37 protein-coding genes (1 of these 37 only partly in view) are annotated in these 56,678 nt (G+C 45.9%); 15 read left to right on the forward strand and 22 right to left on the reverse strand.

Going from position 1 to position 56,678, the window contains the following annotated elements:
* The 3 genes in view from DVG78_RS21185 to DVG78_RS21195 are tightly spaced (each overlapping or abutting the next) and all read left to right on the forward strand, a layout consistent with a single transcriptional unit that may run on beyond the window.
* Positions 1-555, forward strand: partial view of a 2-dehydro-3-deoxygalactonokinase gene (locus DVG78_RS21185; RefSeq protein ID WP_114463039.1) — the 3' portion only. Its footprint begins 450 nt before the window's first position; only the last 555 of its 1,005 coding nucleotides appear in the window; its start codon lies off the left edge, out of view; it ends in the stop codon at positions 553-555.
* Complete coding sequence (locus DVG78_RS21190; RefSeq protein WP_114463040.1) at positions 552-1,193, forward strand: bifunctional 4-hydroxy-2-oxoglutarate aldolase/2-dehydro-3-deoxy-phosphogluconate aldolase; 642 nt, start codon at positions 552-554, stop codon at positions 1,191-1,193. Before DVG78_RS21185 ends, DVG78_RS21190 begins: the two co-directional genes overlap by 4 nt.
* Positions 1,190-2,494 carry an MFS transporter gene (locus DVG78_RS21195; protein WP_114463041.1) on the forward strand — a complete coding sequence of 435 codons (1,305 nt, stop codon included), beginning with the start codon at positions 1,190-1,192 and terminating at the stop codon, positions 2,492-2,494. Before DVG78_RS21190 ends, DVG78_RS21195 begins: the two co-directional genes overlap by 4 nt.
* 208 nt (positions 2,495-2,702) lie before the next feature.
* Here DVG78_RS21195 and queG read toward each other — a convergent pair whose 3' ends face one another.
* Complete coding sequence (gene queG / locus DVG78_RS21200) at positions 2,703-3,647, reverse strand: tRNA epoxyqueuosine(34) reductase QueG (protein WP_114463042.1); 945 nt, start codon at positions 3,645-3,647, stop codon at positions 2,703-2,705.
* Between the two features lie 123 nt (positions 3,648-3,770).
* On the opposite strand from queG, the gene DVG78_RS21205 reads away from it, so the two are divergent.
* From DVG78_RS21205 to dnaG, 3 genes are all read left to right on the forward strand, one after another.
* Complete coding sequence (locus tag DVG78_RS21205) at positions 3,771-4,190, forward strand: lysozyme inhibitor LprI family protein (RefSeq protein WP_114463043.1); 420 nt, start codon at positions 3,771-3,773, stop codon at positions 4,188-4,190.
* 37 nt (positions 4,191-4,227) lie between these two features.
* Positions 4,228-5,451, forward strand: coding sequence for a dipeptidase (locus tag DVG78_RS21210; RefSeq protein ID WP_114463044.1), 1,224 nt, complete (start codon positions 4,228-4,230; stop codon positions 5,449-5,451).
* A 408-nt stretch (positions 5,452-5,859) separates the two neighbouring features.
* Complete coding sequence (gene dnaG / locus DVG78_RS21220) at positions 5,860-7,917, forward strand: DNA primase (protein ID WP_114463046.1); 2,058 nt, start codon at positions 5,860-5,862, stop codon at positions 7,915-7,917.
* A gap of 7 nt (positions 7,918-7,924) precedes the next feature.
* On the opposite strand, the gene DVG78_RS21225 is transcribed toward dnaG, so the two are convergent.
* Complete coding sequence (locus tag DVG78_RS21225; protein WP_229598286.1) at positions 7,925-9,073, reverse strand: phosphotransferase; 1,149 nt, start codon at positions 9,071-9,073, stop codon at positions 7,925-7,927.
* A gap of 168 nt (positions 9,074-9,241) precedes the next feature.
* Here DVG78_RS21225 and DVG78_RS21230 point away from each other — a divergent pair, with 168 nt between their 5' ends.
* Complete coding sequence (locus DVG78_RS21230; protein WP_114463047.1) at positions 9,242-11,362, forward strand: Tex family protein; 2,121 nt, start codon at positions 9,242-9,244, stop codon at positions 11,360-11,362.
* 76 nt (positions 11,363-11,438) lie between these two features.
* On the opposite strand, the gene DVG78_RS21235 is transcribed toward DVG78_RS21230, so the two are convergent.
* The 7 genes from DVG78_RS21235 to DVG78_RS21265 all read right to left on the reverse strand — a co-directional run bounded on the left by DVG78_RS21235 (position 11,439) and on the right by DVG78_RS21265 (position 19,876).
* Positions 11,439-14,342 carry a M16 family metallopeptidase gene (locus DVG78_RS21235; protein WP_114463048.1) on the reverse strand — a complete coding sequence of 968 codons (2,904 nt, stop codon included), beginning with the start codon at positions 14,340-14,342 and terminating at the stop codon, positions 11,439-11,441.
* Positions 14,343-14,435: 93 nt separating this feature from the next.
* Positions 14,436-15,011, reverse strand: a complete 576-nt coding sequence (locus DVG78_RS21240; protein WP_114463075.1) for a DinB family protein — start codon at positions 15,009-15,011, stop codon at positions 14,436-14,438.
* Between the two features lie 66 nt (positions 15,012-15,077).
* Positions 15,078-15,665, reverse strand: coding sequence for a Crp/Fnr family transcriptional regulator (locus DVG78_RS21245; RefSeq protein WP_114463049.1), 588 nt, complete (start codon positions 15,663-15,665; stop codon positions 15,078-15,080).
* Positions 15,666-15,694: 29 nt separating this feature from the next.
* Positions 15,695-16,822, reverse strand: a complete 1,128-nt coding sequence (locus DVG78_RS21250) for an acyltransferase family protein (RefSeq protein ID WP_114463050.1) — start codon at positions 16,820-16,822, stop codon at positions 15,695-15,697.
* Between the two features lie 331 nt (positions 16,823-17,153).
* The gene (locus DVG78_RS21255) at positions 17,154-17,846 is read right to left on the reverse strand and encodes a formylglycine-generating enzyme family protein (protein WP_158550070.1); all 693 of its coding nucleotides are present in this window, start codon (positions 17,844-17,846) and stop codon (positions 17,154-17,156) included.
* Between the two features lie 11 nt (positions 17,847-17,857).
* Positions 17,858-19,081, reverse strand: a complete 1,224-nt coding sequence (locus DVG78_RS21260) for a hypothetical protein (RefSeq protein WP_147277140.1) — start codon at positions 19,079-19,081, stop codon at positions 17,858-17,860.
* Between the two features lie 78 nt (positions 19,082-19,159).
* Positions 19,160-19,876, reverse strand: a complete 717-nt coding sequence (locus DVG78_RS21265; RefSeq protein ID WP_114463053.1) for a DJ-1/PfpI family protein — start codon at positions 19,874-19,876, stop codon at positions 19,160-19,162.
* Between the two features lie 207 nt (positions 19,877-20,083).
* Between DVG78_RS21265 and DVG78_RS21270 the strand changes: the two genes are divergently transcribed.
* Entirely contained in the window at positions 20,084-22,099 is a 2,016-nt protein-coding gene (locus DVG78_RS21270) for an aceric acid hydrolase (RefSeq protein ID WP_114463054.1), read from the forward strand.
* Positions 22,100-22,468: 369 nt separating this feature from the next.
* Here the strand turns inward: DVG78_RS21270 and DVG78_RS29925 are convergent, their stop codons facing one another.
* Positions 22,469-22,678, reverse strand: a complete 210-nt coding sequence (locus tag DVG78_RS29925; RefSeq protein WP_114065239.1) for a hypothetical protein — start codon at positions 22,676-22,678, stop codon at positions 22,469-22,471.
* Positions 22,679-22,957: 279 nt separating this feature from the next.
* Positions 22,958-23,746, reverse strand: coding sequence for an SPFH domain-containing protein (locus tag DVG78_RS21275; RefSeq protein WP_114463055.1), 789 nt, complete (start codon positions 23,744-23,746; stop codon positions 22,958-22,960).
* Between the two features lie 509 nt (positions 23,747-24,255).
* On the opposite strand from DVG78_RS21275, the gene DVG78_RS21280 reads away from it, so the two are divergent.
* Positions 24,256-26,571, forward strand: coding sequence for an efflux RND transporter permease subunit (locus tag DVG78_RS21280; protein ID WP_114463056.1), 2,316 nt, complete (start codon positions 24,256-24,258; stop codon positions 26,569-26,571).
* A gap of 84 nt (positions 26,572-26,655) precedes the next feature.
* Here DVG78_RS21280 and DVG78_RS21285 read toward each other — a convergent pair whose 3' ends face one another.
* Positions 26,656-28,002 carry a M24 family metallopeptidase gene (locus DVG78_RS21285; protein ID WP_114463057.1) on the reverse strand — a complete coding sequence of 449 codons (1,347 nt, stop codon included), beginning with the start codon at positions 28,000-28,002 and terminating at the stop codon, positions 26,656-26,658.
* Positions 28,003-28,213: 211 nt separating this feature from the next.
* On the opposite strand from DVG78_RS21285, the gene DVG78_RS21290 reads away from it, so the two are divergent.
* The gene (locus DVG78_RS21290; RefSeq protein ID WP_114463058.1) at positions 28,214-28,768 is read left to right on the forward strand and encodes a GNAT family N-acetyltransferase; all 555 of its coding nucleotides are present in this window, start codon (positions 28,214-28,216) and stop codon (positions 28,766-28,768) included.
* Here DVG78_RS21290 and DVG78_RS21295 read toward each other — a convergent pair.
* Positions 28,765-29,688: a sugar phosphate isomerase/epimerase family protein gene (locus DVG78_RS21295; RefSeq protein ID WP_114463059.1), complete on the reverse strand. Its 924-nt coding sequence runs from the start codon at positions 29,686-29,688 to the stop codon at positions 28,765-28,767. The two genes, DVG78_RS21290 and DVG78_RS21295, sit on opposite strands and share 4 nt — an antisense overlap.
* 202 nt (positions 29,689-29,890) lie before the next feature.
* Here DVG78_RS21295 and DVG78_RS21300 point away from each other — a divergent pair, with 202 nt between their 5' ends.
* Both DVG78_RS21300 and DVG78_RS21305 read left to right on the forward strand, forming a co-directional pair.
* Complete coding sequence (locus DVG78_RS21300; RefSeq protein ID WP_114463060.1) at positions 29,891-32,722, forward strand: TonB-dependent receptor; 2,832 nt, start codon at positions 29,891-29,893, stop codon at positions 32,720-32,722.
* Between the two features lie 97 nt (positions 32,723-32,819).
* Positions 32,820-33,716, forward strand: a complete 897-nt coding sequence (locus DVG78_RS21305; RefSeq protein WP_114463076.1) for an SDR family oxidoreductase — start codon at positions 32,820-32,822, stop codon at positions 33,714-33,716.
* Positions 33,717-33,808: 92 nt separating this feature from the next.
* On the opposite strand, the gene DVG78_RS21310 is transcribed toward DVG78_RS21305, so the two are convergent.
* From DVG78_RS21310 to DVG78_RS21330, 5 genes are all read right to left on the reverse strand, one after another.
* Positions 33,809-35,260, reverse strand: a complete 1,452-nt coding sequence (locus DVG78_RS21310; protein WP_114463061.1) for an MBOAT family O-acyltransferase — start codon at positions 35,258-35,260, stop codon at positions 33,809-33,811.
* Between the two features lie 99 nt (positions 35,261-35,359).
* A complete protein-coding gene (locus tag DVG78_RS21315) occupies positions 35,360-36,340 on the reverse strand; it encodes a glycosyltransferase family 2 protein (RefSeq protein WP_114463062.1) in 981 nt (326 codons plus the stop codon).
* Positions 36,341-36,389: 49 nt separating this feature from the next.
* The gene (locus DVG78_RS21320) at positions 36,390-38,018 is read right to left on the reverse strand and encodes a hypothetical protein (RefSeq protein ID WP_114463063.1); all 1,629 of its coding nucleotides are present in this window, start codon (positions 38,016-38,018) and stop codon (positions 36,390-36,392) included.
* Positions 38,018-39,436 (reverse strand): DUF6056 family protein, encoded by a 1,419-nt coding sequence (locus DVG78_RS21325; protein WP_114463064.1) that lies wholly within the window; start codon positions 39,434-39,436, stop codon positions 38,018-38,020. The genes DVG78_RS21320 and DVG78_RS21325 overlap by 1 nt, the downstream gene beginning before the upstream one ends.
* 80 nt (positions 39,437-39,516) lie before the next feature.
* Positions 39,517-40,488, reverse strand: coding sequence for a glycosyltransferase family 2 protein (locus tag DVG78_RS21330; protein WP_114463065.1), 972 nt, complete (start codon positions 40,486-40,488; stop codon positions 39,517-39,519).
* Positions 40,489-40,729: 241 nt separating this feature from the next.
* Here DVG78_RS21330 and DVG78_RS21335 point away from each other — a divergent pair, with 241 nt between their 5' ends.
* The 3 genes from DVG78_RS21335 to DVG78_RS21345 are packed head-to-tail and all read left to right on the forward strand — an operon-like array spanning position 40,730 to position 48,060.
* Complete coding sequence (locus DVG78_RS21335; RefSeq protein ID WP_114065251.1) at positions 40,730-41,674, forward strand: 3-oxoacyl-ACP synthase III family protein; 945 nt, start codon at positions 40,730-40,732, stop codon at positions 41,672-41,674.
* Positions 41,675-41,712: 38 nt separating this feature from the next.
* Positions 41,713-44,916 carry a T9SS type A sorting domain-containing protein gene (locus DVG78_RS21340; protein WP_114463066.1) on the forward strand — a complete coding sequence of 1,068 codons (3,204 nt, stop codon included), beginning with the start codon at positions 41,713-41,715 and terminating at the stop codon, positions 44,914-44,916.
* Positions 44,917-44,919: 3 nt separating this feature from the next.
* Positions 44,920-48,060 carry a T9SS type A sorting domain-containing protein gene (locus DVG78_RS21345; protein ID WP_114463067.1) on the forward strand — a complete coding sequence of 1,047 codons (3,141 nt, stop codon included), beginning with the start codon at positions 44,920-44,922 and terminating at the stop codon, positions 48,058-48,060.
* 30 nt (positions 48,061-48,090) lie between these two features.
* Here DVG78_RS21345 and DVG78_RS21350 read toward each other — a convergent pair whose 3' ends face one another.
* From DVG78_RS21350 to DVG78_RS21365, 4 genes are all read right to left on the reverse strand, one after another.
* Entirely contained in the window at positions 48,091-48,642 is a 552-nt protein-coding gene (locus DVG78_RS21350; RefSeq protein ID WP_114463068.1) for a phosphonate degradation HD-domain oxygenase, read from the reverse strand.
* An 83-nt stretch (positions 48,643-48,725) separates the two neighbouring features.
* The gene (locus tag DVG78_RS21355) at positions 48,726-51,440 is read right to left on the reverse strand and encodes a phosphoesterase (protein ID WP_114463069.1); all 2,715 of its coding nucleotides are present in this window, start codon (positions 51,438-51,440) and stop codon (positions 48,726-48,728) included.
* Between the two features lie 88 nt (positions 51,441-51,528).
* Positions 51,529-53,094 carry a SusD/RagB family nutrient-binding outer membrane lipoprotein gene (locus tag DVG78_RS21360; RefSeq protein WP_114463070.1) on the reverse strand — a complete coding sequence of 522 codons (1,566 nt, stop codon included), beginning with the start codon at positions 53,092-53,094 and terminating at the stop codon, positions 51,529-51,531.
* A gap of 59 nt (positions 53,095-53,153) precedes the next feature.
* Positions 53,154-56,369, reverse strand: a complete 3,216-nt coding sequence (locus DVG78_RS21365) for a SusC/RagA family TonB-linked outer membrane protein (RefSeq protein ID WP_114463071.1) — start codon at positions 56,367-56,369, stop codon at positions 53,154-53,156.
* Positions 56,370-56,678 lie beyond the last annotated feature (309 nt).

Consider the following 56,678-nt stretch of genomic DNA (forward strand, 5'->3'; position numbering starts at 1 on the left):
GAATTGTTGCATTTATCTGCAAGTCAACGGTATATTTTAATCCTTCCTGGAACGCACTCCAAACACCTGTATGTCCAAAACAATCGCCTGATTGATTTTCAAACCTACATGACGGGCGAGGTATTCAGCCTAATTTCTCATCACAGTATCCTGAAAGAATCGGTGGAAAAAGCGAGCCGTGAGCTATCAGCGCTGGAAATGGCTGCGTTTAAAATGGGAGTGCGCGAGTCTGGTGCGCGGGGCGTGCTTCGAAATCTTTTCAGGGTCCGAACCAACCAGCTTTTTCAGAAATGGACCAAAAAAGAAAACGGCCTGTATTTGAGCGGGTTGTTGATTGGGTCCGAAATTCACGACCTGCTGGCCGAAAGCGAGTGGCAATTGGTGCTGTGCAGTGGAAACAATTTATACGAATTATACAAAGCGGCCGTCGAAGAACTGGGGCTGTCGGACCGAATGCTGACCGTTTCGGCGGACACGGTGGACCTAGCAACGGTGGTGGGACAAGTTAAAATTTTTCAAAATCAAGCCTTATTGCTGAACAATCAAACATTATGAGTAAAACTGCATTTTCGTGGGAATTATTTAACAAAGCGCCCATCGTTGGCATCGTTCGGGGGCTGTCGTTAGAAGAAGTAAAACAAATTTTGCCGATGTACCGGGAAGCGGGTTTGACCACCATCGAAATCACGATGAATACCCTCGACGCCGAGAAAATTATTGAATATGCCGTTGAAAATGAACAACATGGGCTAAACATCGGTGCTGGAACGGTGTGTACAAAAGACGATTTAAAAAAAGCACTCGAAGCAGGCGCGCAGTTTATTGTAACGCCGATTCTGGATAAAAAAGTAGTCAAGGCCTGCGTCAAAAAAGAGATTCCCATCTTTCCAGGTGCGTTTACGCCTTCTGAGATTTTTAAAGCATGGAGTTTAGGCGCGAGCATGGTGAAGGTGTTTCCGGCTACGCAAATGGGTCCGTCTTACATCAAGGAATTGAAAGCGCCCCTCAATCAACTCAAATTGCTGCCCACGGGGGGCGTGAGTTTGGAGAACATGTCCGAGTTTTTTAAGGCGGGTGCCGATGGTGTCGGAATGGGAGGGCAATTGCTGGATAAAAAGTTGATTCAAGAAAAAGATTGGCAAAAACTCAAAACACATTTTTCACAATTTATTAAACAACTTCCCCGCCGATGAGCGCCCCTAAAATCAAAAACTACCGTTGGCTTATTGTGGTTTTGCTCTTTACCGCCACCACAATCAACTACTTAGACCGGCAGATTATTGGGTTGTTGAAGCCTATTTTAGAAAAAGAATTTGCGTGGTCAGAAACCGATTACGCGCGTATCATCATGGCGTTTACGGCGGCTTATGCCATTGGGTTGTTGGCATTGGGCTGGTTGATTGATAAAATCGGGACCAAACATGGTTACTCTATCACCATTGTTTTTTGGAGTGTGGCGGGAATGCTCCACGCGCTGGCCCGTAGTGCCTTCGGTTTTGGTGTGGCTCGGGTTGGGCTGGGGTTGGGAGAAGGTGGCAACTATCCCGCGGCGGTGAAAACGGTGGCGGAATGGTTTCCCAAAAAAGAACGCGCGTTGGCTACTGGGCTTTTCAATGCTGGGACTAGCGTGGGCGTGGTGGTAGCCCTGATTCTTGTACCCTGGATTTTGACGACCTACGGCTGGCAGGAAGTTTTTTGGATTACGGGTGCGCTCGGTTTTGTGTGGTTGATTTTTTGGCTTATCTATTACGATATTCCCGCCAAACAAAAACGCCTGACCACGGAAGAGTACGAATACATCGTGAATGGTCAAGAAAAGGAAGAACAGCACAGCAGCGAGAAAGCGAGTGTCAATTGGATTAAGTTGTTTTCTTTTCCCCAGACGTGGGCGTACATTACTGGAAAGGGCTTAATTGACCCGATTTATTGGTTTTTTCTGTTTTGGTTGCCGTCTTATTTTGCCTCCACTTTTAACCTTGACCTCAAAAAACCGAGTTTGGAATTGATGCTTATTTATACCGCTACCACCGTGGGAAGCATCAGCGGTGGCTGGTTTTCGTCGCAACTCATCAAGCGCGGCTGGCCCGTCATCAAAGCCCGAAAAACGGTCATTTTGGTGATTGCGGTTCTTGAATTGTCAGTCATTTTTATTCAGTTTGCGCCCAATGTCTGGGTCGCCGTTGGGCTGATTAGCTTTGCGGTGGCGTTGCATCAGGCATGGGCGACCAACGTATTTACGTTACCGTCCGACATGTTTCCTAAACAAGCCGTCAGTTCCATTGTGGGCATCGGTGGGATGGCTGGCGCGTTGGGAGGCATTCTTTTTCCGATGCTGATCGGCAGTCTGTTGGATACCTACAAAGCCGCTGGAAACCTCGCGGGCGGGTACAATATCATCTTTACCATTTGCGGTTGTACTTACCTGATTGCGTGGGGTATCATTCATTTGCTGACCCGTAAATCCAAAATGCTGGAATTGACGGAGTTGGAGTAGAATGGTCGCAGTCGCTCGCGTTTTGCGACGGGGCGGCCCGAGCCGTGATGGCTATTGGTAGGTCTCTGGCCGCGAAATTTCGGTAATGTGCGGAGAGTTGCTTACAACCCGACTCCGCAGTCGCTCGCGTCTCGCGACGGGGCGGCCCGAGCCGTGATGACTATTGGTAGGCCTCTGGCCGTATAATCGTAGAAAATAACCATAGCACTCACTCCTCCCGTACAAACGCCACATTTCGTTGTATTCCTTCCAACTTCGTGCGTTTGACGGCGGAGCGGCGGAATATTTCCTGAAATACTTCCTGCGTGATTTCTTTCCAATCGCCGTTGGTAAATTCGGCCAATTCGGGATGCAAATTGAACTCGGGCGTTTGGTGCGGTTTGGAAAAACGATTCCATGGACACACATCTTGACAAATATCGCAACCAAAAATCCAGTTCTCAAATGTACCCTTAACTTCTGCGGGGATAGCCTCTTTGAGTTCAATCGTAAAGTAACTGATGCAGCGGCTACCGTCGACCACGTACGGCTCCACGATGGCGTCGGTAGGGCAGGCATCCACGCAACGCGTGCAAGTGCCGCAATAATCCCGAACGGGCCCGTCGGGCCACAAATCAAGGTCACAGATGATTTCACCGATGAAGAAAAAACTGCCCATGTCGCGGTTGAGTAGGTTGGAATGTTTTCCTATCCAACCTAAACCGCTTTTGGCCGCCCAAACTTTATCCATTACGGGAGCTGAATCCACAAAAATACGCCCGTTGATTTCGCCGATTTCTTCCTGCAACTGCGCCACCAACTCCTTCATTTTGTCTTTTAATACAAAATGATAATCGGTTCCGTAGGCGTATTTGGAGAGTTTTAGGTCATTTTTCCCTTCGGGTAGTCGCTGTTCGGGGTAATAGTTGAGCAATACCGAAATAACCGACTTGGCCCCCTCGACCAGTTTGCGCGGGTCGAGACGTTTGTCAAAATGGTTGGCCATGTAGTGCATTTGTCCGTGGCGGTGCTGATTGAGCCAATGCTCCAGCCGAGGAGCTTCTTCTTCCAAAAAAGTGGCCGTCGATATGCCGCAAAAATCAAAACCTAGCTCGGTAGCTTTCGCTTTGATGGTTTGACTTCGCTGTTGCCTGACAAAATCGTCGGTGGTCATGGATAAAAAGTTTAAAACGGAACTTAAATGCCAAACAATGTGCGTTCGGTGGTCAGACAAAGTTATGGAATCAAGGCCAAGTTTTGTTAATTTGTGGCTAGTACAAAACCTATTCCCTAATCAATGAGACCGTTTACCTTTTTATTACCCGCGTTTATCGTGCTGCCACTTTTCGTATTTTCGCAGGAAGAGCCTGAAAAACACCCGATTGATGTCGCGTTAGACAACTGCATGGACAAAAATCCTTCCACGCAGGGCATGGTGAGTTGTTTGGATGCTGCCTACAAAAAATGGGACGCCGAACTCAACAAAAACTATAAAGCCCTGACGAGCCAACTGAACGCAACTCAGAAAGCCGCCCTGCTCGCTGCCCAACGCAAATGGATTGAGTACCGCGATTTAGAGTTTAAGATGCAAACTTCCGTTTACACCACCATGCAAGGCACCATGTATCAACCCATGGCCATCAACGACCGCATGGAAGTGGTAAAGAAACGCGCCCTTGATTTGAAAAGCTATCTGGATTTACTGGAAATAAAGTAAACATTTCTTTCAATAACACCCCAAACATCTATTCATCATGAAACTATTAACCGCCTTATTAGCAGGGATTTTAACGCTTTCGTTGAGCGTACAGGCGCAAAAATCGGACGAAGAATTGCGCCAATTGGCCGATAAAATTGCCCACAAATACATCCTCACCGATGGCCACGTTGATTTGCCGTATCGGCTCAAAATCAAAAACTTTCGGCTCGAACGCCAATATTTAGGCATTCCTATCAGCACCACTGAGGGCGATTTTGACTACGAGCGCGCCAAAAAAGGTGGACTTTCGGCACCGTTTATGTCGGTTTATATTCCGTCGTCGTACCAACAAACGGGTGGTGCCAAGCAGTTGGCCGATACACTCATCACGATGGTGAAGGGCATCGCCAAGGCGCACCCCGACAAGTTTGCCGTAGCCACAACGCCCCAACAAGTGGATGCTAATTTCAAAAAAGGCATCATTTCGTTTCCGATGGGGATGGAAAACGGCGCACCGTTGGAAAAACTCTCCGACGTGGCGTATTTTCGTCAGCAGGGTATTAGCTACGTGACGCTCACGCACGGAAAAGACAACCTGATTTGTGATTCTTCCTACGACAGTACCTTCACCCACAAGGGTTTAAGTGCCTATGGAAAGCAGGTTGTAAAAGAAATGAACAGGGTTGGCATTATGGTGGATGTATCGCATATTTCCGACGACGCATTTTATCAGGCCGTGGAGCTTTCAACTGTTCCCGTGATTGCGTCGCACTCGTCGTGTCGTTATTTTACACCGACATTTAAGCGGAACATGTCCGACGATATGATTAAGCTGTTGGGTAAAAAAGGCGGTGTGATTCAAATCAATTTTGGTTCCAGCTTTTTGGATGAAAACTACCGTCAACAAGCGGAAGTATTGCAGGGGAAATTCATGAAAATACTGAAAGATAAAGGTTTGAAATTCACCGACCCCGCCGCCCAAGACTTGTTGAAGCAATTCCAGAAAGAGAATCCCGTATTGTTTGCCGACGTTGAAACCGTCGCCAATCACATCGATCACGTTGTGAAACTTACGGGCAGTACACAGCACGTCGGCATCGGCTCTGACTTTGACGGCGTGGGCGACAGCCTGCCAACGGGCCTGAAAGATGTGTCGCAGTATCCTAACCTGATTTATGTATTGCTCAAACGCGGCTATTCCGAAAGCGACATTGCCAACATCATGTACAAAAACGTATGGCGTGTGTGGTCAAAAACCGTGGCTAGTGCCAAAATATAGTTGAGGGACTTATAACCACAAAAAGCGCTGATTGACCATCAATCAGCGCTTTTTGTATATCAAACTTGTCGGTATTTCTTTTCGCTCCGTTAACCCAGAACGAGCAAAGAAAGCAGGGTTAATCCGCTTAAGATAAAGAGGATGCCCGCGATTTGTTTTTTAATTGAAGTTGTCATAGCTGTATGAATTTTTGTGTAAAACTAACAGAGTGCAAAACAGCTTTCCAATGAAATAGGTTGAACCGTTGAAAAATGTAAATAAATGGTTCAATTTGGAGGCTAAGCCGTTGTTAGTACAAAGACGCAATCCCCAATTAAAAGGTTGGTGAAGGCTTCGATTTTTATTTTGAGGATCGTTTATGCCAAAAATCAATGGCAAAAACACCCCTAAATCCCGTACATTTGCCCCATGCGAATTAGTAATGAAATAACCGAGCGAATCAAACAAGCCGCCGACATTGTGGAAGTGGTGGGGGATTTTGTGTCTTTGAAAAAAAGAGGGTCCAACTATACCGCTTGTTGTCCGTTTCACAACGAAAAGTCACCGTCGTTCAACGTTAATCCCGTTCGTCAGATTTATAAGTGCTTTGGCTGCGGAGCCGCGGGCGATTCCATCAAGTTTGTGATGGACATTGAGGGCATTAGCTACGGAGAGGCGTTGCGGCATTTGGCCCAAAAATACAATATTGAGGTCGAAGAAGAACAGCAAACCCCCGAAGAAGTGCTGCGCCAAAATGAACGCGACAGCCTCTACATCGTGCTGAATTTTGCCCAAAAATACTACCAAAACCTGCTCATGGAGCACGAAGAAGGGCAGTCCATCGGGTTAAGTTATTTTCGGAATCGGGGTTTCAACGACCCCACTATCAAGTCGTTCGGGCTTGGTTATAGCCTTACCGATTGGGACGGGCTGACCAAAGAGGCGGCCAAAAAAGGCTATAATCCTGAATTGCTCGAAAAGGCGGGCTTGACCCTGCATAAAGAAGGCGACGCACAGGCCAACCGCGCCACCCGCTACTACGACCGTTTTAGGGGGCGGGTGATTTTTCCGATTCACAATGTATCGGGTAAGGTGATTGCCTTTGGCGCACGGATTCTGTCGGCAGATAAGAGTCAACCGAAATACATCAACTCGCCGGAAACCGACGTCTACCATAAAAGCAAAATCCTGTACGGAATCTATCAGGCCAAAAACGCCATTCGGCAGGAAGACGTTTGCTATTTGGTGGAAGGCTACACTGACGTGATTTCGCTGCATCAGGCGGGCATTCAGAACGTGGCGGCTTCCTCGGGTACGTCGCTGACGGAAGAGCAAATCAAGCTGATTGCGCGTTTTACCAATAATATTACGATTCTCTACGATGGGGATGCGGCGGGTATCAAAGCGGCTCTGCGCGGACTGGACATGGTGCTCGAAGAAGGACTTAACGTAAGCCTCGTGACCTTGCCCGATGGCGAAGACCCCGACAGCTACGTGTATAAAGTGGGAGCGGAGGGCTTCAAAAAACACGTTCAGCAGGCCACGAAAGACTTTATTACCTTCAAAACCGAAATGCTTTTGAAGGATGCAGGCGATAATCCGTTTAAGCGTGCCGAAGCTATCAATGAAATTGTAACGAGTATTACCAAAATTTCGGACCCGATAAAGCGCCAGATCTTCTTCAAACGTACTGCCGATTTGATGAAAATGGACGAGCAAACGCTCATTTCGGAAGGCAATAAACACCTGCGTCGGCGGGAAGAGAAAGCCGCCGAGAAGCCCGTGCAGTCCAAGCCAAAAGATCGCTTGAGAGAACGGCCGCAGGAGCCTTCGGATATCCACTTTTCGGATAATTTTATCGAAGAAGAATTCGGGATTTTGGTGGAGGATTCTGTCCCCAATTCCGTGCCCGATGTAGCGCCTAGGCATGAGCTGCCTACGGATTTGTTCAAGCAAAGACTGTATTTTCAAGAACAAGCATTTGTCAAATTGCTGATTTTGCACGGCCAAACGGAGTTGGAGACGGGCATTTCGCTGTGTCGGTATTTACTGCATGAGATTGGGGAAATATCGTTTGAAAATCAGCTTTTTGATTTGGTCTTAAATATCTTCCGCCAGCGGTTCGGTTTGGGAGAAATTCCTTCGACCGATTATTTCCTTTCGCACATCGACCCTGATATACAGCGTTTTTCGATTGATTTATGTACCAGTAAGCACCATTTGAGCGAGAATTGGGAAAAGCACGATATTGTGGTTCCGACCGACGAAGAGCTGCTCCATGAAATCGCCTTTAAAAAAATCCTTCGCCTTAAAATGGCGTATTCGGCCACTAAGATGAAGGATTTGTTAAATCAGATGGGAAAAATAACGGGGAATTCTGACGAAGAATTTGCCCAAATTATGGAAGTCCAACGTCAGTATAAATTTTACAAAAATATCAACGACTTGGCTGCTAAAGAACTCGGCACGGTGGTGCCGGGGTATTAGTTATTTCTTACGAACGCGTGATTAAATCGTAGGCCGTTTCGAGCAATTCTTCTTTGTCCAACAAACTCAAAGACAGCGGTAACTGCGCCAATCCGATGAGTCGACGCATGATTTCAACACCCGTAAATTGGTCGACCAATTGCGGGTTTTTGATTTCTCCGTAGGCCTGATACACCTTGCGGATGGTTTCTTCGGGTTGTTTGGCCATCATGAGGTGGGCCGTCATCACGCCCAAATCAAATTCAGGGCATCCATAAAAACAAAATTCGGGGTCAATGACTTTGAGGCCATACGTGGTTTTGAGCCAGCTGCCTGGGTAAAAATCTCCGTGCAACAAACAGCGTCCGTCTGAGAGGTACACCATGCCCAATTCTCTGACTTTTTGTTTCAGTTTTGTGTCGATTTTGTAGCCCATCGAAATCATTTGTAGCCCGCTAGAGATGGTGTCAAGGTCAAAGCCGTTGTTTTCCATCAACGGATAGTTGAAAATGTGTTCGTGGTTCAGCGCTCGCATCTCACGATTGGCAAAAGACGCATCAATCGTTTCTTGCCATGTAAGGCGGTGGAGCATAGCGAGATAATGCGCCAAGGCTTCCGCTTCAGTCATGGAGAGCTGTTGGTTGGGTTGGTACAAAAAAGTATAGTCGCTCGCGGTGCCTAAGTCTTCCAATACCAGAATATTGGCTTCGGCATCAATGCCAATCAATTGAGGCATTGATTCGTTGATACTGGCAAAGGGTTGAATCTTTTCATAAAACCGTCCTTCCGTCACGGCGCGGTTGGCAGGTGCGGCGATTTGGGGATATTTTTCCACGTATGGCCGCGACTGTTTTACGATGAGCGTACGGTCGTGGGTGCGTACCCGAAGGGTATAATTCATGTTTCCTTCGCCGGGTTTTTCCAAAATCAGTACTTGCTCGTGTTGTTTGAGCCAGTTTTTGCTTTTCAGATAGTCTTCGAGGAGGTGTGGTTGGGTGATGTCTAATTGCATATTGAGGAATGAAAATGATTCGTGCTGAATGTTTTGCTGGGTACTAAGATTGTTTTTACACAAAGAACCATAAACGGAAGATAGTGAGTGTAAATTATTTACCATAAAAAAAATAATGCCAGTCATACGGCTCCCCAGCGCTGCTTTCTTACAAGTATAATGCATTAGGAATGAGTTTGTTCTGGTAATGATATACGTTTAAAACGCAAATTGACCCTTTTTACTGAAAAAATGTTTGCCACAATCGCTTCCTGTTTGCTTATTTGCAACCCCAAAAAAGGAGTACTGGTAGCGTTTGAAAGCGATTTACCGTCATAAATACGAACTAATTCAATGACAGCATCCCAATTTATTGCTCCTATTGTAGGAGTCAGTGAGCGTCAGGCCCACAACACGATTACGTTATTTGATGAAGGAGCCACGGTCCCGTTCATCGCGCGTTACCGTAAAGAAATGACCGGACAGCTTGACGAAGTCCAAATCAACGCCATTAAAGAGCAATATCAGAAATTTCAGGAGGTTTTGAAGCGCCGAGAGGCCATGTTGAAAAGCATCGAAGAGCAGGGGAAACTCACGCCCGAACTGCGCAAACGTCTCGAAGAAACCTACGTTTTGCAAACGTTGGAGGATATTTATTTGCCTTACAAACAAAAGCGTAAAACCCGTGCTTCGATGGCCATTGAAAAAGGCCTTGAACCTTTGGCACAGGTGATTTTTGCGGGAAAAGAAGCCAATCCTGAGCGCAAAGCCGAGCAGTTTTTGAACGATAAAGTCACCACCATCGACGATGCCTTGCAGGGCGCGCGGGATATTATGGCCGAGTGGATGTCTGAAAATGTGGATGCTCGCAATAAAATCCGTTATGCTTTTGAACGTACGGCGCAAGTTTCGTCTAAAGTGAAGAAAAACAAGCAGGAAGAAGGGGCAAAGTACCGCGATTATTTCGATTTCAGCGAGCCGCTCAACAAGATTCCGTCGCACCGTTTGTTGGCACTGCGTCGTGGTGAAGAAGAAGGTTTTTTGAGCGTAGATATTTCTCCCGATGAAGAAATGGCCATCGACCTGCTCGACCGTCTGTTTATCAAAGGGTTGCCTGCCTGCAAAGACCAACTGGAACTCACGGTTTCGGACGCTTACAAACGCCTTTTGAAGCCCGGCATCGAAACAGAATTTACCAATAATTCAAAGGAAAAAGCCGACCGCTACGCTATACAGGTCTTTACCGAAAACCTGCGTCAATTGCTGTTGGCGTCGCCTTTGGGCCAGAAACGGGTATTGGCCATTGACCCTGGATACCGTACTGGTTGCAAAGTTGTGTGCTTGGATTCGCAGGGAAATCTGTTGGCCGATACCGTAATTTATCCGTTTGACAAAGCAATGGAGGCGGAAGCCACTGTTAAAAGTTACCTCCAAAAACACCAAATTGACGCCATCGCCATCGGAAATGGCACCGCTGGCCGCGAAACCGAAGATTTTATTAAAAGAATCATCGCGGCCCAATCATCCGAGAAAGCCGTAGGGCTATTTATGGTTTCTGAGCAAGGTGCTTCCATTTATTCCGCCTCCGACGTAGCGCGGGAGGAGTTCCCTACCAAGGACGTCACCGTTCGCGGGGCCATTTCCATCGGTCGTCGATTGATGGACCCCTTGGCTGAATTGGTAAAAATTGACCCCAAATCCATCGGTGTGGGCCAATACCAGCACGATGTGGATCAGGGAATGCTCAAAACGGCGCTGGATACCGTGGTCGAAAGTTGCGTAAACTCCGTAGGTGTCAATCTCAATACTGCCAGTAAGCACTTGTTGCAATACGTCTCGGGCTTGGGGGCATCTTTAGCAAAAAATATTGTGGAATACCGCGCCCAAAATGGCGATTTTAAATCCCGTCAACAATTGATGAAAGTGCCGCGTTTGGGTGGGAAAGCTTTTGAACAGTGCGCCGGGTTTTTGCGCATCGAAAATGCCGCTAATCCCTTGGACAACAGCGCTGTTCACCCCGAAAGCTATCCCGTAGTGGAAAAAATGGCCAAAGATTTGGGTACCAACGTGGCCGAATTGATGAAGAAGCCCGAACTTCGCCGCCAAATCAGCCCGCAGAAATACGTCGGCGAAACCGTCGGTTTGCTGACGTTGCAGGACATTCTCAAAGAGTTGGAAAAACCCTCCCGCGACCCGCGTGAAGCCATCACCGCGTTTGAGTTCGACAGCCGCGTGCGCAAACCCGAAGACTTGCATGAAGGGATGATTTTGCCGGGCATCGTGACCAACATTACCGCTTTTGGGGCATTTGTGGATATTGGCGTCAAGCAAGACGGCTTGGTTCACGTCTCACAAATGGCGAATCGTTTTATTAAAGACCCCAATGAGGTGGTCAAACTACAACAACACGTCACGGTCAAAGTGGTGGAAGTAGACTTGTCGCGGAAACGTATTGCACTGACAATGAAGATGTAGTAAAAAAGAACGTCGGCTAGGTTTAAAACGGCGTACAGTGCCCCCGTTTTAAACCTAGCCGACGTTAGCAAAGATTCTAATTCTTCGGCTGTCCACCCGATAATGAACCTGCTTTGGCTGGAGGGGCGGGAGAAGTAGTGCCAGCAGTCACTGGATTTCCTTCCTTATCCAACTCGATCAATTCGTATCCCAAACGCGATAAGCCTGGTTTGATCAGGTTTTTGTCACCAACAACGGTAATCACCATTTTATCGATCGGAAGGCGCTTGCGGGCAATGGCCTTGATGTCTTCTTTGGTGATTTTTTTCAGGATATCACTTTGTTGCTCCACAAAGTTTCGGGGTAGATTGTAGTCAATAATTTGGCTAAGGAAAATAGCTTTTTGGAGCGAGGTCTCATACCTTAACGCATCCCGTTGTCCAATCGAGCTTTTGGTAAATGCCAATTCATCGTCGGTAATGCCATCTTTGCCGTAGTTGGTGATTTCTTTGATGAACTCAACCACCGAGCTATCCGTTGCGGCTGCTTTCACCCCTGCCTGCGCCGTAAATACTGCGGGTAGCCGACTGCCCGCAAATGATGACCGGGCACCATACGTAAAACCTTTGTCTTCGCGCAGGTTGAGGTTGATGCGGCTGCTGAAGGCTCCGCCCAAAATGTAGTTGGCCAGGCCAGTGCGGTAATAGTCGCCCGTAGCGTCATAAGGCATATCGGTCACGTACCCAATCCGAATTTCCGACTGTGCCGCTTTGCCTTTGTCGATCAGATAAATGCGGGTCTTGTCAATGGGCTTGGCCGTGGCGGGAGTCGGAATGGTGACTGGTTTGGCGGCCCATTTACTCAGGAAACCTAGCTTAGGCATCACTGCGCTTTGTTCAACATCGCCCACAATGACCAGATTGGCAACCGAGGGCGACAGGTTTTTTTCGTAAAAGGCCTTGACATCTTCCAGCGTAATGCTTTCTACAGTTTTGGAAGTGCCGCTCACCGGAATGGAACGGATGTCATTTTCGCCAAACAGCAGTCGGTTATAGGCTTTGTTGGCAATAACCACCGGCTGAGTACTTTGATTCTGGATGTTTTCCAGCAACTGTTTTTTGAGGCGCGAAAAGTCTTCAGTGGCAAATTTTGGTCGAAATAATTTTTCTTCGAGCAAGGCAAGGGTAGCATCAAGGTTTTTGGTCAATGACTCCACTGAAATGCTGATTTCGTTGGTGGCGGCCCCAATGGAGATGCTGCTGCCCAGTTTTTCAAGTCGGTTATTTATTTCTTCCGACGTAAAATTTTGGGTGGCTTCGTTCATCATAGAGGCTGTTAATTGCGCAATCCCCGCTTTGGTTAAGTCATTGGCCGATAGCAAGTGGCCACCTTTGATGGATAACAGCAGCGTTACGGTTGGAATTTCGTCGTTACGAACACCGATCATTTTAAGGCCATTGGGCAGTTTTTCAGCCCAGAAGGGCGGAACCTTTGTGGCTGGGTTGGGACCAGGGGCGGGTTTTTTGCTACGGTCAAACGAATCCTTTGGTTTTTTGTACGTTAGTCCTTCGTAGCCATAGTTTGGCGATTGGTAGCCTTCTGACGATGCTGTGTAATTGTCGGCATGGGCCACTATGTCTTTTTTGCCCGTGGGATAAACGGTCAGAATAACGGCGCTTTTGCCTTTGATATATTGATTATACACCCTCATCACATCAGCTTTGGTTAGCTTTTGAATTTCTTTTAACTCCTGAGGCAGGTAGTTTGCGGTGGGGGCAAAGGTCTGATACGCCGCCAATCGCGAGACTTTACCCGATACACTCGACAGCCCTTCGATCAGGTTGGTTTCGCGGGTGGCTTTGAATTGTGCAATATCATCGTCGGTCACACCGCGCGCTTCAAATTCGGCCAAGGTACGGCGGAGCAGTGCTTCTGCGCTGTCGAGGCGCATGGTAGGAAAGGGGAGTAGCGTAATCGTAAATTCCCCCGCCAATTCGGTCGTCGGATGGCTGGCGTTCGACTGCGTTGCTTTTTCTGACTTTACGAAGTTCTTGTACAACAGCGAGTTACGACCACCGCCGAGAATGTCGGCCAATGCATCTAGTGCGGCCTCATCTGGATGATACAGCGGAACTGTGGGGTACGTCACCCGCAGCATTGGAAAACGAATGTTATCTTCATACGATACATACCGGTTTTTGTCTAATATCGCAGGTGGAACGGTGGTTTTTGTAACGGCTGGACCTTTGGGAATAGAGCCAAAGTATTTTTCGGCCAATTGAACTACCTGTGCGGCGGTAACATCCCCGCCCACCGTCAAAACGGCATTATTGGGACCGTACCAGCGCAGAAAAAAGTTCTTGAGGTCATTGACGTTTACCCGGTTTAGGTCTTCAAGGTAGCCGATGGTCAGCCATGAATAAGGATGGCCGTAAGGATAAAGGTTTTTAGCAGTGGTTTCACCGGCCAGCCCATACGGCCGGTTATCGTAGTTCTGACCCCTTTCGTTTTTTACCGTAGCCCGCTGAATTTCAAATTTTTTCTGGGTAACGGCATCCAACAGAAATCCCATACGGTCGGCTTCGAGCCACAGCGCCCGTTCCAACTGATTGCTGGGCAGGGTTTCGTAGTAGTTGGTCCGGTCGCGGTTGGTAGAGCCGTTCAGCGTGCCGCCCGCTTCGGTTACGAGCTTGAAGTGCTCGTCGTCGGCTACGTGGTCGGAGCCCTGAAACATCATGTGCTCAAAAAAGTGGGCAAAGCCGGATTTGCCGATTTCTTCGCGGGCCGAGCCTACATGATAGGTGACATCCACGTGGACGACTGGGTCCGAGTGGTCTTCATGGACAATAACAGTTAGTCCGTTTGATAACACGTACTTCTCGTACGGAATCACCAACTCGTTGCCTTTACGGGTTACTTTTTCAATTGACTTAGTTTGTGAGAAGACTCCGTGTGCAATGCACAGACAAAATAGCAGGGAGAATGAAGTGGTTAGACGCATTGTATCGGAAATAGAATTGTGGAAAATTTCCTAAAGTTAACCAAAATCCCCTAACTAATGTTTAGGCCTGCTAGCGGGCAGTGAGACGTAATATTAGTGGAGTATTCGTTTGTTTATATCAGTGACGTTGCGCATGGCCTGCCTGATATGTCGTTCATTATGTGCAATGACAAACTGGAATACATCACCCAGTTTCAGCGTGATAAAACGCGCAATAGAAATGGGGATTCGGATGGCGTTTAGATCAGTTGAACGAGCTTCTTTTAAATAAATCAGTAAATTTTCCTGTTGCTGAATAAATTCGGCTACTACCGCATAAGCATCTAAGTCGGGTGCGGGAATGTGCCCTTTAAATGCTTTGTATTTCTTTTTGCCCGTTTCGGGGTCCATCATTTTGATGAAATAAGCCCCAAGCCAAGAACTTTTAAAGGTGTCTTTGGGCGGCAAATGAATGTTTTTTGCAATTCCTTGCTGAATTTTGGGTAGATAATAGTGCCCATAGCTATTGAGATGGTCTAGACACTGCGCGATGCTCCAACCACCATTGTAGGCGGGCTGGAGCAAATCGTGCGCGGTCATGTTTTGAAAATGTCGGATAGCCTGCTGTAAGTGACCATCCACGAGGTGTTCGAGGCTGTTCAATAATTGTTCTTTGGGGAGTGTTTCCATGGTTGTTATTTTATGGTCACAAAATTGGGGCGCTTTGCCCAAACAATTATTGGTATTTACCAAGATTTAATCCATTTTCACTTTGTTCATGAGTTTACTAAAATTGGTCGCATCCATGCCCAGATAATTGGCCAGGTACTTGTGCGGAACCAATTGTAAAATATGAGGACTGCGTTGCAATAGTCGCCGGAAACGTTCTTCGGTACTGAAGCATTGCAATTCAACGAGCCGCTCCAATACTCCCGTAAGTGCTCCCGTAATGCCTTGTCGGATAAGGAGTTCAATAGCAGGATGGGATTGCATTAACGTTTGCAAGTCGTGATAAGAAGCCCTTAAAAAAACGGAGGAGGTCAGGGTTTCGTAAGAATAACGCGACGGTTGTTGTAACATCAGCGCGTCGAGTACCCCACCAAACGACGGCGCATAGGTAAAAACCAGCGTTGCTTCGCGGTGTTGTTCGTCAAAATAATAAACGCGCTGCACGCCTTCAACAACAAAATACAAATACTTTTCCTTCTCGCCTGCGGCCGTAATGACCTCTTTGCGTTTGGCCGAAAAAGGTTTCCAAATTTTAGAAAAAGCATCCCATTCCTCGTCCGAAAGCGGCTGAATCGAAAGCGTAAGTTGTTTTAAAGAATCAAGGGCAATTTGCATGGTTTTAGGGTTGATTTCTCCGTAGAAATTCAGGCCGCCAAACCCTCTTTTTTCTGTTGCTTGGCTTTTTCGCCAAAGTGCTTATCTTTTAGTTTTAAAATGGGTTTTTCAATATATTCAAAAGAGAGAGCCGCCATGGCAAAAGTGGCTAAAAAATTTAAACAAACGACCCACCACACAAATCGACTGGGGGTTAATTCAATGGCATGAAGTCCTTTTAAGAGCGCAGAAGCGGCCAAAAAATGATAAATATAAATCCCATAGCTGATTTTGCCGGTGTAATTAATAAAGGGATGTATACTGATTTTAGTTAACGTTTTGGAGGGATAATAAATGCCCCACGCAATAAACCAAACAGAAAACAGTGAAACAAACGTTCTTTCAGTAATTCGGTAAAGATTGTTGTAAAGCGAGTAATAATTAAAATCTAATTCATTTTTTGAACTGTTATAATAGCCCGGCATACTACATAAATAAAGAAAAATTAATATCCCCAAAAGGGTTTTATTCGCCAATAGCTTCTTTAGCTGGTCGGGATGCTTATAATGATAATACGAGATTAACGCCCCAATACCAAAACAATCAATGCAACATTCCGTTGTGAAGTGGTTATAGGTAAAAGGAAGCTCCAATGAAAAATACCAAAGTCGGATGGCCAAACCAGCAACAGACAAAAAGATAAAGAAAATCTTGTGAAAACGATTGGGTATCAGGTAAATAAACAGAGGGAGAAAAATATAAAATTGCTCCTGAACTGCCAATGACCACGTTTGGATGTAGTCTATGGGGTTGTTGATGGGGTCTTTGTGGTAAGCAATGATGTAGTTTTGCGTAAACGTTAGAAAATTGGTAATGTACTCACGAAAATGGTACCGATTCACAATGGCGTAAACCAACAAAACCAAAAGATAAACGGGAAGCGTTCGTAGTAGTCTTCGCGCCAAAAAGCGGCTTGTTGTATACCAATATGATGTCTCGCTTTCTTTCCCTTTTAGCAAAGGTTCTGTCAATAAAAAGCCAGAAAGCACAAACGCAATGGTGCTGCCGAAGGGTAAAAAAGTAAAGGGGTTTTCGGCTATCCAGTGGTGCAATAAGACAATAAAAACAAAAACTACCCTCAATAAGTCCAGGTGTGGAAAGTACTGACGTTGAGTCATTTGGAAATGGTGTCCGCCCAATGATTCTTTGATGTTTTTCTGTTAACTATAAGATTAACAGGTGATTGTGATAAGAGGTGTGGAAGCGCAATACCGATTGGGGCGTGTATCAACCAGCGTCGAACTTTTGCCAAAGGAACGGCTTCTGAAAAGAAAAGCCAAAAAAATTAGGAAATAGTTATCAAACGGTTATTTGCATAAAATGCCGTTTGACCTATGCTGAGACTTTTGAGGATATTTACGCAGAAAATTTATCCTCCGTTGCATAAATGGAGGAAAAAGAAATAAAATTATGTCTTTTTGTGAGGTCTTTTTGTTAGAAAAAAGCTATCTACTCAACATCCTTAACGCAGCGAAACCCTACATTATACCGGCTGATTTTTTCGGGGTGTAAATAATACCGATGCGAGGTGCGGGTCAAGGCTTGGTCGTTAAAATTGGAGCCACCGCGCATTACTTTGTAGGTTTCGCCGTACTGTTCCATCGGAGTGTCATTGTCAGGATAAGGCTTGTACCAGTCGGCGGTCCACTCCCACACACTGCCGGCCATGTCAAAGCAGCCGTAGGGGCTTTCTGGCTTGGCAATCGAGCCGCCTCTCGATGTTTTTTGGTCCCAAACCACAAAAGATTCATCGTAATAATTGCCCCACGGGAAAACACGCCCGTCGGTACCTCGCGCTGCTTTTTCCCATTCTTTTTCGGTAGGTAGGCGCTTCTTTGCCCATTTGGCGTAGGCCGTTGCTTGGTGCCAAGTTACGATTGCCGCGTTGTTTTCTTTACCCGCTGGAAATTTGAATTCGGGGTCAAATTGGGCATATTCGGCGTTGCTTACTTCATATTTATCAATGAAGAAGGCGTTGGTCATGGCCATTTGTTGGGGGCGCTCGTCGGGGTCGCCGTAGTGGCTGCCCATGATAAAAGCGCCGGCTGGCACGTACACCATGCCTTTGGGTGGGGTAGGTTGGGCCAAGGCTGATTGTGCAACAGCTAAACTGATATACAGCGCGTAAATGTATTTTTTCATCTTTGATTTCTTTACCATTTTGGGTCAATTAAACCATAATACCGACCAAACCAGTAGTTGCGAATCATGGCGGCGGCGGTGCCTTCTTCTTCCGATTTCACCGTTTTGGTTCCGCCACCTTTCATCGGAATCTTGAACTCCCGCGTTTGGCGCTCAAATCCCCACATATCTTTGATGGCCTTCTTGCGCTCTTCGGTCCAAATATCTTCACCAGTCAGTACACCGTAGACCATGATAAACCAGATGTTGCTTTCCCAATCGAAGTCAATCGTTTTCCAATCTTCCCAGTGGCGGTTTAGACTCATACGGTATTTGTTCAGTAGGTTTCGGTCTTTTTCGTAGCGCATGAGCATGTACAGAGAGCGGGCCGCGTGGTAATCGTCGCCCACGTTGCGCCATTCTGCCGGAAAAAGCATTTTGGCTTTCAACTGTTCGTCGTCGTAGTGGTAACGGTCGATAAGCATGTGATAGGCAGCATTGTAACGTTCTTTGCCAGTGAGTCGGTGCGCCACTTTGAGTCCCATCAGCATCTTCAACGAATTGAGCGGTTGGTGCGGTAGGTCAGGGCAAAAATTGCCCCACATCGTCATTTTACCGTCTAGGTCGGTGAGTTTGAAATTATCGTCAATGACGCGCCCCATAAAACGGTCGAGCAATCCCGCCGCTTTTAGTTTGTAATCATCATCGGCGCAGAGTTCCCAGAAGGTGCCAATTCCATAACAGATTGAAGTAAATTTATCTGAACTCAAATCTCCCAGCCAACGATAACCTGACAGGGAAGTGGACTTGTGCCATTCGTGGTACCACAAAACCTCTTCGTGCCAGAGCGGCTCGTCGGTTTGGTTAAAGCTCCGCGCCACCAATCCGGGTACGCCTGTTACTTTCTCAAGTTTGAGCACGGCCTCAAAGATTTGGTTGGCAATGTCGCGGTCTTTGGGGTCTTTGGTGAGCGCGTATTTGTGCGAATAAGCCGCCAGCATTTCGGAGGTAGGGTCCAGACAATCGGCCTGTGAACCCACAATCGGGCGCTCCAGTCCCGCTGGTGGGAAGATAACGTGCTGCATAATGGCGCCCTCATTCCAGTGGTTGCCGCGCATCAATTGATCAAATAGCTCTACCTTGACGTGGAGTGGGTCGGTCTTTTTGGGGAATTTATTCACTTTTTGTCCCCACGAGTCTGTACCACCAGTGAGGTAGAAAAACATAAAAAGCAACAACAGTGCGCGTAGAAGCATGAAAAAGTCTAAGGTTGAGGGTGTTTTCCTAAAATACTGCCCAATGGTTGTTACAGGCCACTGTCAACCCTCATTATCTTATTTTGCCTTCAAATCCTGTAAATAGAATTCATCCACTTCTTTGTTTTCCTGCCAAGTGTATTCAATTTCGTAGGCTATTTTTCGGGCTAGGTCAAGGCCGTGCCTATCGCTGATAAAGCCCAACGTCATGTCCATGCCGGCCGATATTCCCGCAGAGGTGTAAAACTTGCCGTCCACGGTCCAGCGGGCTTTTTTTACCCAATTGACCTTTGGCCCCTGCGACGTGGCCCAGTCGTAGGCGCGTTTATTGGAGGTGGCGGCTATTCCGTTTAGTTGCCCCGTTTTGGCCAGCAACGCCGAGCCAGTGCAAACCGTCAGGGTATAAACGGCGGTGGAAGCAAGGGCTTTGATTTTTGTGAGCAGTGCTTCGTGTTCTACTTCTTTGCGCGTTCCTTGTCCTCCGGGAATGAGAAAAATGTCCAATGTCCCGTTTTCGGGAAGCTTTTCCGTGACAATTTTTACGTTTTGCGTGCTTGAAATGATTCCGCCTTCTAAAGAATAAAACTCGATTTTATATAAATCTTTTAATCGCCCGAAGACCTCTACGGGTCCAAATACATCTAAGGTTTCGAAGTTATTGAAAAGCAAAATTCCAATCCTTTTGGGCTGGGCTTTGGGGGTGTCGGTAACTGCATCTGACTGCGAAAAAGCTGCGAAAGAGGATATTACCAATAAGGCCGATAGAAATTGTTTTTTCGTAAAAAGAGTGTTCATGATGAAGTGAAGTGTTAAGGGTTGTTCAAAGATACAAAAGGAAACATTCACCTTGGGCAGTGTCAGCACTGCCCAGATGGAATTTGTGCCTTTTTCGCCTTTGTTGCCATAATATGACCCACAATCTCACAGCCGAAACGGGAGATTTGCGGCATAGAAAGCTTTTGTAGTCAAATGACTGGGTTTGTCACTGTTCCGTCGTATCCTATGAAAAAGCTCCTTTTTGTATTCTTATGGGCCGCTTGTTCGGCTCCACTTTTTGCCCAAAACGAAGGGTTAATCAACACGGCCAAAAGCCCCTTCGCAAAACTTTATTCGCCGGGAATGTCAGATGTCCAGTGGACGGGTGGTTTTTGGGCTGACCGCTTTCGGGTATGTAAAGAAACGATGGTGCCGCACCTGTGGAAGGTCTACACTGATCCAAATATCAGCCACTCGTTCCGAAATTTTGAAATCGCCGCTGGGGTAATGGAGGGGAATTTTAAAGGACCGTCGTTTCATGACGGTGATTTTTACAAAACCTTTGAAGCCGTGGCCAGCCTTTATGCTGCCACCAAAGACCCCGCATGGGACGCCATTATGGACAAGGCCATTGATATCATGGCCAAAGCCCAGCGCGAAGACGGGTACATTTATACCAAAGCCATCATTGAGCAAAAGAAAACGGGAAAGACCAAGCTGTTTGAAGACAAACTGAGTTTTGAAGCCTACAATTTCGGCCACCTGATGACTGCCGCCTGCGTTCATCACCGCGCGACGGGTAAAAACACATTGCTGGATATTGCCAAGAAATCCGCCGATTTTCTGATTGGTTTTTATAAAGTGGCCACGCCCGAACAGGCCCGCAACGCGCTCTGCCCAGCGCATTATATGGGGCTGACGGAATTGTACCGCACCACGCGTGAAAAAAAATACCTTGATTTGGTTACTTACCTCATCAACATCAAAGGTACGACCGAAGGGACCGACGACAACCAAGACCGAATTCCGTTTCGGCAGCAAACGGTGGCCATGGGGCACGCCGTGCGCGGTACGTATCTTTACGCTGGGGTGGCGGATGTGTATGCCGAAACGGGCGAGGATTCGCTGATGCGCTCGCTGAATCTGATTTGGGACAACCTCACCCAACGAAAAATGTACGTGACGGGGGCCTGTGGTGCGCTTTTTGACGGAGTATCTCCCTACGGGACTTCTTATAAGCCCAACGATGTGCAAAAAACGCATCAGGCGTTTGGACGTGACTATCAATTGCCCAACGTCAGCGCCCACAACGAAACCTGCGCCAATATCGGCAATGTGCTTTTCAACCGACGGATGTTTACACTCACGGGCGACGCCAAGTACATCGACGTCGTGGAATTGGCGTTGTACAACAGTGTATTGTCGGGTATTAGCCTTTCGGGGGATGCCTTTTTTTATACCAATCCGTTGAGTGCCTCCAACGACTTCCCGTACCAACTCCGGTGGATGGGTGGGCGGCTACCGTACATTCGCATTTCCAATTGTTGCCCGCCCAATACCGTACGTACCATTACAGAAGTGAGCGACTATGCCTACAGTATGAGCGACAATGCCGTTTGGTGTAACCTGTTTGGCAGCAGTCAATTACGTACAGCTCTCAAAAACGGGCAGCAGTTGCATTTACAACAAGAAAGCAATTATCCCTGGGATGGAAACGTAAAAATTACGGTAATCCAAGCTCCTGCCGCCCCTTTCCAAATCAAATTGCGTTTGCCAAGTTGGTGTGCGGAAGCCAAATTAATGATTAACGGTAAAGCGACTGATTTTACCGTTGAAAATGGATATGTAACGCTTCAGCGTTCGTGGCAAAAAGGGGATGTTATTCAATGGATCTTGGATATGCCCGTTGAACTGCTAGAATCCAACCCGTTGGTGGAAGAAAATCGTAATCAGATAGCAGTAAAACGAGGCCCCATTGTGTATTGCGCCGAATCCAATGATATGCCCGCCAACACAAGGGTATTCGATATTGCTTTGCCTGCAAACATGGCCTTTCAACCCGTTTCCGTGACCATTGGCAACAGTTCGGTCATGGGTTTGGAGGGAAATGCCGTGGGAATCAACGAACAAAAATGGCAAAATCAACTTTATCGGCCCCTTTCCAAAAGTAAAAAAACGTTGCATTTGCGACTGATTCCCTATTACGCGTGGGCCAACAGAGGCCCTTCCGAAATGACGGTTTGGCTGCCGGTGGTGCGGTAGCTGAGGGCAAAGATCCTTTTAAATTCAAATACACTTTATCATCAGAGGGTTGGGGACGGTTGGCCACGAAGGCGTACAATAGGGGCTCGCCTCGAATCTATAATCATTAAAAAGGCCAAGCAAATTGCTTGGCCTTTTTAATGATTAATCTATTTTATTAGTAATAAGAATAACAACCGTGTCGTAAAACAATTCTCCACTTTCTATCAGCCCATACAAAACCATCAAGCTAAATACCTTAATGTTTTGTGTGCCCTTCACTTACAAGCGACTCAAACCTTGTTGTGTTACATTCTAAAACTGGCGTAGGATTTTACTCATTACACTCAATTGCGCATGTAAACCAAAGGTTGCTTCAATTAATAACGATTATTGCTCCAGACCTTGCGGCACAATTAACCGATCCCCGTACTTTTCCCGTTTTAGGGATAGCGACTTAGGGTCAAATGTGATGGTAAAACTTTTAACGGGGTCTTTGACCAGACAAGTGATAAACCAAGACGGATCTTGTTTGATTTCATTCACGTCCCGCTTATTGCCTTTCATCGAAGAGGAGCCGTTTCTGTTGTTTGAAGCCATAGGTGCATTTATATAATTAGTACTATATTATACCTAACACCCGTATGACAATAAACGTGCTATCTTATTGATTATCTTTAGTAAATACTTTTGAAGTGAGGGCGCATGGTTGTGCTTCAAACTGAAAATAGTGATAAAAAGAGCCTTTATTCTCTTAAAATGGTCCTTAATAGGATATTTTTTGTTTTTTTTGATTCATGCCTTTTTTGAAATTTTTTAACGAAGTTCTTCCTAAATCGTTTCAATTAGTAGATTTTAGACGGTTAGAGTGCGTTGGATTTATTGCTGGCCCAAGATAATAGGGGTGCGGCCATCCGTGATGATTACCTTATTTTGGGTATTTCGAATGGCTTCAATCCATTGTTCTTGCAATACCCTTGGTTCCAAACCGCTTGCTTTTACGCGGTTGGCTTCGGCCTCAATTTTGGCTTTTTCCAAGTTCATGCGCGCTACTTCCAACTCGTTTTTTACCTGTTCGGCCTGTTGTTTGGCGTTGTTTCGGCGTTCGATGGCTTCGGCCATCGAGGTTGGGGGCTTGAGGCCACTGGTCAGGGATGTAAGGGTGAAAAATTTCCCTTCAAAATCTTTTTTTAAGCGTATCTCAACCGACTGTTCAAAATGATTCAGGTTGTTCATTAAGCTATCGGTGCTGAAATTGCGGGCTTCTTCGCGATAGGCATTGACCACGAGTGCATTCAGAACGGCCCCTTCGATGTTGTCCATAATCGTATTTTCATCATCAATTCCTACGTGTTTGTAGTTGAAGATAATATCGGCACCTTTGGTTCGAATCGCCTGATAGGTAAGTGAGGGGTCGACGGTAAAAACGCCGGCGTCTTTGGCGGTAATGACCACTTCTGCGGGGTCGGCTTTTTGTTCAAACATGGGGACTTGATAGAGTTCTGTTCCAGGGCCGAGTAGCCCCTGAGAGCCGGTCACGACCGAGAAATCGCCCCGACCTTCGCGTCCGTAATTTTTCATAAGTACCCCTTCATAATTGGGCTGTACACGGGTGCAACCCGCCAGAACCACGATAAACAAGAATGGATAGATTAGTTTGTTTTTCATTTTTTAAAATAGTTAGCGTAAGGGAAAAGGATTAAAAGGATGATATGAAGCAAGCCGGTGGCCCATCCCGCAAAAGGGTAGGGGCCTCTGAATACCCAAAAATGGAACCAAAAAAGCAGTACATTGATCAAAAGAAAAATCAATGTGCGTAAAAGGGTGTTTTTCATAAGGAAAAGAAGTTAGGGAAATAGAACAACTAAAATAGGGAAAACATATCTCTGTTTTTAAAGGCGATTCAGTTTATTATTATTCGGTTAAATTCTTTTGATAATATTCACTTCGAGGGTAATTGGGCGCAATGAGCAGTGGTGTATTTGGATACAAAAGATAATTTTTGATACAGCGGCGTTGGACGTAGATTTTATAATTTGAGGTAATTGATTTGTAAGAAGCTGAAAATGAGGTTTTTGTTTTTGTTTTATGTTGATTGATATGATATATCATGGATATTTTTGTCTATTCTTCGTCGTCTGGGCTATCTTTGCACCTCTAAAAAAGTTATCCTACCTATGTGGAATAAAATTGCGGCAGGCATCATTCGTTTTCGGTTTGCGTGGATTGTATTGATCTTTGTAACAGTAGCATATATGGGTTATGAAGGAAGTAAAATCGAACTTTCTTATCAAATGGCCCGTATTTTACCCCCCAATGACCCCATCGAAAAAGAATATCAGGAATTTAGGAAGGTGTTTGGGGAAGATGGCGCTATCATGGTGATAGGCTGGCAGGACCCGAACTTGTTTGAACTCACTAAATTTCGGAACTGGTACGGACTTGCGGAACGTATCAAGGCCATGAAAGGCATCAAGAATGTGCTTTCGCTCGGTCATTTATACAAAGTAGAGCGAAATGACAGCCTGAGTAAATTTGAATTTAAACCGCTCTTTACGCAACTGCCGTCTACTCAGGCGGAGATGGATAGCCTAAAAAATCAGGTCAAAAAGCTTCCATTTTATGAAGGATTGGCCATCAATTCCAAAACAAATTCGACGCTCATTGTAATTACATTTAATGATAAAGAACTGAATTCTTCGCGGCGGATTACGATTGTGGAGGAAATAAAAGCCATGGCCGATGAGTTTTCGATAAAAAACAAAACCGACCTTCACTATTCAGGAATGCCGTTTATTCGGACGGTCATCATGAAAAAAATATCGGGCGAGCTCAAGCTTTTTATGGCCTTGGCGGTATTGGTGACTGCATTTATCCTTTGGCTGTTTTTTAGGTCGCTTCGGCTTACGCTCCTCTCGATTGGAGTGGTATTGATGGGGGTGATTTTCTCCGTTGGTTTGCTTCAGTTGTTTGGGTATAAAATTACGGCGTTGACGGGACTAATTCCGCCGCTCTTGATTGTGATTGGAGTGCCCAACTGTGTTTTTCTGTTGAATAAATACCAACTGGAACTCAAAACGCACGGTAACAAAGACGAAGCGATTAAGGAAATGATTTGCCAGATTGGGCTTTCTATTTTTCTGGCCAATATTACAACCGCCATTGGTTTTGGGGTATTTTATTTTACCAACAGTGCCTTGTTGGTTGAATTTGGCATCGTTGCGTCCATTTGTGTAATGGTTACGTACGTACTTTGTTTGGTGCTTTTGCCCATCACGTTGCATTACATGAATCTTCCCAAAGCGCGGCATTTGAAGCATTTGGAAGGAAAATGGGCCAAAGGCTTCCTGACCAAAGTGGATTATCTAGTACACAATCACCGTCGGGCTATTTATGGCGCAATGGTGGTGGTGATTCTGGTTTCGGCGTATGGAATGACCAAAATTAAAGCGGTGGGGTACATCGTGGATGACCTTCCACAAAACGATCCCGTTTACGTAGACCTACGCTTTTTTGAGTCCAACTTCAACGGAGTTTTGCCTTTTGAAGTAATGATTGATACCAAACAGCCCAACGGAGTGTTTGGCAATCAGGCCCAGGTATTGTACAAAATCAAGGCATTACAAAACGAAATGGCTGATTTCAAAGAGTTTTCTAAGCCTGTTTCGGTGGTTGAGGCTTCGCGGTTTTTGTATCAGGCGTATCGGGGAGGCGAAGCCAAATATTACGTGTTGCCGGGGGCATTAGAGCTGTCAAAGCTGACTGATTATGTGCAGGGAGACAACCGCGGCGTAAAACAATTAAACTCATTTATGAATGAAGACCGCAGCATTACGCGGGTGAGTTTTCAAATGGCGGATGTTGGCTCGGAGCGAATTAAAGACCTAATCAATCAAATACGTCCCAAAGTTGACTCTATCTTTAACCCGTCGCAGTATAAAGTCAGCCTGACGGGGCATAGTCTTGTGTTTTTGAAAAGCAACGATTATTTGTTGGGCAATTTGTACGAAAGTCTGTTGATTGCCATCGTTTTGATTGCCATTGTCGGGATGGTACTTTTCCGTTCGATTCCCATTATTTTGCTGTCCAAACTTCCGTGTCTCATTCCTTTGGCCTTAACGGCGGGGATTATGGGGTACTTTAATATCCATTTTAAGCCGACGACGATTCTGGTTTTCAGTATCACTTTTGGTATTGCTTCCGATGGCACAGTTTATTTTTTAACGCGTTATCGTCAGGAACTCTACCAACGTGGACGCACAGCTTCTGAGGCAGTATCGCAAGCCATTTTCGGAACAGGACTGAGCATGATTTACACTGCAATCATTCTATTCTGCGGCTTTTCTATTTTTGCCGCTTCCAGTTTTGGCGGTACGGCGGCTATGGGCGTGATGGTTTCAATCACTTTATTGGTAGCCATGTGTACAAACCTGATTCTGCTACCAGCCTTGTTGTTGTCAATTGCCAAAAGGCAGAAAGAACGTCCGTCGTAGCATCAGAAGTACTTTTAACAAAGGATAAAAAAATTACCCCGACAATTTAGGACAGCACGGTCTGCCGAATTGTCGGGTTTTTTATTACTTCACATTCGTTAATTTTCTAGGGATGGTAAACACCTCGGTCTGGCGTCCGTCCAAATACCGAAAACCATCGACGGTGTAGTAGCCGTCTTCTTCGAGCATGATTCTGATGATTTTCTTCCATTCGGCAATTTCCACCGCAGCGTTGAGCTCAATGGAGTAACCCGTATTGGGAAACAAAGGATAATCGCCAGGGCCGGGAACGCCTTTCTGCTGGTCCCACATGCCAATCGTAGGCCCAGCCGCGTGGCCGTGCACGCCGATGGGGTGGGAGTAAATACTGGCCGTAATTCCTTCTTTTTTTGCCTGTTCGAGCGCTCCCAACAGCATTTGATTGCCCGTTACGCCTGCTTTAAAGCGTTCGGTCAAAAGGTCTTGCAGGCGATTGCCCTGCGCAAAAGCCTTTTTGATAAATTCTGGCACTTCTGATTCGCCCGGCCGCAGGATGTAAGCGTGTTGTTGTTGATCGGTATTGAGTCGCAAATACGTAATACCAAAATCACAGTGAATCAAATCGCCAGGTATAATAACCTGTTTATCAGGGCGCTTGGAAAATGTGCGTAAATGGTCAAAATTGGTGGGGTCGTGGCGCTGAATGTCGACCGTAGGATGAAACCACGTTTCAAGCCCTAAATCGGTTACTTTTTGGCGCATCCACCACACCACATCGTCGGTGGTGGTAATGCCCGGATGAATGACTTTTTCGGAAAAAGCTTCCTGAATAATTTCGTGTGAAATACGGCAAATCAAGGGGTAAAGGGCAGCTTCTTTTTCAGAGCGAGTTTCGAGCCAAGCCACCGCCAAACGGTCGGCAGACACGATTTTGGCTTTTTGTTTTTCCGATAAATTCGCCATCAATTCCTTCTGCTCGGTATAGGTCAAACCGTCGGCGTGCCCATAATCTTTGGAGAAATTGAGGGCGATTTTTTTAGGATTACGCTCTTCAATCACTTTGCCCAATGCCAACCATTGATTGGGCTGCACATTGATGTCCCATTCGCCTTTGAGCAAGTTGCCTACGTCATAGCGAGCAATCGCCAGTTTTTCCAATGGTTTATCCCCTCCCGCATCAAAAAACACCATGATGGTACGGCGGCGAGCCGACAGCCACGTGCTCGGTAGCATGGTTTTCATGACGGGGTCTTCGTTGTATTCGCGCGAAATGATAACCCACATATCTACCCCTTCGCGCCGCATGAGTTGGGGTAAAAGATTGGTAAGACGGTCTTCCAAAATCTCATCAATCACACGGGCGCGTTCGCGCTCAGGTAGGATTGGATATTGGGCATAAAGCTTTGTGGAAAAGAATAGAGTTAAGAAGAGATAGAATAATGATTTTCTCATTTGTTGGTTTGTTTGAACCACAGAGAAAAGGAGAAACACAGAGACAAACTTAACCTCTGTATTTCTCCTTTTCTCTGTGGTAAGCATTTTTGTGGTTAATTGTTTGTTTGAATCGTGCCAAGCAAAGATAAAACCTTTATTTGGGTTGTTGAAAGCCTATTATTACTTTTGCGCGCGAACTATAGCCCCTTTTAGGGTTACAAATAAAAGGATGCCCATCACTTATACGACTGCACAATCGGACGAAGAACTCCGCCAGATAATGGCCCTTCAGCGCCAAAATCTTTACAAAAATACCCCCGCCACCTACCAGCAGGACCAAGGGTTTACGACCGTTGAGCACTCGTTTGAGGTGCTGAAGCAAATGAATGATGCACTGCCCCAAATCATTGCCAAAGACGGTGACGCCTTGGCGGGCTATGCCTTGGCCATGCCGCGCACGTTCGGACAGTTGGTGCCAGAATTGGTGCCGATGTTTGACATTGTGGCCGAACTGGATTGGCAGGGCAAGCGCATAAAAGACTATCGTTTTTACGTTATGGGTCAGATTTGTATTGCCGAATCGCACCGTGGGCAAGGGATTTTTGATGGGTTATATACCGCTCACAAAGAGCAGTTTTCCCCTGATTTCGAACTCTGCGTTACGGAAGTAGCCGTGCGGAACACGCGTTCACAGCGGGCCCATGAACGCGTAGGATTCCGCACGATTTATACCTATGAAGACTACACCGACGTATGGAACGTGGTGGTGTGGGATTGGAGTTAAGCTTTCATCGCCTCACGCAACATCGCCACGCTTTTGCGAACGCCCGTTTCGGGTGCCTCTTTTCCTTCAAATTCTAGCGCGATATAGCCTTTGTAGTTGGCTTGGCGTAGGATGTTGATGATGCGTTTGTAATCCAAATCCAGCGAATACCATTCTCCACCGCCGTAGTAGGTCTTGGCTTGTACAAAATTGGCCACGGGTGCTACTTTTTCGAGTTTAGTGTAAGGGTCTTCCAGAAAATTTCCAGTATCCAATAGTACGCCCAACCACGGCGAATCAATGGCTTTGCGGATGCGCAGGAGGCCTTCGGGCGTGGAAGTAAGGCCCCAGTGATTTTCCAAGGCCAGCATTACGCCACATTCGGCGGCTTTAGCGAGGCATTTTTCGATGCTGTCGATGCACCATTTAAAGCCGTCGTCTTCGGCATAGCCGGGCAAGATAGGCTCTACGCCGCGTTTGGCCATGAGTTCGTCAAATGATTTGATGGTATTCCAGCGACCTGAGTTGAGCCGAATGCTCGGAATCCCCATTTTGTAGGCCAGCTCGATGCAGTGCAGGGTGTGGTCGATGTTTTTCTGGCGCTCGGCCGCATCGGGCGACACAAAACTTTGATGGATGGAAAGACAAATCAAATCTACCCCGTTGACAAACGCGTGTCGTTTGAGTTTTTGAAGATAGGCGTTGTCTTCATTGTCCATTTGGCGGTGCAAAATATCCACGCCTTCAATCTCCATCCGGGCGGCTTCATCAATGACCGTTTCGATGGCAACTTTGGGGGTTTTGAAATGCCAATACGAGTAGGTCGAAAGGCCGAGCTTAAACGGATTAAGGTCTTTTGAGGATGTTAAAAGCGGGATTTCAGGAGAAGCTAAAGCCGCACTTCCGAGAGTGGCTTGTTGAAAAAAATGGCGACGGTTCATGGATAAAAGGGTTAAATAGCGCTTCAATATAGGGAATTATTTATAAAATATTGGGACGTACTGTTGAATATAAAATTGAACTTTATCGGTAAATACGGTCCAAATGGTCGGTATTCTTTGTCTTTTCATCGCTTTTGACAAAAGCATCGCTAAACTTTCTGCTATTTTATCTGTCTAACGGGCAAACCCAACACAGCACACCATGCAATACATTCGCTTTACTATCGTTTCGTTGTTTTTTTTAGTCACCAGCCAACTGCTTGCTCAGCAAGTAGAAGTGAAGGGCCGTGTGGCTGACCAAGGAGATAAATCACCCTTGATCGGGGCCAATATTCTGCTCATAAATGTGGCTGATTCTACCCTTAGGTTTGGGGTTGTGGCCGATACGGCTGGGGCATTTACCATAAAATCGGTGCCGACGGCAACCTACCGCTTATTCATCAGTTTTGTGGGTTATACTGCCTATGACCAGCGTCTAAATCTGCGGCGTACTGCTCCCGATTTGGGAATTATATCATTGAAACCTGATGCCCAGCTTCTGAAAGATGTGGTGGTCAAAGGAGTGGCCGAACGGGTGGCCCAAAAAGGAGACACCACGGTCTATAACGCCAGTGCTTTCAAAACAAACCGTGATGCAACCGCGCAGGATTTGATTGAAAAAATGCCCAACATTACCATCGAAAACGGACAGGTAAAAGCACAGGGAGAAAATGTTCAGAAGGTGACGGTCGACGGGCGCGAGTTTTTTGGCGATGATGCCACGCTGGCCCTGAAAAATTTGCCCGCCGAAGTGGTTGACAAAATTCAGGTATTTGACCGCCTCAGCGACCAGTCGCAATTTACGGGTTTTGATGATGGTCAAACCGTAAAAACCATCAATGTCGTTACCCGCTCAGATCGTAACAATGGGCAGTTTGGGAAAATATACGCTGGTTACGGCACTGACGACCGCTACATGGTGGGAGGCAGTACCAATTATTTCAAGAAAGATACCCGTATTTCTGTCATTGGAATGTCTAATAACGTCAATCAGCAAAATTTTGCGAGTGAAGATTTATTAGGTGTATTGGGAGGATCAGGCGGTGGCGGCCCAGGTGGAGGCAATCGTGGCGGCGGTGGAAATCGAGGTGGTGGCGGAAACAATGGCGGCGGTGGCAACTTTGGCGGTGGAAATTCGGCGGGTAATTTTCTGTCGGGGCAGCAAGGTGGTATCAATAAAACGAATGCCATTGGATTGAACTACTCCGACAATTGGGGCAAGAAGTGGAAAGTATCAGGCAGTTATTTTTTCAACGACGCGAGCAATAATAACCTGAGTCAATTAGCAAGAACCTTCTTCTCGACCGAAGGGCCAGGCCAGTTGTACAACGAAGATTATTTTTCGTCTAACAATAACAAGAATCACCGTCTAAATGCTAGATTGGAATACACCATCAATTCCAAAAATTCACTTATTATCACACCCAGAATCAGCTTTCAGGGCAATACCGCTTACAGCAGTCTGTTAGGAGCCAACAGCATCAACGCATTGCGTATCAGTCAAACAGAAACGGAGAAAGAATCGAAAAACAACGGATTTAATTTCGGAAACAGTATCTTGTGGCGGCACCGTTTTGGTAAAATAGGGCGTACGTTGACGGTGGGATTGACAACTTCGGCCAATGATAGGAGTGGCGAATCGTTGTTAAATTCCGTGGTTAATTATTATACCCGCAAAACCGCCGATTCATTGCAGATAACCGATCAGCGCACCGATACCAAATCAGATGGCTACACTATTTCAAGCAACATTTCATTAACCGAAAACGTCGGTCGGGGCGGGCAGTTGCAGCTTAACTATACACCTTCTTTCACTAAAAACTATTCGGATCGCAAAACCTATAATTATAACCAAAGTACGAGCGAATACAGCACGCCCGATTTACGGTTGTCGAACGAATTTGACAATACCTACATCACCAATCGAATTGGAGGAAGCTACCGGTTGCGCATCCAAAAAACGATGGTAACGGCAGAAGTAAACTACCAAAATGCACAATTGAGCGGCAAACAGAATTATCCGTTGGAATTTTCTATCAACCGTTCGTTTAATAATATTTTACCCTCGGCAATGATCAACTACCGAGGCGCTGATGGAAAGAGCTTTCGGTTCAATTACCGTACGGGCACCAATGCGCCATCCATCAGTCAATTGCAAAACGTAGTGGATAACTCAAATCCGCTGTTTTTAAGAACGGGTAATCCCGACTTAAAGCAGGAATATAACCACAATACGTCGCTCCGTTACGGGGTTACCAATCCCAAAACGGCCCGCAGCTTCTTTATTAACTTAAATGGCTCATTTACGCAGAACAACATCAGTACGGCGACGTACATTGCGGCGCGCGATACGGTAGTGGGTGGGTTTCCGCTCAACCGTGGCTCACAGTTTACGCAGCCAGTCAACGTCAATGGAAACTGGAACGTTCGTTCGTTTATCACGTACGGATTGCCCGTGACTTCGCTCAAAAGCAACCTGAACTTCAACATCGGAACGGGCTATACCCGCACCATTGGATTGATTAACAACATCCAAAATACATCCAATACACACTCCATCAACGGAGGTCTGGTGCTGAGTAGCAACATCAGCGAGCAGCTTGATTTTACGGTGTCGGTCAATGGAAACTACAACACCGTTAGTAACTCGCTACAGCCTTCTTTGGATGGTACGTATTATTATCAAAACAGCAATTTTAAGTTAAACTGGCTGACCAAAGCTGGATTCTTTGTCAATACCAACCTCAACCATACGTTTTATACGGGTTTGGGGCAGGATTTCAACCTCAATTTTACCCTTTGGAACGCAGCCGTCGGTTATAAATTCCTGAAAAAGCAGGCGGGAGAATTGAAATTGAGCACTTTTGATGTCTTGGGTCAAAACAACAGTATCAGCCGTACCGTTACCGAAACCTACATTGAAGACCTGCAAACGCGGGTATTGCAGCGGTACTACATGCTGACCTTCACGTATACACTCCGTAATTTTAGATAATTAATTGTTAACGTAACCGCCCAGGTACGCAGACCGCATAGTAATTTTTTACTAATCTATGCGCGCTTGTATCAGTGCGGTTACTACTTTTACGTTTATGAAAAAAATTCTTATTACAGGTTCTAACGGACTGCTGGGCCAAAAACTGGTCGAACTTCTTTTAAAACAGCCTCACATTCAATGTATTGCCACCGCTAGGGGCGCCAACCGTTTGCCATTTACGGAAGGTTATGCGTATTATTCCATGGATATCACCAAGCGGGACGAAGTGGAAGACATCATCAGCAAAACCAAGCCTGATGTCGTCATTCACGGAGCGGCCATGACCAACGTGGATCAGTGCGAATCGGAGAAAGATAATTGTTGGGCGCAAAACGTACATGCGGTTCAGTACATTGTGGATGCCTGCCGTACCCACGACATTTTTCTCTGCCACGTTTCTACCGACTTTATTTTTGACGGCGCCGCAGGGCCGTATACGGAAGAAGGGGAGGCCAATCCGCTGAGTTTTTATGGTTGGAGTAAGTATGCCGCCGAAAAAATTGTGCAACATTCGGGTATTCGTTGGGCCATTGCCAGAACCGTTTTGGTATACGGAATAGCCTACGACATGTCGCGTTCCAACATTATTTTGTGGGTAAAAAAATCATTGGAAGAGAAGAAAAATATCAAAGTAGTCACTGACCAATGGCGTACACCTACGTTGGCGGAAGATTTGGCCGTGGGTTGTTTTTTGATTGCCGACCAAGAAGCAGAAGGTATTTTCAATATTTCGGGAAAAGATTTTCTCACTCCCTACGAAATGGCTATCCTGACGGCCGATTATTTTGGCTTAGACAAATCATTGATTGCTCAGGCCGATTCTTCTACCTTTTCGCAACCCGCCAAACGCCCCGCCCGTACGGGTTTTGTGCTTGATAAAGCGCGCAGCGTTTTGGGATATGAGCCGCGCAGTTTTTCGGAAGGCATTGCGATACTAGCCACACAACTGTAATCTGCCTGTTTTTTTTGAATCACGCAAAGACGCTAAGGAGCAGAGAATACCCTTAGCGTCTTTGCACGTCATAAATGATAGCGCTTCAATCATTAAAACTGAAAATAGATAAACTGATTGGATTCAAAAACGCCGAAGAAATAACACAGGATGGACAACGTGATGAATACACTCCAAAATGTGACATCGCGGCGGGTTGGAATGTGCAATACAAAGTGCTCTTTAATCAGTAAAATACCAATCAGTACAACACAAAAAATCATTTCGACGGAGTTGAGTGCCGATTGGATAGGGGAATGAATAGACAGCGTGGCTATTTTCTTCAGAATCAAGAAAGAGCTCCTTACTTCTTCACCAATGGTCATTTTGGGGTTATCGCCTACTGCAAAAAATACCCACGTAAGCATCACCAAGACAAAGGTAATGAGCGTTTGTAGATAACCATACCAAGCGCCAGTGGGTAATGTGATGTTCCAACGTTTCAGGTATTTATCCCTTATTGAGGCAAACACGAGATAAAAGCCGTGCAATCCGCCCCAAATGATGAAGTTCCAACTAGCTCCGTGCCATAGCCCGCTGACGAGAAAAACCGTAAATCGGTTGAAATAAGCGCGCCCTTCGCTGACCCGATTTCCGCCCAATGGAATGTAGAGATAATCCCGAAACCACGTAGAAAGGGAAATGTGCCAGCGTCCCCAAAACTCAGAGATGGATTTGGAGATGTAAGGCGTTTTAAAGTTTTCCATGAGCTTAAACCCCATCACCTGCGAAGCCCCCAAAGCGATGTCGGAATACCCCGAAAAGTCACAATAAATTCGAAACGTATAGAAAAACGTTGCTACCAAAAGCGTCAGCCCGTTGTGGTGGGCGGGGTCGAGGTAAACGGGGCCTTGCATCAAGGCGAGTCGGTCGGCAATGACCACTTTTTTAAAGAAACCAAACGCCATTCGGGTCAGTCCCGCTTTTACATTTTCCCAATCGTAGGGGTGGTTTTCGTGGAATTGATGCAGCACATTTTGCGGTCGCTCAATCGGCCCTGCCACCAATTGGGGATAAAACATGACGTATAGGGCATAGATTCCGAAGTGTTTTTCAGCTTTTTGATTGCCGCGATACACTTCAATCGTGTAACTCATGGCCTGAAACGTGTGAAACGACAAACCAATGGGCAGAATTAAATCGGGATTTAGGTGTTTTAAAATGGGCATACTCCACGCAATTCCCATTTTCCAACTAAAAGAATTGAACGTTTCGGCAAAAAAATCAAAGTATTTAAAAACAGCTAGAATCCCCACGTTGGTCACAATACTCAGTACCAAAAGCCATTTTCGGCGTGGGCCCGCCGCCGAGGCAATCCAAATCCCCGCAAAGTAGTCGATGACAATGGTGGCAAACAGAATAAGGATATAAATCGGTTTGAACACCAGATAAAAATAACAACTCGCCAACAACAGCAAAAACCATCGCAGATTCCAGCGAAGACTGAAATAAGCAAGGGTAATAACAATGAAAAATAGCAGAAACTGGACAGAATTAAACAGCATGACTTTTTAAAACCGAAAAATGTAAAATATTAAACCGAAGAAAGTAAAAGGATAATTATACACCTTCTTAAATGTAAAATTGGCACAAACACCCCTTTTTCAGTTTTGCGGTTTTGCGGTTGTTCGGTTTTGCGGTTGTTCCACTTTTCCTTCCACAATCTCTTCTTTGATGATATACAGTGGGCGGCCTTTGGATTGGAAAAAAATGCGCAACACATACTCGCCGATAATGCCGAGGGCAATCAATTGTACGCCGCTGAATAAGATAACCACAAAAAGCAGGGCAGTAAATCCTTCAATTATATCAGAAAAGAATAATTTTTTGGCGAGTACAATGATGAAATACACCAAAGCAATTCCAATGGCTGTGCCGCCCGCCCGCGTCATAAATTTGATGGGGAATTCACTGAAATTAAAAATCCCGTTGTAGGCCAGATTGAAAAGTTGCTTAAACGAATATTTGGATTCCCCCGCGATTCGCTCGCTGCGCTCGTATTCAAATCCTGTTTGTTTGAACCCTACCCAAGTGCGCATTCCGCGTAAAAAACGGCTCTCTTCTGGCATTTGATTCATCACGTCAACCACGCGCCGGCTAATGAGCGAAAAATCCCCGCTGTCGAGCGGAATTTCTACGTATGAAATGGATTTCAACAGGCGATAAAACAAATAATATCCCGTTCGTTTGATAAAATTCTCTTTCCGTTTGCGCCGAACGGCATACACCACATCGTAGCCATCTTGGTACAGTTTGTAAAAATCGGGAAGTAATTCGGGTGGGTCTTGAAGATCGCCATCAATGACAAACACCGCTTCGGTTCCTCTCGCGGCGGCCAATCCCGCCGTAAGGGCCAATTGGTGCCCGTGATTGCGCGACAAAAAAACGCAGTGGTAGCGTTTATCAAGTAGCGCAAGTTGGCGCATGAGCGTCGCGGTGTTGTCGCGGCTGCCGTCATCCACCAATACAACCTCGATAGAAAGCGAAAGGCGGTCCATCAGTTTGCTGAGACGATCTACCAAATGTGGAAAGGATTCGGTTTCGTTGTATAACGGGGCAATAATTGAAATTTGAGGTTTTTCCAAAACAAAATGTTTTTAACAATGTGTGTTCAACAGTAATCAAAGCGGTTGTTTATGGCCATTCAATGGGCTGATAAATCATGGCTTTGGCTTGGCCGTGCTTTACATAAACAAAACCTAACGAATATTTGCCTGCTGCAATGGCCTCTTTGGGAATCAATACCAAACTGCCTCCATCGTACCGACGAAACCAATTTCTCCCCTTATAAAGATTGGGTTCCAATTTGAATAAATAGTTGCGGCTGTCGGAACGCAAAAATGCGTACAAAGCAGCGTCAAAGCCCGAATCGTAAGAAAAATCGTCGGTAAATATAGACAATCCATCTTCTTGCTTTGTAATGACAGGTTTGATTTTCAGGCTTGTATCGGCCTGAATTGCCTTTAAAGCGAGGCCCAAATCGGTTGGATAGCGGTACGTATTATTAATGACGTGGTACTTCATCAACGTATCGACGTAAAGGGCGGCGGGTGAATTCGGGGTAAGGCCTAGTCCAAATCCGTTGTATTGTTGATTATAGGCAAAAGCAAGCAATGTCTTTCGGCGTTCGCTGACGGTAGGCCAATAATGTAAAAAACTCAGTCCCCAGACCAAAATACTGAGCCCAAGCGCGGCATTTAGCCATTTTCTCTTGAGCGGGAAAAGCCCCAAATAAAACCCATAGCTGACCATCATAAACAGCGCAGGATAAATTTTGTAATTGCTGACCAGCATCACAAAATACCCAAAACGCGGACGTAAAAAGGCAATGATGGTGGCATTGGCGAGCAAATATGTGGATACTCCAATCAAAAAAAGCAGCAATGTATTGGGGGCTAGAGTATGTTTTTTATATAACCGCCACAACCGTACCACCACGATACCGAGCCAACTGGTCATAACCATGCCGAAAATAGTGGGCAGAACGGAGCGCTCGAACGTACTGCGGTCGGGAAAGAAGTCAAAAAGCCCGCCAATAAAAGTAAAAAATCCGAAAAAGGTTTCGTGTGGATGTTGGAGAAAATAACCAAAACTAGACTCATTGTTAAGGGTTTGCATTCCGTAGAAGTACAAAAAGACCGCCACGATTCCCGTCAACAGCCAACTGCCCAACCACCGATAATTTCCCTGTAAAAATAAAATGACAAATCCCGCTGGCCAGACAAAGATGCCGTTGCTCATCGCAAAATTGGCACAAAGTCCCGTGAGTAGGGCCCATGCAAAGCGTTTTTGAGCCAAGAGATAGGACGTTAAACAAACAAAAAAGATGACAGGTTGGTGTTGCAGACCCGTAATGGCCCACAGCGACGTCATGTGGTATTGCAACTGAAATAACAGGAAGGGGAAAGGCAATAAATAAGCCCAAGGTATATTGTCTTGCCGAATGGCTCTGATAAAAATGGCGAAGATACCGAGCGTAAAAAACGTGCCTGCCCAATGCAAAAATGTAAAATTAAGCGTTCCAAACAGCCAAAAATACCCCAATGCCGCTAGTTTTCCGAATACCATTCGGTGCTCGTTGTTGGGCTTGAAAAGTAATTTAATGTAGGAAGCAAAATCAGTGGTTCGTTGCCATTCGCGTAAAAAATCTGGAAATGGGTCAAAGTCATCAAACCACGGCACATTGAGTGAATACCGGGCTATAACCAAAAGAAATAGACCAATCGGGAAAGAAGCAATTAGCCAAAAAATAATCCGACGCATCAAGGATTTGTTTTAAGTACAACTTCTTTTTTACCAAAATAGCCACCCATGCACTTAGCCCACCAGTGTTTGGGGTCGGGGTTGGCATCGTCCAAAAACAACGACTGGGGTCTGGCTTTGAGCGGCTCCACATACACACGGTCGCCGGGGGTATTTTCGATGTATGCGTAGCGTTGTTTCAATTCAGAATCATAAGCGGCGGCCCTTCCGCGCAGCCAATCACCGTACACCATGCGGAAGTTTTGGCTAAAGAGCGCGCTTACCACAATAAGTATGGCAAGCACCAATTTGATGGAAGGGGGTAAGTACCAATTTTTTGCCCCAAAAAAATCAGTTTGATAAAAATAACGAACCAACACGGCAAGACAATAAAACCAGCCAATCAAGAAATAAAGATAAATAGAGTTGATAACGCGGGGGGCGGGTTCAATACCGATACCGTAGTAAGACGGGAAAACCTGAACGAATAAAATGCCAAAATAAGCCAACGCTGCCGCCCACAGCGGTACCGAAAAATAGCGAATTGTTTGCCCATTGACAAAGATTTTTGGCAGTACTGCAATCCATAAAATCGTAAATACCAACAAGGGCGTTCGGGTCATCCACTCTATGCTCAGTCGGGCCAATAATTTGATGGATTGCAGCGCAGAAAAGGGGATATTTCTACCCTCAGGGTTGCCACTCATGCGGAGGAGGTTGCCGGGTGAGGTAAAGAAAATATAACACGAAAAAGCGGCTACTGCCACCAAAAAGACCGCAAACCAATCCCAAGTACGGTTGATAACCAATTGATAACCCCACCATCCTGCCACCAATAGCACCATGATGGTGAGATTGGTTTCGCTGCAACCGATAACTGCAAACACCAAAAAGCCCGCTAAAACGGACGTGAAATTCTTGAGGATACCTTTGGGCAATTGATACCAACGCAGCATTACCACGAGCCAATAAATGGTAAGGGCATTGGGAACGGTATACGTTACAAAGGCGGCCATCCAATAAAAGGCTTCGGCGATGCTGGCAATTTTAAGAATAAATAAGAACAGCAATCCACCCACCAAACCCAACGCGCCAAGTCTGCTCCACTTAGGAAATACTTCTTTTACCAACGCGAAAAGGCTGCCCGCCAGTCCCAAAATTAAAAGAAAAGAGAGCAGTTTGAATCCACCAGGCCATTTGAGAATGAGCGGATTGGAGTGATTCATCAGAATCCCAAAATAGCGCCCTGTCCAGCCAGTATAGTAAAAATTCATGGCTTCAAAATAGCCGTATTTAAAAACGGTATCAATATAACAGTAATCATCAACGGGCGAGGGATGATTGTAGCAAGCCAATGCCAACAACGGAATTAACACCAAAATCAGTAATCCGATGTTAAAAAGATTCTGAAATAGAGGCTTTTGTAATGTTTTCAGCATTGGTTAAATTTGATAATATCATTTGTAAATAAACCCGAAGGGCTAAAAAAACCTCCGAAGCAATTTGTTCTTCTCACTTCTCACTTCTCACTTCTCACTTCTGGCACTTCCACAACCTTTTCAATAATGTACCGGGGCCTTCCTTTGACTTCTTCATAAATCTTACCCACGTACTCGCCAATCAATCCGATGGCAATCATGTTGGCACCGCTAAAAAAGGTCATGGGCAATACAATTGAGGTCCAGCCCGCCACCGTACTTCCGTACAAGTACGAAATACCGATGTAGACACTGACTGCCATCGCGATAAAAAAGTTGAACAGACCAAAATAAAGCACCAGCCGCATGGGAAACGTACTGAATGAAGTGACCCCGTTCCAGGCAAAAAGTAACATCTTTTTGAGTGGATATTTGGTTTCTCCTGCTTCCCGTTCCAATCGTTTGTAAAAAACTTTCTCTGAGCGAAAGCCAATCAGCGGAATAATGCCCCTTAAAAACAGGTTTACTTCCTTGAAATGCGCAAACTCTTCCAGTATACGGCGGTCCATCAACCGAAAATCGGCGTGATTAAACACGACGGGCACGCCCATCCAGCGCATCATGGTATAAAATGACTCGGCAGTGGTGCGTTTAAACCAACTGTCATTGCTGCGGTCATCGCGGACTCCGTAGACCACCATCGCCCCGTCGCGGTGTTGTTCGAGCATCTTGCCGATGGCGGCGATGTCGTCCTGCAAATCGGCGTCGATGGTAATAAAACAATCGTAATCGTTGGTATATTGCGTCAATCCAGCCAAAATAGCGCTTTGGTGACCAAAATTGCGGGATAATTTAATGCCGATACTTTTTGGGTCATTCTGGCAAATGGTTTCTATGAGTTGCCAAGTACGGTCGCGACTGCCGTCGTTTACAAAACATATCTTACTATCCGGCGCAATGAGCCGTTCCGCTTCCAGATGTGTATAGTATTCTTGAAGAGTACGGTGGGTTTTTAGTAAAATTTCTTCTTCGTTGTAACAGGGAACAACAAGTAATAACTTGGTTGGAAGCATTGACCTCGATTTTCAGTACTGGGCAAAAATACGGTACATTCCGGAACGAAGCGTCATTCTGTGAATAGATTTTATTTATTGGTAGAAAATAACGCTATTTTTTTTGGGTATTTGAAAAAAGCTTTTTAAATAAATGGTAAATTATAATGACTTTGTTGTAAGATTTTAATATAGTGTGATATGATTTCTAGGAAATGTTTAACTTTCGGCTTTAAAAGTTTCGGTTTAAACCAACCACAGTATGTTTCTTCACCAAGTTGGTCACTACCTGCCCGAGCAAGTTGTTGACAACGAACATTTTACCAAGCTGAACGGCCTCTCGGACGAATGGATTGTACAGCGTACCGGAATTCAACTCCGTCGTAAAGCTGCCTCTGCCGAAAACTCTCACACCATGGGAGTAGAAGCCGTGAAGGCATTACTAGATAAAATTGAAATTCCTGCGAGTGAAATAGATTTAATTGTAGGCGCTACCTATACTTCATACGATACAATTGTTACGTTGGCTCACGCGGCCCAGCATTTTCTGGAAATTCCTGATATTCCCGTCGTCACGATTTCGTCGGCCTGCTCGTCGCTGCTCAATGCGATTGAAGTAGTGGAAGGGTATTTTGCCATGAACAAAGCCACCAAAGCGCTGGTAATTACGTCGGAACACAACACGGGCTATTACAATGAAACCGACACCGTTTCGGGGCACTTGTGGGGAGATGGCGCGGCGGCGTTGTTGATTACCAAAGAGCGTAGCAGCGAAGAGGATTTGGAAATACGCGCCTTACTCACTGGCGGTGCGGCTACCAGCGGAAAAGCCACCGAAGCCGTGGTGCTTCGTCCCAACGAGCGGGGGGTGATTATGCCTTTCGGGCGGGATGTGTTCATCAATGCCTGTACGTACATGCCTAAGGCAAGTTTGCAGGTGTTGGAGCGGTGCGGGCTTACGGTGCAGGATGTGGATTATGTGTTGCCTCACCAAGCCAATTTACGTATCAGCATGAACGTCATGAATACGCTGGGCCTTTCGGAAGATAAACTTATCTCTAATATTCAATATTTAGGAAACACGGGTTGCGCTGGCTGCGCCATAGGCCTTTCCGAACATTGGGGGCGCTTTAAAAAAGGAGAACGAATCGTCATCACCGTTTTTGGTGGTGGGTATTCTTTTGGGGCAATGCTCTTGGAGAAATAAAATAAATTACGCTGATTGCAGCGTAATTTATTTTAGCCATGATTAAACACACCATTTTCAGCCTTCTTTTAGTAGGTTGTTGGTTCACTTCGCAGTCTCAGCAACAACTTTCAACCATTCAGCACCGAACAGGTTCCTCTTCCAACCCCCGCGCTTTTCATAGATTGGGGGCCAAATTGTTGTTTATTGCCGATACAAAAGAATATGGTGCCGAGTGGTGGGTGACTGACGGAACAGATGCGGGCACAAAATTACTGAAGGATATTGCTCCGGGTGTAGCAAGCACGTTGGTTAGAAACCTTAATACTTCTTTGCTGGAAGTGGAGCGGAGTATAGTGGTTGCCAATGGGATTTTATATTTTCTGACAAAGAATACCCTTAACCAGTCAGAGCTTTGGCAAACGGATGGTACTACCGAAGGTACTCTAAAGATATATACTTACGAGGGCATCATAGAGCAATTCAGGCCCACACCGCAAAAGGATAAGTTTTACGTCATTGAAAACTTTGCATTGTATTTCCTTGATATTTCGGCCAAAACCAAAAGGCGAGTAAGCAACCCCGGTGGGTCAATCACTTTCGTACTGCCTGATTACTACTTAGATACGAATGCCCCTGTAGTATTAGACTACCAATTATACTTCACCTACAACGAGCTGGGAGAATATGAGCTATGGCGTGCGGACGGGACTGTCGGCGGTAATCAGCGCCTTTTTGCGCAGCGTATTCGCCTTGGGCAGCCACTCTATAACGTGTATAAAGGGGATGTCTACGTATATAATAGCCAAAATGATAAGGTGCTGATTAAGACCCGTGGAACAACTGCTACAACCGAAGTATTGATTCCGCCAGTGAACCTTTTTCCTGTGTCATTACAGGAACGTTTTCGCGGAATGACTTCTCGAATCATTGACAATGAGTTTCAACTCATCGAGTTTCCCAATCCCCAAGGCTCAGTTCTAAATCAGTTTATTATTAAGAGTACAACTGACGGCCGTACGTTTCGCAATGCATTGACGAAAACCGTTCCTTTAGGCTCTATTTCGGGTGTAGAGGTGTCGGGGAATATCCTTTACTACGCGTCGCAAACATTCATCACTGCGATGGATTTGACCTCAGGAGACACCACAAAAACCTATATTAACTGGACTTTATCGGGGCTAGACAATGCCCGTGCTAAAAAACTGAGCAATAACTCAGTGGCTTATTTTGTCAAATCAGCTGATTTTCTTGGTCAACTTTACCTGTTTGATGGGGCCACCCGAAAAATTACTCAACGTAACGTTTTCGTATCTCAAATCCTTGAATTTAACAATTCGTTGGTTCTTTCGGGAGGGAGGACGGCCAAAGGGAATGTCAACCTATATGGGGCGGATTTGAACGGACTGAATTTTAAAGTGAAGGGGAATCTACAACAGGTGGAAGATAATGAAATCCCGCAGTTTATGCTGGGTACGCAATTATACTATATTGGCGATGATGCCGGACCAGGAATTACGCTCTACAAAACCGATGGCCTGACTGCTGGGCAGACCGTAAAAATTCTGAATAACTCACCGACCGTTCTTTTCAACGCAGCCGTTTCAGGGTTGATGTATTCGGATGGGCAGCGGGCGTTGTTTTCGTACGTCGACCAAAGCAATAATCGGTATATATGGGTGACCGATGGAACCGCCGCTGGTACAAATTTGCTGGGAAGTATTACCAATGCGCAAGATCGACCTTACGTTTATTCGGTTGATAATCAGCTATTACTTTGGTTTGGTTCTCTGTCGTTTTATAAAGTGGACTTTAGTGGATTGAGACTTGTGCGTTCTTCTACCATCAATACTGTATCGGGAAATAGAAAGACATTGGCGTTGGACAATAAAGTGCTGTTGTTTGATGAAAAATCAGTGACCGCGGTAGATGCGAATCTATCGCTTACCACGCTTGAAAATCGTACCCTTTTCACGGTTGACTCCACGGTGGTACCCTTGGGAATTGGGGCGCGTTTCTTTTATCTTCGGCTTAAAACGTCGGGGAAGCTGGGCGTCATGACTGGCGCATCTGCTTCTGAAGCCCCGCGTGAGTTAATGGAAATTCTTTCGGCAACGGCTACATTTAAAGTCTCCGATGGAATTTTTATTCACCGAACGGAAGTAACTACTGGCGGAAAAATCAGCAGCTTTCTGACTTTTGTGGATTCCAACGGCCAACGTGCGCAAGAAATGGGTCCGTTTGATTTTACAGCGGTGCGGGGCGTGCAAAAAACGGGTAATACCTACACTTTCGCTGTCGTGACGGCCCTCAATCGCCTCAATGTTGCGCTCTTGGATGTCACTGCCAAAACCATTCGTTTCCTGAAAGGCGACGCTGCCGACTCGCAAAACCCCAAATTTGTTTCCGCTGGGTCAGCGTTGTACGTGGTGGGAAGCAATGTGTGGAAAGTTCTTCCAGCCAAAGATTCGCTAAGTAGGTTGTTGCCTGCAAAATTTTATCAGAATGGCCGCACATTTTTGCAGTACCCAAAAATGTACGTTTCTTTTGCCGATCCAACCCCTGAAACTTGGGAGATAGACAGCCTTAAAACCCAACAACTAGGAAATTTCTTTGTTACAACCCGATTCACGGACCTGATTGAAAAGAAAGGTTTTCAGGGATATACACAAAATAGTAGCGGCCGACAAAACGGAATATTCCTCGTAGAATCTCCTACTCAAACGACATTACTGAAATCATTGCCCGCCAATCAAGTTGTTCCCGAACAGGCTTTTTCTGGAATGTTAATTTTTGCCGCCGAAAATGAAGCTGGGGGCAATGAACTTTGGCTTACGGAAGGAACCCCCGAAAGAACCAGACAATGGGTGGATTTAAGAACGGGGACACTGAGTTCAAACCCCAAAGATTTGAGGGTGATGGGAAATATGGTAGTCTGCTCGGCATTCAGTGGCGATCAAGGCCGACAACTTTGGAATGTAACCCCTCCGGTGTTGTCGATAAAAACGCCGGAACCGATATTTTCATTAATTGTATTTCCGAATCCAGCCAGCCAAATTGTATCAATTCGTATCACAGACGCTGAAAAACTACCGATGTACCTTAAAATCTTTGATATAAATGGACGGTTGATTTTGGAGAAGCCATTGCCTTCAACAGAGCAGGCGGATGGAGTTGACGTTTCGCACCTGCCCATAGGAATGTACATTGTTTGGGTGACCGATGGAAAACGGTGGGCGTCTAAAAAAATAAATAAGTATTGATCTATGAAATACAGCTTTTTACTGACCACTTTTTTATGGGTGGTTGGCGTGTCGTTATACGCTCAAAATCAATTGACTGCGATAAAACATCTGGTCAATACTTCTTCCAATCCGCGCAAATTCGTGCGGCTCGAAAACAAAGTTTTCTTTATTGCCAATACCAATCAGCAGGGAGATGAATGGTGGGTGACCGACGGAACTGAAACGGGCACTCAGCTCTTAAAAGACGTGGTGCCGGGCGTTGGTTCGGGGCTTTACTATGCCAACGACCTCCCCATCAATCCAACGGTGGTGGCGGATGGGAAATTTTATTTTACGTCTTTACAAGCCGATGGACAATGTGCCGTGTGGCAAAGTGATGGAACGCCCAATGGTACCGTCCGCCTTACGCAGTGGGGCGTTGCCATTACAGAATTGATGCCACTTAATGGTCAACTTTACATTGCTGATAAGGCCCAAAAAATATGGGTTCTTAATCCTTCCACCTTGGCAAGTACCCAACTCGCCGAGCTAGGGTTGGGGAAAAGTGGGGCAGGCTTTTTTCCGCATAATGGCAAAATGTACTTCAATAACAGTGGACGCTCGGCGGTGTTCCAAACAGACGGCACGACCACAGGGACGATACGGGTGGGGTATTTTGGTAGTTTTTCTTCAGAACCGAAAATGTTTGTTTGGCGTGATTATTTGTATTATTACTGTAATGCGTTAAATGATGGACATATTGTTCGGATTAAAAACAACAACCCTGCTACTGCCGAAGTGGTCTACGCCAGGGGATTTGCCAATCCTAATACCTCCCTTAGCCTTAGCGGTGTGATAGAAATGCAGGTAAAGGAGGATAAGATTCAGATTGTAGAACACATCAACTTCGATAGCCCCTCGGTGCGGTTGTTGGAAAGTACCGATGGGTATAACTTCCGTACAATTGATAAAACCGCTTCGCCCGCTTTAGCAAGCAATTTTTTGTGGATTGATGCCAAATTCTACGGTATTTCAAAGAAGGGAACGCTGGTCATCCGCGACTTTGAGAAGGCTGGAACTACTGAGGTGGCCGATGCTTGGAAAGTGATTCCTGATGTTATTACAACACTCAAAAAGGTGGGTAATTCTCTTTTAGTGGGTGGAAGCACCGCCGCTGATGTTCCGAAATGGTATAATTTGAAGGATGGGACATTGGCAGAGGTCGCCGTTGCGCCGTCCAATTACGAACTCCTGGCAGATGCGATGGTTCATTCGGGACGTTTGGCCGCCAATAGCGATACAGAGCTGTACAAAACCGATTTGACGACGCTCAAATCGAACATGGTCAAAAACATCAAAACCGTAGGAAATGATGATTTTGAAATAATACGGGTAGGTAAAAAAGTGTTTTTTCTGACCCGTGATGAAGCAACTGCTGCTGCCTCAACCTCCCTCTGGATAACCGATGGAACCATCAGTGGAACCACCAAAGTAAAAGATATACCGAGTATTTCAGTATCAAAAGTGCTGTCAACGTACCAAGATGGTGCTCATTTGTACCTGCAAACTCAGACCGATTCCAATGAAAGTGCTATTTGGGTAAGTGACGGAACGCCCGAAGGGACGAAGGAGTTAAAACGTTTTGCAGGGAAGAGAACGGAACCCATGAAAGTGGTTGTTTGGGAAAAGCGTCGGATGTTTCTGCATCCTCACGTTTCGTTTATTTATGATATCGACAGCAAAAATGCCATTGATTTTAAGGTTGGGAGCAATGATAACTTGGGAATTGATTCCAGACAATTGTCTAACAAAGTACTTATCAAGGTGGATTATACGTTGTATTCCGTTGATTTTGATGGGAAATTAACGGTGCTCGATGCGAGTGGGTTGATACCCCTGCAAACATTGGCGGCAACCTCAAACAAAGTATTTTATAATCGCTTTATCAGATTTGATTTCAGCATTGGCGAACCCACTATTGCCCTAATGGCTACCGATGGGACTTTGGAAGGAACCAAAGAGGTAAGTCGGTCATTGTACGGCGGGTTTAGTGTACAGGCGCTCAAAACGGACGTTCTCGTTACCTATACATCAGCGGCCACTCCAACGCGGATATTGGATGCCGCCATTGTAAATGAAAATACACTCACTTTGAGGAGGGTGATGGCGGGTGGTGCCCGACAAATAGTGGAGATTTTTATGTTAGATGATATGGCCGCCTTTCAGTTGGACAATGGCCGTTTTTTTGCGCTTAACCCACGTACAGCCTCGGTTACAGAATTATCGACATTGGCATATTCTGATAAGGTGATTGTACACGAAGGAGAGCTTTACATTGTAGGGCAGAATTGTAGAAGAATAAATCTTAAAACCTTAGAAACGAGTCTATTGCTGCCGCAAGATGATCGATATACTCGGGTGTTTTCATTTTTTCAGGATGGTCGAGACCTTTATTTGTCTTGGGATGGCAGAATCCCTCAGACATGGTTGATTCGTCAGACAGAAGTACGTAAACTGGGCGAATTTGTTTTGAACCAACGGCCTTTAGCTTTTAATGGCCGTAAAGCTTTGATGGTTTCTAAAACCGGATATCCTCCTATAATGCTTTATACCGCTGATTCTTTAGCAACTCAATTGGCTTATGTGCGGGATGTTGTAAATAACGGAGAAGAAGGTTGGGGCGTTTTTAATAACTATTTGGTCGTGAGCAGCCTTGATACGCAGGCAGGCGTAGAGCCCTGGACCACCGACGGGACTCCCGAAAACAGCCGCATACTCGATGACTTACAACCAACAATCGAAAGCTCTTTTCCTTCTCGTTATTTGGTTATCGATGGTAAGCGCCTTATATGTATTGCTGAGGCAGGAGCCATGGGAAAACAACTTTGGGCCTTACGCTCTCCCATTTTGGCGGTAGAGCCTCCGTTAGTTAATTATCAGTCGTATCTCTATCCCAATCCTGCCTCAACCCATTTTACGGTCATTTCGAAAGTTCCATTCGAACCTGCGTCTCGGTTGTTAATATACAATTCAATTGGCCAAATTATTGGACAGCACCGCTTGCCCAACAATGCTACCCAAGTGGAAATAGGCCTGGAAAATATAGTTACGGGAATGTATTTTGTGACAATAGACGCAGGTTTAGGCAAAAGGGTTTCCCATAAGCTTGTTGTAATACGATGAAATAGAAAAAATTGGGGAGGGAATATTTCCTTACCCCAACACCTCTTCGCACAATTTTAAGTATGTTTCCAAGTCAGGCTTGGGCAATCCGGTCACTTTGGCGGCTTCATCCCAGCGGCGCATTTGGATAATAAGTTCAAAATAAGGGTTTTGTTCAAAGGCTTCGGCTTCTTCGGCCTGCATGGGCCCACCCTGAAATTCGAGCGTTTTGCGGCTGGCATCTGATAGTCCCGCGAAGTATTTTGGGTTTTTGTAGGTCAAATACCGCTTGGCATTGACGTGATTGGCGACGAGAATGCATACTTTTTCGGGAAATCCCTGGTCGCGCAGCCAATCGGCGGCCACTTCTTCGTGGTCTTTGCGCCCATACATCTCCATCAGTTCTTCTTCCTTTTCGGTTGGCATCAAATGGCCGATGTCGTGCAAAAAAGCCGCGGCCTGTACTTCTTTGTCAAAGCCACCTTTGCGAGCTAAATCCGCTCCTTGCGCGGCGTGTTCAAGTTGGCTTACGTCTTCGCCGTAGTATTGTTCATCGCCCTGTGATTCAAATAATTGACGAATTTCGGTGATAGATGAAGGCATATCGGTGTTTATTTAAGGAAGTAAAAGTAATTGTTTATGTCAAAAATTGAGCCGCAGTGGGTGAAATAACACCCACTGCGGCCTTAGTTATTTTGTTGCCTATAATGCTCCTTGCGCTGCTCATTGGGGTCATCCATTTTAGGGCCCGGCTTGGCGGTTTTCCAGTCATACGTTTTTTTGTAAATCTCCATTGCCTTGTCCACGTCATAAATACGTTTGTCGGGAATGAGCATTTGGTAGGGGGTAAAATCGGGCTTGTCCGTAAAAAAATCCTGAAGTAAGGAGGCCGTTGCGTCGTATTGGTTGACGTAGGGCACACCCAATGTATTATAAACTACTTTCAAAATGGACCCGAAATTGGCATGCGTATGCGATACATGGCCGCGCTTTACGTAAGGCCCCGCCAGCATCAATACTGAGCGGTGCGCGTCGATGTGGTCCACGCCCCCCTGCGGGTCGTCTTCGGTGATCACCACGAGCATATTTTTCCAATACGGCGTATGCGAAAGAAATTGCAGGATTCGGCCCAATGAAATGTCATTATCGGCCATAAAAGAATGGGGATAGGGAAACCCTGCTTCCGGACGGATGCCCGCGCCGTGGTCATTGGGAAGTTGGAGGGCAATCAGTCGGGGCAAGTCCACTTTTTTGCCCTTTTGGGGAGTCAGCCATTTTTCGGTAAATTCTTTCTCAAACTGGTCCATTCGGAGCCAATCAGGGATGTTCATGTCAAACCCAGCGTAGTTGCGCGAGGTATGTTCAAAAACAGCTTTTTGCAAAGGAAACACCACGGGCTGCCGGGCGCCGTACTCAAAATGGTTCCATTCCTCCGCGACGGCGGCAAACTCATTTCCTTCCCCAAAATTATAAAAGGGGATTTTTTTGCGCTCTAAGGCTTCCCACAGCCCGCCGATCTCGTTGTAGTCTTCGGGGTCAATGCCGCCCGTTGCTTTTGGAAAGCGCCGTCCGGGGGCTTTAGAGAATGCATTGAAGCTAGAAGAGTGGTTGGAATTGGCTTCGACCCATTCGTTGGGGATGACGCCCATCATCCAATGGTGGCCGTGAATGGATGCATCCGAATCGCAGTAAAAATTATCAGAATACGCAAATTGTTGGGCAATGCGCAGGTGATTGGGCATCACATCTACCTGATGCAAAGTGTCCGTTTTTGTCGTTACCGTAACATTTGTTCCGTACCGAGCGAGCGTCGGGTCACCTTTTGAAAGCTGCCCCAGGACTTCATCGTACGTGCGGTTCTCTTTGGTGATGTACACAATATATTTGATGGGACTTGTCCGTGTACCCGGAAGGGGAGGAAGCGGATTTTTACCGTCGTCGGTGACGGATACGGTCTCAAAAGTATTGTCGATGGCTTGTTGTGTCCATTTTTTCAATTCGGTGGGTGTCGGGAGCGTAACTTTTTGGAATGTTCCGAGTTGAATGTCACCGATGTAGGTTCCCCGGTCTGGTTTTACAAAACCCTTCCCGCCGTTTTGACCCGCGCCCAATCCCCGGGCAGAGACCACATACAGATTTTTCTCATCGGGCGATAGTTTCACTTTGGTCGGTCCCCAACCCGTGGGAATCAATCCCTTTACGCGACGGGTGGGTAAATCAACCACCGCTACCGCATTGAAGCCCAAAAGGGCCACATATAGCGTTTTTTCGTCTTGGGTAAGTGCCATCCCGAAGGGCATCAATCCTCGGTACTTGTCAATGCCTGGATGTACTTTCAGGGCGATATGCCCCGCGATTTTGCGCGTTTGGCAGTCGATAATCGAAATATTATCATTGGTGGCGTTGGAAACGTAGGCAAAGCGTTTTCCGACCGCAACGGAGTTGGGACTTGCGCCGCCCACGATTTCGGCTTCTTCGATCATTTCCCCGATCTGATGTCCGGTCTTAAATTTTCCGGTGACTTTGTTGGTGGTTAAGTTTACCATCCAAACGCTCATGGCTTCGGGCACGAGTGGGCTACCCAAGCCTGGGATTTTTCGCCCTTCCACTTCTACGCCCTCAATAGATGCTTTGGTGGCGGTTGCGTAAGGCGGAAACTTAAGCATCATGGTGTCTTTGTTTTTGGGCGTTACGCCCGGCACCAATGGATAGGCATATAAGCCGACATTGGCCACAAACGCGTATTTTTTGTCGGGACTTAACGAAAGCCCAAACGGCTGCCGACCTACGGGAATGGAAGCCGTGATTTTTTTGGTGGTCAAATCAATCCGCACCATTCTGAAATGCGCTCGGTCAAGTACCAGCAGTTCGTTTTTGGCAGAATTTAGGATTAAGTCTGAGGTAAAGCTTTCTTCAAAGTTTTGATTATCAAAGGTTTGGTTGAGTGAAATGTCGTCAATTTTCTCCTTTTTTTCGGTATCAAAAATGACTATATTCCCCTTGTCGCCGCCGCTCAAATACACAATTCTGGAATCGGGCGCAAAGGCAGCACCCAAAAATGTGGCACCTTTGAAAGGGTCGGCAAACGTTTTGGCATAATCAGGAATGCGGAGGGCCTGACGTGGGTGTTGGGCATCAATGAGTGAAACCGCGCCGCTGTGTAGTGCCACGACCCGCCGCCCATCGGGACTGACGGCCAGTCCAAAAGGGTCGTTGGTGATGCGGAGGGTAGTACCTACGGGCGTAACGCGCCGTCCGCTGGGCAGCACCGAGTAGCCACCTGTGGTGTCAATTTTGCAATACTCAGATCGGCTCGGTACTTGAAGGGTTTTGATTGTACGGAGTTGAGCCGTTAGCAAAAGGGGGAAAAGTAGAAGGGAAAAGGGGAAAAAGAAACGCATGTTTGGTCAGGAGTTTATTAACAAAAAAAATAAAGCAGGAGATAAACAATCTCCCACTTTATTGTGCATTCTTAACCTATTAAAAAAATTATTTCAAAAGCCAAAGCTCATCATTGATGCTCTCAGTAGCTTTGCCGAATTGAGCTTGTACCGCAGTTTTATAGTTGGTTTCATTGTAGATACGCTCCGAGTTTGGATATAACCAACGGCGTGGAATGACGCCAGAATTTCCCGTACCTGGCCCGCCCTTGGCAAAATTGGTTGGGAAGCCAGTACGACGCCAGTTATAGAAGGCTTCCATCCCTGAGTTCATAAAAAAGCCAAGGTATTTTTGATTGTTGATTTGTTCCAATCCTTTTGCGTTGTTGCCAGCGTATTTTACCGAAGGTTGGGCGTAAAAGTCGGTGAAATTAAATTTGATGGTATAAGATGCCAACGAAGCATTGGCTCCGTTGCGGGTTTCCAATACGACACTGTTTTCACCGTTTTTAATCTCAAAAAATCCTTGAGAAGCCTGAATTCCTTTGGTGTACCAATCTTCGGCATTTGCCGTAACCCAGCCCCGGTTGGCGGCTTCGGCAATGTTGAAACACATTTCGATGTAGCCGATTTGGATGGTTGCTTCTGGAGAATAGTTTTTGTAATAACGGTTACGGTTGATGTACGAATATTGGCCAGCCAGTGCTTTCGTAGACATATCGTCCAAGCTTTCGGCAGGATTTGCCCCCACAAAGGCGGCGAAGTCCGTTTGGACAAGGCCTTTTTTCAACTGGGCTTCTGCGGGCTCGGCAATGTAGAACAGACGCGGGTCTTGGGTCGCTTTAAGGAGGTCTATGTTGGTGGTCGACATCTGCTGGCGTGTGGCATCAAACCCGAAGTTGTCGGGGTTGATGGGGTATTTGTTGTACGTAGCATTGTACTTGTACGCCATATTGTCGGCCATTCCCGTCATGATTGGGTATTTAGCGGGATTGTTGATTACTTCGGCAAATTTACCTTTGATGTTTAGTTCTGCGTCGCTTTCTTTCTTGCTCAGCGAAACCAACACGCGCAGTTTGAAGGTATTTACCACTTTTTGCCAAGCACGAAGATTGTTGCTCAAGTAAATATCACCTTGCAAAGAAATATCTCCCGCGGCAATCAATTTGGTCAAGTCATCGTTTGATTCATCGAGCCATTTGAGCGACTGCACGTAGATTTCCTTTTGCGTATTGTATTTAGGGCTGGTATTTTCGGTGCCTTTCAGTGCTTCATTCATGGGCAGGTCGCCGATGCGTTGCGTCATCCAAACAAAGAAGTAAGCCTTAAAGAATTTACCCAATGCCGCGTACGGATTGAGGTCTTTTCCCGTCGATTTTTTGGCTTCTTCCTCCATTTTTACCACGTTTTTAAGCGCGTCAAAATAAGTGCCCGACGTAGTCCAGTCGTATTCGTTGTTGCCGTAATAGTTATAATTGATGGTATAAAACTGATTCCAACGGGTGTCTTTACCCCAAGGACGTTCGGTCATACTGTTAAGGATACCATTGAATACCAAGTTAGCAGGCGAACTTGCTGGAACGTTGGGATTGGTTTCCAACTCTTGGAAGGTTTGGCAGCTACTCATGGTCAGAGCGGCAATGGCAAAAATTAAATATATTTTATTGATTTTCATCGTCTTAAAGTTTTGTACGAAGGATTGGTTTTCATTTACAGTTTGCCAATAGCAATCTCTTAGAAAGTGAAATTGATATTGATACCGTAACGACGCATGGTAGGTGTCTGTAACGACGACCCACGGTCTGTGTAGTTAACAAATTGCTCCACATCCAAATCTTTGGAATGGGCAAAATACAACAAGTTACGCCCAACCAGTGAAATAGTAGCCTGCTTGATATTCTTGCCTAGCAAACCCGCTGGGAGTGAATAACCTACCTGTAATTCACGTAATTTTACAAACGTACGGTTTATCATGTTGCCCTCGTTGGAGTTGTAGTAGCGGCTAATCCAATCTTGCAAAAACGTAGCATTCGCAGAAGACATCGGGGTAAAATTCAATTCACCGTAGTTTGTTACCAAACCATCGGGATCGTATTTAATCGTGCCACCCGTTAAAACAACTCCTTCTCCTACCCAAGTTTTCTGTCCTTGCGTATCCGCCAAACGAGCAATGCCCATGGCACCTTCGACCGTAGCTTGGTGGCGACCACCGCGGAACGTTTGTTTTTGGATGTAATTTTCGATAACCCCACCTACACGTCCGTCAAATTGGAAGCTAAGGTTAAAGTTCTTGTAGCTAAATTTGTTTTGGAAACCAAACGCCCAGTCAGGGTTAGTGTAGCCTAAGAATTGATTGACGGGATTGTAAATCGGGCGTCCGCTGGCATCATTGACGATTTGACCATCTTGGGTACGAACAAAGGCGCGTCCATAATAAGCATCCAAACGGTCGCCGATTTTGTAAAATTGATTCAAGCGAGTTTGTGAACCGTAAATCTCCTTGAGGGTTTCTTGCCAAGTGGACCAGTTGGCCAAGATGTCCCAGTTGAGACCGGTGCCGCTTTTGAGAACATTACCACTAACCGCAATCTCTAATCCTTTGCGTTGGGTTTTGATACCGTTGGTGGTGAGTGCGCCATAACCCGTTGATTCTGGTAGTGTTAATCCAAAAATTTGGGGGCCATCTAAGTAATTGAAGTAGGTAACATCTAACCCTAAACGGTTGTTCATAAACTTCATTTCCAATCCTCCCTCGTAGTTGGTACGGGTTGAAGGCTGAATGTTGGGGTCAACAAGGCGTGTTGAATAATAAGCCGCGGCTTCGTTGTTGTAAGGACGTGAGATGCTGTAAGCAACGGTTGTACCATAACTTGGACCGTCGTATGATGAAGTATAGTTGGCACCGTAAGGGACTGGCGTATTTGGCGGAACCCCAATCGTAGCCTGCGTAAAGGCTTCTTTCACCCGGGCAAACGAAGCCCGAAGTTTGAGGAAGGTAATTGCGTCGGGCAACTTTACGTAGTCAGAAATGACCGTTGTTAGACCCACAGAAGGATAAAAACCTACATTACGGCCCGACGGCAACGTAGAGGTTTTGTCCCAACGACCTGTTACTGAAAGGTTAGCGTATTTGCTCAAAGAAACGTCGGCAGAGTAATAGCCACTCAATACTTTCATGTAAGCCGCAAAGTTGTAAGCTTGTACGGGGTTGCGTGAGTTGGAGAAACTATATACGCCTGGTACGTTGAGATAGTCGGTAGAAGCAAAGTTAGAGTTGTAGCGGAACAAACGCATACTTGCACCTACGGAGGCTCTCACGGTGATGTTTTTAGCCACCTCTTTGTCAAAATTAACCAAGGCGTCAGTATTGTTTTCCCAAAGGCTACGACGGTCTTCACGGTAGTCGCCGCGGGCTTCTTCACGTCCATAAGAAGTAGCTGAGAAAGGCATTTTCTCGGTACGAAGAATATCATAAGTCGTTACTTGCGTACGAATTTGTGCATTTAAGTAATCAGTAATTTGGTATTTACCGAGCGCATACGCGTAGATGTCATTTTTGTAATGACCACGCAACCACTCTTTAACTACAAACCAAGGATTGTTGTAACGTTGGTACTCAGCGTATATTTGCTGGACACCTTCTTTGCCAGGTTGCCACAATTGTTTCATATCATCAACGTTCCAGTCAGCACCACCCCAAATGATTGAGTTGTAAATGAGGGAGTTAGGGCCATAGTCTACGTCAGGAATGTTAGGCGTATATTGACGGCTGTAGTTGATGGTACTTTCAAAACGCAATTTTTTGGAGAAACTATACCCAAACGAGGTATTGAGGTTAGTAATGTTCAGTTGCGTATTAGGAATGATACCCCGTTGGTATTGGTGCGACAACGACACCCGAAGGTCTGCTTTGTCGTTACTAGCAGACACCGATACGTTGTTATTAGACAAAATCCCCGTACGAACAAAACGCTGTAAATTGTTGGCCCCACGCGGCAACCAAGGAGTAGGAATTCGCTTACCTGTTGCAGGGTCAATAGGGCTATCGTACTGAGTAAGCAAACGGCCATCCAATGGCGGTCCCCAAATGTCGTAGTCCCCATCGTTTACACCACCCCCACGACCGTCCACAAACGCATATTTGCCGTGGTCGCCTGGACCGTATTGGTCTTGTACTCTAGGCATAGAAATAAATCCATTATCAAACATTGTAGAAGAGTTGACATCAACTGCAAAGCCTCTTTTATCTTTCGAGCCTTTCTTAGTTGTAATCATAATTACTCCATTCTGAGCCCGAAAACCGTACAAGGCTGTTCCCGAAGGCCCTTTTAATACGTCCATTGACTCAATATCGTCGGGGCTGATGTTCCACGTATCGGAGTTGATTGGAATACCATCTACTACATATAGTGGGCGACCACCTCGCAACGACACCTGTGGAGCACGCAAAAGTTCGGCGCTTGCCCCTACGTTTAAGCCAGCCACTTTCCCCACGAGTGAGTTGATGGGGTTGGGCTCCCGGGCTTTGATAAGGTCAGAGCCTTTTACACTTTGCGTTGCGAAAGCCAGCGTCTTCTTATCTTTTTGAATCCCCAATGCCGTCACAACAACTTCTTGTAGTTGTTTGAGGTCTTGTGCCATTTTTAGGTCAAGCGTGCTACGATTGCCCACCGATATTTCTTGGGCACTGTAGCCTACAAAGGAGAATACTAACGAAGAATTGGGGGCTACACTAAGGCGATATCTGCCTTCGCCGTCAGTGTTTGTTCCGCGATTTGTGCCTTTTACAACCACACTGACACCGGGGAGCGGTGCGTTGTTTTCGGCGTCTGTAATTCTGCCCTGCACCGTTATGTCTTGTGCAAGGAGACTGGAGGCTACACCGAGTGTCAATATAAACAATGACACCCAAAAGGATTTCCCTAGATTTTGGGGTAAAAAGTACCGCATAATGTTAATTTGTTAAGTGGAAAATGAAGGAGTGTAGGACTTACTAAACCCGTTGCAAAGTAAGTTTAGTGAAATTAATAAATAGTTAACTAATAGTAAAGTAATTATTAATATATTTTTTTAATCGTAACATTCGGTTGAAGTCCTATATTACAGTATTATTTATACATAATGGGCGAAATTACTGTACCCGAAGATAATTGCTATGTAAAACAAAAAGGCTGAATTTTGAAGCGACCAAGCATCAAACCAGCCTTTAAGAATGAAAAAAATCATTAGGGACGAAGTTATTAAATTGCTTCAAAAAAT

This window comes from Runella aurantiaca (genome assembly GCF_003339505.1).
Lineage (GTDB): Bacteria > Bacteroidota > Bacteroidia > Cytophagales > Spirosomataceae > Runella > Runella aurantiaca.

Coding starts and splice junctions, on each gene's coding strand:
- DVG78_RS21190 (WP_114463040.1), top strand. CDS start 552: ATGAGTAAAACTGCATTTTCGTGGGAATTATTTAACAAAGCGCCCATC.
- DVG78_RS21195 (WP_114463041.1), top strand. CDS start 1,190: ATGAGCGCCCCTAAAATCAAAAACTACCGTTGGCTTATTGTGGTTTTG.
- queG (WP_114463042.1), bottom strand. CDS start 3,647: ATGACCACCGACGATTTTGTCAGGCAACAGCGAAGTCAAACCATCAAA.
- DVG78_RS21205 (WP_114463043.1), top strand. CDS start 3,771: ATGAGACCGTTTACCTTTTTATTACCCGCGTTTATCGTGCTGCCACTT.
- DVG78_RS21210 (WP_114463044.1), top strand. CDS start 4,228: ATGAAACTATTAACCGCCTTATTAGCAGGGATTTTAACGCTTTCGTTG.
- dnaG (WP_114463046.1), top strand. CDS start 5,860: ATGCGAATTAGTAATGAAATAACCGAGCGAATCAAACAAGCCGCCGAC.
- DVG78_RS21225 (WP_229598286.1), bottom strand. CDS start 9,073: ATGCATTATACTTGTAAGAAAGCAGCGCTGGGGAGCCGTATGACTGGC.
- DVG78_RS21230 (WP_114463047.1), top strand. CDS start 9,242: ATGACAGCATCCCAATTTATTGCTCCTATTGTAGGAGTCAGTGAGCGT.
- DVG78_RS21235 (WP_114463048.1), bottom strand. CDS start 14,342: ATGCGTCTAACCACTTCATTCTCCCTGCTATTTTGTCTGTGCATTGCA.
- DVG78_RS21240 (WP_114463075.1), bottom strand. CDS start 15,011: ATGGAAACACTCCCCAAAGAACAATTATTGAACAGCCTCGAACACCTC.
- DVG78_RS21245 (WP_114463049.1), bottom strand. CDS start 15,665: ATGCAAATTGCCCTTGATTCTTTAAAACAACTTACGCTTTCGATTCAG.
- DVG78_RS21250 (WP_114463050.1), bottom strand. CDS start 16,822: ATGACTCAACGTCAGTACTTTCCACACCTGGACTTATTGAGGGTAGTT.
- DVG78_RS21255 (WP_158550070.1), bottom strand. CDS start 17,846: ATGAAAAAATACATTTACGCGCTGTATATCAGTTTAGCTGTTGCACAA.
- DVG78_RS21260 (WP_147277140.1), bottom strand. CDS start 19,081: ATGCTTCTACGCGCACTGTTGTTGCTTTTTATGTTTTTCTACCTCACT.
- DVG78_RS21265 (WP_114463053.1), bottom strand. CDS start 19,876: ATGAACACTCTTTTTACGAAAAAACAATTTCTATCGGCCTTATTGGTA.
- DVG78_RS21270 (WP_114463054.1), top strand. CDS start 20,084: ATGAAAAAGCTCCTTTTTGTATTCTTATGGGCCGCTTGTTCGGCTCCA.
- DVG78_RS29925 (WP_114065239.1), bottom strand. CDS start 22,678: ATGGCTTCAAACAACAGAAACGGCTCCTCTTCGATGAAAGGCAATAAG.
- DVG78_RS21275 (WP_114463055.1), bottom strand. CDS start 23,746: ATGAAAAACAAACTAATCTATCCATTCTTGTTTATCGTGGTTCTGGCG.
- DVG78_RS21280 (WP_114463056.1), top strand. CDS start 24,256: ATGTGGAATAAAATTGCGGCAGGCATCATTCGTTTTCGGTTTGCGTGG.
- DVG78_RS21285 (WP_114463057.1), bottom strand. CDS start 28,002: ATGAGAAAATCATTATTCTATCTCTTCTTAACTCTATTCTTTTCCACA.
- DVG78_RS21290 (WP_114463058.1), top strand. CDS start 28,214: ATGCCCATCACTTATACGACTGCACAATCGGACGAAGAACTCCGCCAG.
- DVG78_RS21295 (WP_114463059.1), bottom strand. CDS start 29,688: ATGAACCGTCGCCATTTTTTTCAACAAGCCACTCTCGGAAGTGCGGCT.
- DVG78_RS21300 (WP_114463060.1), top strand. CDS start 29,891: ATGCAATACATTCGCTTTACTATCGTTTCGTTGTTTTTTTTAGTCACC.
- DVG78_RS21305 (WP_114463076.1), top strand. CDS start 32,820: ATGAAAAAAATTCTTATTACAGGTTCTAACGGACTGCTGGGCCAAAAA.
- DVG78_RS21310 (WP_114463061.1), bottom strand. CDS start 35,260: ATGCTGTTTAATTCTGTCCAGTTTCTGCTATTTTTCATTGTTATTACC.
- DVG78_RS21320 (WP_114463063.1), bottom strand. CDS start 38,018: ATGCGTCGGATTATTTTTTGGCTAATTGCTTCTTTCCCGATTGGTCTA.
- DVG78_RS21325 (WP_114463064.1), bottom strand. CDS start 39,436: ATGCTGAAAACATTACAAAAGCCTCTATTTCAGAATCTTTTTAACATC.
- DVG78_RS21330 (WP_114463065.1), bottom strand. CDS start 40,488: ATGCTTCCAACCAAGTTATTACTTGTTGTTCCCTGTTACAACGAAGAA.
- DVG78_RS21335 (WP_114065251.1), top strand. CDS start 40,730: ATGTTTCTTCACCAAGTTGGTCACTACCTGCCCGAGCAAGTTGTTGAC.
- DVG78_RS21340 (WP_114463066.1), top strand. CDS start 41,713: ATGATTAAACACACCATTTTCAGCCTTCTTTTAGTAGGTTGTTGGTTC.
- DVG78_RS21345 (WP_114463067.1), top strand. CDS start 44,920: ATGAAATACAGCTTTTTACTGACCACTTTTTTATGGGTGGTTGGCGTG.
- DVG78_RS21350 (WP_114463068.1), bottom strand. CDS start 48,642: ATGCCTTCATCTATCACCGAAATTCGTCAATTATTTGAATCACAGGGC.
- DVG78_RS21355 (WP_114463069.1), bottom strand. CDS start 51,440: ATGCGTTTCTTTTTCCCCTTTTCCCTTCTACTTTTCCCCCTTTTGCTA.
- DVG78_RS21360 (WP_114463070.1), bottom strand. CDS start 53,094: ATGAAAATCAATAAAATATATTTAATTTTTGCCATTGCCGCTCTGACC.
- DVG78_RS21365 (WP_114463071.1), bottom strand. CDS start 56,369: ATGCGGTACTTTTTACCCCAAAATCTAGGGAAATCCTTTTGGGTGTCA.